Annotated in this window: 46 protein-coding genes, 3 tRNA genes and 1 pseudogene; 28 read left to right on the top strand and 22 right to left on the bottom strand. The window is 68.8% G+C overall.

The features are described from left to right. Positions 1-3 precede the first annotated feature (3 nt). The 4 genes from serS to QCD68_RS02390 all read left to right on the top strand — a co-directional run bounded on the left by serS (position 4) and on the right by QCD68_RS02390 (position 3,896). Positions 4-1,275 carry a serine--tRNA ligase gene (serS, locus tag QCD68_RS02405; protein WP_301221879.1) on the top strand — a complete coding sequence of 424 codons (1,272 nt, stop codon included), beginning with the start codon at positions 4-6 and terminating at the stop codon, positions 1,273-1,275. After that, positions 1,272-2,165, top strand: coding sequence for an HAD family hydrolase (locus tag QCD68_RS02400; protein ID WP_301221878.1), 894 nt, complete (start codon positions 1,272-1,274; stop codon positions 2,163-2,165). Before serS ends, QCD68_RS02400 begins: the two co-directional genes overlap by 4 nt. A 96-nt stretch (positions 2,166-2,261) precedes the next feature. After that, positions 2,262-2,349: transfer RNA gene (locus tag QCD68_RS02395), tRNA-Ser, on the top strand. Positions 2,350-2,501: 152 nt separating this feature from the next. Beyond that, positions 2,502-3,896, top strand: coding sequence for a tyrosine-type recombinase/integrase (locus QCD68_RS02390; RefSeq protein WP_301221877.1), 1,395 nt, complete (start codon positions 2,502-2,504; stop codon positions 3,894-3,896). 83 nt (positions 3,897-3,979) lie between these two features. On the opposite strand, the gene QCD68_RS02385 is transcribed toward QCD68_RS02390, so the two are convergent. The 3 genes from QCD68_RS02385 to QCD68_RS02375 form a co-directional block, all read right to left on the bottom strand. Continuing rightward, entirely contained in the window at positions 3,980-5,398 is a 1,419-nt protein-coding gene (locus tag QCD68_RS02385; RefSeq protein ID WP_301221876.1) for a hypothetical protein, read from the bottom strand. A 995-nt stretch (positions 5,399-6,393) separates the two neighbouring features. Continuing rightward, complete coding sequence (locus QCD68_RS02380) at positions 6,394-6,717, bottom strand: hypothetical protein (RefSeq protein WP_301221875.1); 324 nt, start codon at positions 6,715-6,717, stop codon at positions 6,394-6,396. A gap of 472 nt (positions 6,718-7,189) precedes the next feature. Further along, entirely contained in the window at positions 7,190-8,197 is a 1,008-nt protein-coding gene (locus QCD68_RS02375) for a hypothetical protein (protein ID WP_301221874.1), read from the bottom strand. 1,202 nt (positions 8,198-9,399) lie between these two features. Here QCD68_RS02375 and QCD68_RS02370 point away from each other — a divergent pair. From QCD68_RS02370 to QCD68_RS02355, 4 genes are all read left to right on the top strand, one after another. Beyond that, a complete protein-coding gene (locus QCD68_RS02370) occupies positions 9,400-10,167 on the top strand; it encodes an SDR family oxidoreductase (protein ID WP_301221873.1) in 768 nt (255 codons plus the stop codon). Then, on the top strand, positions 10,164-11,009 hold the full coding sequence (locus QCD68_RS02365; RefSeq protein ID WP_301221872.1) for a helix-turn-helix transcriptional regulator: 846 nt from the start codon (positions 10,164-10,166) through the stop codon (positions 11,007-11,009). The genes QCD68_RS02370 and QCD68_RS02365 overlap by 4 nt, the downstream gene beginning before the upstream one ends. A gap of 20 nt (positions 11,010-11,029) precedes the next feature. Further along, a complete protein-coding gene (locus tag QCD68_RS02360) occupies positions 11,030-11,356 on the top strand; it encodes a hypothetical protein (RefSeq protein ID WP_253464300.1) in 327 nt (108 codons plus the stop codon). A gap of 147 nt (positions 11,357-11,503) precedes the next feature. Further along, entirely contained in the window at positions 11,504-12,139 is a 636-nt protein-coding gene (locus tag QCD68_RS02355; protein ID WP_301221871.1) for a ScbR family autoregulator-binding transcription factor, read from the top strand. Positions 12,140-12,253: 114 nt separating this feature from the next. On the opposite strand, the gene QCD68_RS02350 is transcribed toward QCD68_RS02355, so the two are convergent. Together QCD68_RS02350 and QCD68_RS02345 are read right to left on the bottom strand one after the other, a co-directional pair. Further along, on the bottom strand, positions 12,254-13,513 hold the full coding sequence (locus QCD68_RS02350; protein WP_301221870.1) for an AI-2E family transporter: 1,260 nt from the start codon (positions 13,511-13,513) through the stop codon (positions 12,254-12,256). Between the two features lie 49 nt (positions 13,514-13,562). Continuing rightward, positions 13,563-13,991, bottom strand: coding sequence for a BLUF domain-containing protein (locus QCD68_RS02345; RefSeq protein WP_111074590.1), 429 nt, complete (start codon positions 13,989-13,991; stop codon positions 13,563-13,565). A gap of 81 nt (positions 13,992-14,072) precedes the next feature. Between QCD68_RS02345 and QCD68_RS02340 the strand changes: the two genes are divergently transcribed. Genes QCD68_RS02340 through QCD68_RS02330 form a run of 3 tightly spaced genes read left to right on the top strand, consistent with a single transcriptional unit; the run spans position 14,073 to position 16,183 of the window. After that, on the top strand, positions 14,073-14,807 hold the full coding sequence (locus QCD68_RS02340) for an MSMEG_4193 family putative phosphomutase (RefSeq protein WP_301221869.1): 735 nt from the start codon (positions 14,073-14,075) through the stop codon (positions 14,805-14,807). A 33-nt stretch (positions 14,808-14,840) separates the two neighbouring features. After that, the gene (locus QCD68_RS02335; protein WP_301221868.1) at positions 14,841-15,383 is read left to right on the top strand and encodes a DUF3090 domain-containing protein; all 543 of its coding nucleotides are present in this window, start codon (positions 14,841-14,843) and stop codon (positions 15,381-15,383) included. Next, the gene (locus QCD68_RS02330) at positions 15,380-16,183 is read left to right on the top strand and encodes an SCO1664 family protein (RefSeq protein WP_301221867.1); all 804 of its coding nucleotides are present in this window, start codon (positions 15,380-15,382) and stop codon (positions 16,181-16,183) included. Before QCD68_RS02335 ends, QCD68_RS02330 begins: the two co-directional genes overlap by 4 nt. A gap of 139 nt (positions 16,184-16,322) precedes the next feature. On the opposite strand, the gene QCD68_RS02325 is transcribed toward QCD68_RS02330, so the two are convergent. The 3 genes from QCD68_RS02325 to QCD68_RS02315 all read right to left on the bottom strand — a co-directional run bounded on the left by QCD68_RS02325 (position 16,323) and on the right by QCD68_RS02315 (position 21,232). After that, positions 16,323-18,392: a vWA domain-containing protein gene (locus QCD68_RS02325; RefSeq protein ID WP_301221866.1), complete on the bottom strand. Its 2,070-nt coding sequence runs from the start codon at positions 18,390-18,392 to the stop codon at positions 16,323-16,325. 44 nt (positions 18,393-18,436) lie between these two features. After that, entirely contained in the window at positions 18,437-19,825 is a 1,389-nt protein-coding gene (locus tag QCD68_RS02320) for an AAA family ATPase (RefSeq protein ID WP_221849215.1), read from the bottom strand. A gap of 207 nt (positions 19,826-20,032) precedes the next feature. After that, entirely contained in the window at positions 20,033-21,232 is a 1,200-nt protein-coding gene (locus QCD68_RS02315; RefSeq protein WP_301221865.1) for a cobalamin-independent methionine synthase II family protein, read from the bottom strand. Positions 21,233-21,401: 169 nt separating this feature from the next. Between QCD68_RS02315 and QCD68_RS02310 the strand changes: the two genes are divergently transcribed. The 7 genes from QCD68_RS02310 (at position 21,402) to QCD68_RS02280 (ending at position 30,254) form a co-directional block, all read left to right on the top strand. Beyond that, positions 21,402-22,931 carry an MFS transporter gene (locus QCD68_RS02310; protein WP_301221864.1) on the top strand — a complete coding sequence of 510 codons (1,530 nt, stop codon included), beginning with the start codon at positions 21,402-21,404 and terminating at the stop codon, positions 22,929-22,931. A 222-nt stretch (positions 22,932-23,153) separates the two neighbouring features. Beyond that, positions 23,154-23,858 carry a GntR family transcriptional regulator gene (locus QCD68_RS02305; protein WP_221849216.1) on the top strand — a complete coding sequence of 235 codons (705 nt, stop codon included), beginning with the start codon at positions 23,154-23,156 and terminating at the stop codon, positions 23,856-23,858. A 367-nt stretch (positions 23,859-24,225) separates the two neighbouring features. Then, a tRNA-Ser gene (locus QCD68_RS02300) sits at positions 24,226-24,314 on the top strand. A gap of 128 nt (positions 24,315-24,442) precedes the next feature. After that, a complete protein-coding gene (locus tag QCD68_RS02295) occupies positions 24,443-25,441 on the top strand; it encodes a glycosyl hydrolase family 18 protein (protein ID WP_301221863.1) in 999 nt (332 codons plus the stop codon). Positions 25,442-25,622: 181 nt separating this feature from the next. Next, positions 25,623-26,552 (top strand): AAA family ATPase, encoded by a 930-nt coding sequence (locus tag QCD68_RS02290; protein WP_111074644.1) that lies wholly within the window; start codon positions 25,623-25,625, stop codon positions 26,550-26,552. After that, on the top strand, positions 26,552-27,886 hold the full coding sequence (locus QCD68_RS02285; protein ID WP_290155979.1) for a DUF58 domain-containing protein: 1,335 nt from the start codon (positions 26,552-26,554) through the stop codon (positions 27,884-27,886). Before QCD68_RS02290 ends, QCD68_RS02285 begins: the two co-directional genes overlap by 1 nt. A gap of 28 nt (positions 27,887-27,914) precedes the next feature. Beyond that, positions 27,915-30,254 carry a transglutaminase family protein gene (locus QCD68_RS02280; RefSeq protein WP_301221862.1) on the top strand — a complete coding sequence of 780 codons (2,340 nt, stop codon included), beginning with the start codon at positions 27,915-27,917 and terminating at the stop codon, positions 30,252-30,254. A gap of 26 nt (positions 30,255-30,280) precedes the next feature. Here QCD68_RS02280 and QCD68_RS02275 read toward each other — a convergent pair whose 3' ends face one another. Then, positions 30,281-30,919 (bottom strand): TetR/AcrR family transcriptional regulator, encoded by a 639-nt coding sequence (locus tag QCD68_RS02275; protein ID WP_111074598.1) that lies wholly within the window; start codon positions 30,917-30,919, stop codon positions 30,281-30,283. Between the two features lie 287 nt (positions 30,920-31,206). Then, a complete protein-coding gene (locus QCD68_RS02270) occupies positions 31,207-32,085 on the bottom strand; it encodes a trimeric intracellular cation channel family protein (RefSeq protein ID WP_221849222.1) in 879 nt (292 codons plus the stop codon). A 70-nt stretch (positions 32,086-32,155) separates the two neighbouring features. Here QCD68_RS02270 and efeU point away from each other — a divergent pair, with 70 nt between their 5' ends. The 3 genes from efeU to QCD68_RS02255 are packed head-to-tail and all read left to right on the top strand — an operon-like array spanning position 32,156 to position 36,298. Beyond that, a complete protein-coding gene (efeU, locus tag QCD68_RS02265; RefSeq protein ID WP_301221861.1) occupies positions 32,156-33,769 on the top strand; it encodes an iron uptake transporter permease EfeU in 1,614 nt (537 codons plus the stop codon). After that, complete coding sequence (efeO, locus tag QCD68_RS02260; RefSeq protein ID WP_253464230.1) at positions 33,756-35,003, top strand: iron uptake system protein EfeO; 1,248 nt, start codon at positions 33,756-33,758, stop codon at positions 35,001-35,003. Before efeU ends, efeO begins: the two co-directional genes overlap by 14 nt. Continuing rightward, on the top strand, positions 35,000-36,298 hold the full coding sequence (locus QCD68_RS02255) for a Dyp-type peroxidase (protein ID WP_301221860.1): 1,299 nt from the start codon (positions 35,000-35,002) through the stop codon (positions 36,296-36,298). The genes efeO and QCD68_RS02255 overlap by 4 nt, the downstream gene beginning before the upstream one ends. Before the next feature lie 316 nt (positions 36,299-36,614). Here QCD68_RS02255 and QCD68_RS02250 read toward each other — a convergent pair whose 3' ends face one another. The 4 genes from QCD68_RS02250 to QCD68_RS02235 form a co-directional block, all read right to left on the bottom strand. Then, positions 36,615-39,050, bottom strand: a complete 2,436-nt coding sequence (locus QCD68_RS02250; protein WP_301221859.1) for a bifunctional metallophosphatase/5'-nucleotidase — start codon at positions 39,048-39,050, stop codon at positions 36,615-36,617. Positions 39,051-39,202: 152 nt separating this feature from the next. Further along, positions 39,203-41,017 (bottom strand): thiamine pyrophosphate-requiring protein, encoded by a 1,815-nt coding sequence (locus QCD68_RS02245; protein ID WP_301221858.1) that lies wholly within the window; start codon positions 41,015-41,017, stop codon positions 39,203-39,205. Positions 41,018-41,072: 55 nt separating this feature from the next. Next, on the bottom strand, positions 41,073-41,996 hold the full coding sequence (locus tag QCD68_RS02240; protein WP_301221857.1) for a sugar phosphate isomerase/epimerase family protein: 924 nt from the start codon (positions 41,994-41,996) through the stop codon (positions 41,073-41,075). Further along, complete coding sequence (locus QCD68_RS02235) at positions 41,993-43,210, bottom strand: Gfo/Idh/MocA family protein (RefSeq protein ID WP_301221856.1); 1,218 nt, start codon at positions 43,208-43,210, stop codon at positions 41,993-41,995. Before QCD68_RS02235 ends, QCD68_RS02240 begins: the two co-directional genes overlap by 4 nt. Positions 43,211-43,313: 103 nt before the next feature. Between QCD68_RS02235 and QCD68_RS02230 the strand changes: the two genes are divergently transcribed. Beyond that, complete coding sequence (locus QCD68_RS02230) at positions 43,314-44,735, top strand: glucose-6-phosphate dehydrogenase (protein ID WP_301221855.1); 1,422 nt, start codon at positions 43,314-43,316, stop codon at positions 44,733-44,735. Positions 44,736-44,738: 3 nt separating this feature from the next. Here the strand turns inward: QCD68_RS02230 and QCD68_RS02225 are convergent, their stop codons facing one another. The 4 genes from QCD68_RS02225 to QCD68_RS02210 are packed head-to-tail and all read right to left on the bottom strand — an operon-like array spanning position 44,739 to position 50,121. Next, a complete protein-coding gene (locus QCD68_RS02225; RefSeq protein ID WP_301221854.1) occupies positions 44,739-46,190 on the bottom strand; it encodes a polysaccharide biosynthesis tyrosine autokinase in 1,452 nt (483 codons plus the stop codon). A 39-nt stretch (positions 46,191-46,229) separates the two neighbouring features. Continuing rightward, entirely contained in the window at positions 46,230-47,255 is a 1,026-nt protein-coding gene (locus QCD68_RS02220) for a glycosyltransferase family 4 protein (RefSeq protein ID WP_301221853.1), read from the bottom strand. Continuing rightward, entirely contained in the window at positions 47,252-48,838 is a 1,587-nt protein-coding gene (locus QCD68_RS02215; RefSeq protein ID WP_301221852.1) for a hypothetical protein, read from the bottom strand. Before QCD68_RS02215 ends, QCD68_RS02220 begins: the two co-directional genes overlap by 4 nt. Further along, positions 48,835-50,121 carry a hypothetical protein gene (locus tag QCD68_RS02210; RefSeq protein ID WP_301221851.1) on the bottom strand — a complete coding sequence of 429 codons (1,287 nt, stop codon included), beginning with the start codon at positions 50,119-50,121 and terminating at the stop codon, positions 48,835-48,837. Before QCD68_RS02210 ends, QCD68_RS02215 begins: the two co-directional genes overlap by 4 nt. A 67-nt stretch (positions 50,122-50,188) precedes the next feature. Here QCD68_RS02210 and QCD68_RS02205 point away from each other — a divergent pair, with 67 nt between their 5' ends. The 6 genes and pseudogenes from QCD68_RS02205 (at position 50,189) to QCD68_RS02185 (ending at position 53,952) form a co-directional block, all read left to right on the top strand. Next, complete coding sequence (locus tag QCD68_RS02205) at positions 50,189-51,055, top strand: glycosyltransferase (protein ID WP_301221850.1); 867 nt, start codon at positions 50,189-50,191, stop codon at positions 51,053-51,055. A 65-nt stretch (positions 51,056-51,120) separates the two neighbouring features. Next, positions 51,121-51,570: pseudogene (locus QCD68_RS17460) on the top strand (glycosyltransferase); the annotation flags it as partial. 24 nt (positions 51,571-51,594) lie between these two features. Continuing rightward, positions 51,595-52,230: a glycosyltransferase gene (locus QCD68_RS02200; protein WP_301221849.1), complete on the top strand. Its 636-nt coding sequence runs from the start codon at positions 51,595-51,597 to the stop codon at positions 52,228-52,230. A 40-nt stretch (positions 52,231-52,270) separates the two neighbouring features. After that, positions 52,271-52,927, top strand: coding sequence for a sugar transferase (locus tag QCD68_RS02195; RefSeq protein WP_301221848.1), 657 nt, complete (start codon positions 52,271-52,273; stop codon positions 52,925-52,927). Between the two features lie 58 nt (positions 52,928-52,985). After that, complete coding sequence (locus QCD68_RS02190; RefSeq protein WP_301221847.1) at positions 52,986-53,771, top strand: dienelactone hydrolase family protein; 786 nt, start codon at positions 52,986-52,988, stop codon at positions 53,769-53,771. A gap of 108 nt (positions 53,772-53,879) precedes the next feature. Beyond that, a tRNA-Arg gene (locus QCD68_RS02185) sits at positions 53,880-53,952 on the top strand. A gap of 118 nt (positions 53,953-54,070) precedes the next feature. Here QCD68_RS02185 and QCD68_RS02180 read toward each other — a convergent pair. The 4 genes from QCD68_RS02180 to QCD68_RS02165 form a co-directional block, all read right to left on the bottom strand. Continuing rightward, positions 54,071-54,526 carry a DUF1772 domain-containing protein gene (locus QCD68_RS02180; RefSeq protein ID WP_301221846.1) on the bottom strand — a complete coding sequence of 152 codons (456 nt, stop codon included), beginning with the start codon at positions 54,524-54,526 and terminating at the stop codon, positions 54,071-54,073. Between the two features lie 188 nt (positions 54,527-54,714). Then, positions 54,715-55,293: a pyridoxine/pyridoxamine 5'-phosphate oxidase gene (locus tag QCD68_RS02175; RefSeq protein ID WP_301221845.1), complete on the bottom strand. Its 579-nt coding sequence runs from the start codon at positions 55,291-55,293 to the stop codon at positions 54,715-54,717. A 32-nt stretch (positions 55,294-55,325) separates the two neighbouring features. After that, positions 55,326-56,138, bottom strand: a complete 813-nt coding sequence (locus tag QCD68_RS02170; protein WP_301221844.1) for a creatininase family protein — start codon at positions 56,136-56,138, stop codon at positions 55,326-55,328. Beyond that, the gene (locus QCD68_RS02165) at positions 56,135-57,529 is read right to left on the bottom strand and encodes an FAD-binding oxidoreductase (RefSeq protein WP_301221843.1); all 1,395 of its coding nucleotides are present in this window, start codon (positions 57,527-57,529) and stop codon (positions 56,135-56,137) included. Before QCD68_RS02165 ends, QCD68_RS02170 begins: the two co-directional genes overlap by 4 nt. Positions 57,530-57,671 lie beyond the last annotated feature (142 nt).

The following is a 57,671-nucleotide window of genomic DNA, read 5'->3' as shown; positions in this document are numbered from 1 at the left end:
CCGGTGATCGACCCCCAGCTGTTGCGCGACGAACCGGACCTCATCAAGGCCTCGCAGGCGGCGCGCGGCGCCTCCGTCGAGGTCGTCGACCAGGCCGTCGCAGCCGACTCCGCCCGACGGGCGGCCATCACCGCGTTCGAGGCGCTCCGCGCCGAGCAGAACGCGTTCGGCAAGACCGTCGCCAAGGCGCCGAAGGACGAGAAGGCCGCGCTCGTGCAGCAGGCCCAGGCGCTCTCCGCGAAGGTGAAGGAGGCGCAGGCCACCGTCACCGCGGCCGAGGACACCTTCAACACCGTCGTCCGCTCGATCCCGAACGTCGTCATGCCCGACGTGCCCGCTGGGGGCGAGGACGACTTCGTCACCCTCCGCACCGTCGGCACCAAGCCGGAGTTCTCGTTCGAGCCGAAGGACCACGCCGACCTCGGTGAGTCCCTGGGCATCATCGACATCGCCCGCGGCGTCAAGGTCTCCGGCTCGCGCTTCTACTTCCTGCGCGGCATGGGGGCCCGACTCGAGATCGCGCTGATGTCGCTCGGCCTCGACCGTGCCGTCGCGCACGGGTTCGAGCCGCTCATCACGCCGACGCTCGTACGCCCCGAGACGATGGCCGGCACCGGCTTCCTCGGCGAGCACGCGGCCGAGGTCTACCGCCTCGAAGCCGACGACCTGTACCTGACCGGCACCAGCGAGGTCGCCCTCGCCGGGTACCACGCCGACGAGATCCTGCAGTTCCCGGACGGCGACGACCAGGCCCTCCGCTACGCCGGCTGGTCCACCTGCTACCGCCGCGAGGCCGGGTCCGCGGGGCGTGACAACCGCGGCATCCTCCGTGTGCACCAGTTCAACAAGCTCGAGATGTTCGCCTACGTCCACCCGGACCAGGCCGACGCCGAGCACCAGCGGCTGATGTCCTACCAGGAGTCGATGCTGCAGGACCTCGGGCTGCACTACCGCGTCATCGAGACCGCGGCCGGCGACCTCGGCACGAGCGCTGCGCGCAAGTACGACCTCGAAGCGTGGGTCCCGACGCAGGGCACCTACCGCGAGCTCACCTCGACGTCGAACTGCACGACCTTCCAGGCCCGTCGCCTCGACATCCGGTACCGCACCGAGAGCGGCAAGACCGCCCCGGTCGCCACGCTCAACGGCACCCTCGCCACCACCCGCTGGCTCGTCGCGATCCTCGAGACCCACCAGCAGGAGGACGGCTCGGTCGTCATCCCCGAGGTCCTCCGTCCGTACCTCGGCGGCGTCGAGGTGATCGAGCCCCGATGAGCTCCTCACGCGGATTCGTCGACGGTTCCGAGGCGTCGGGCTCGGGCCCCGCTGCGGCTTCGGGCTCGGCCCGTGCCGCGGAGCCCGCGCGGGTCAAGCGCTGGCTCGTCGCCCTGGACATCGACGGCACCACCATGCGCGAGGACGGCGTCGTCACCGACACGGTCATCCAGGCGCTCCTCGACACCGAAGCCGCCGGGCACGAGGTGATGCTCTCCACCGGTCGAAGCGAGGGCATGACCGTCCCGCTGCTCGAACGGCTCGGCATCCAGCCGAAGTACCTGGTCTGCGCCAACGGGGCGCTCACCCTGAAGCGCACCGAGTCCGGCGAGTACGAGCGCGTGCACGTCGAGACGTTCGACCCGACCGAGGTCCTGCAGACGATCCGCGGTGCCCTCGAGAACGGCGCCTACGGGGTCGAGGACGAGACCGGGCACTACCTGCTCTCCGGCGACTTCCCCGACGACACCATGACCGCGGCCGGCGACCACGTCGAGTTCGAGCGCCTGCTCGGCGTCCGGGCCACCCGTGTCGTCGTGATCTCCCCGGAGCACGGCCTCGAGGAGTTCCTGGACATCGTCGACAAGATGGGGCTGCACAAGGTCTCGTACACGGTCGGCTGGACCGCGTGGCTCGACATCGCGCCCGAAGGGGTCACCAAGGCGACCGCCATGGAGCGCGTCCGCGAGTGGCTCGACATCCCGCGCTCCCGCGTCTTCGCGGCCGGCGACGGACGCAACGACATCGACATGCTGCGGTGGGCCTCCACCTCGGGCCGCGGTGTCGTCATGGGGCAGGCGCCCGACGACGTCGTGGACGCGGGCAACGAGCTGACGGGCGGCGTCACGGACGACGGGCTCGCGGCGGCACTGGACACGTTGCCGCGCTGACGGCTGTTCCGGCTGACGGGCGCTGGCTGCGCGCGGGCCGGGAGGCTCGGTAGACTGATCGGGACCCGGTCACGTCTCGCCACGTGGTCGGGTCACGGAGGGTTGTCCGAGCGGCCGATGGAGCCTGTCTTGAAAACAGGTGGGCAGAGATGTCTCGTGGGTTCGAATCCCACACCCTCCGCCATGTAGAATATTGAACACGGCACCACCCCTCTCATCTGGGGTTTCTTCTCTGGTTGCCACTGTAGAGGCTTTTTAAAGAGGTCTCTCTGGTGTTAATTTAGGTGTTAATCTGCGGGCGCTCCCTGGCACAGGCAGACGCAGAGAGGGAAGACGATGGCAGAAGCAAGGCGGCGCACCATCAACGGGCGCAAGGTCTGGCAGGCTGTATCAGTCCTGACGGTTCGTCAGTTTCAGACAGATACGGCTACGGGCGGAACCGTGGTGGTCAAGAGCAAGAAGCGTCTTACGGGAACAGCATCAACGAAGAGCGAAGCAGAGCGCCGGCTATACGGAAAGATTCTGGACTTCCACACGCTCCAGCGGAGTGACCCGAACAGCGCAGACCTACGACCGAAGAAGCACGAGAAGCAGACCACTCTGAATGAGCTTCTTGACCAGTGGCTAAACTTCAGACGCTTAGGGGGTATGGATGCGCCTCTTGAACCTTCAACGCTCGCTCTATACGAAACAAAATGTGCGGTCCACATCAGACCCGACCTAGGGCATAGAAGCGTTAGAAGCCTCTCTAAGCGTGATTTAGAGGCTTACATATGGGAGACCCTACCTAGCAAGAGGAAGCGCCGCAAAGACCCCGTTACGGGCGTCCTAGTGGAGGTTGAAGAACGGGCTGTCGGTAACTCAGTGCTGAGGACGATTTACAGCATCCTAACTCAGGCGCTTCATTACGCTGTTCAAAAGGATCTCATAGAACTCAACCCCATGACGAGCGTGAAAAGCCCTAAGAAGGTCACACTATCGGGGGAGCATCGAAGCAGCATCGCGCAAGATGACTACATCCCTCGTCGCATCATGAAAGGTCTATGGGACAGCCCTGAACTTGGGCGATGGGTCCTTATGTTCATGGGGTTACGCGCATCGGAGCGTCTGGGCGTCGAGATAGGTCCAGGTGGGTCGCTTCAATACTTAGACAACCCCAACAAGAAAACCGTTCTGCGCGTAGATAGGCAGGTCGCCGTAGACCCGAAGACGCGCATATGGACCGTTAAAAAGACACTCAAGACAGACGGGTCTGTCCGAACTCTCGTTCTTCCTGATGAAGTATCTAGACACCTATTGCTATGGAAGAAGCAGCGTGACGAGTGGGAGAAGCAGGGCAAGGCGGAGGGGACTTGGAACCCAGAACCAGGACTAGAAAATTTGTTGTTCGTCCAACCGAATGGGAGACCAATCCGCCCGCAGAAAGATAGGTATGCCTGGGCGAGACTCTTGAAGTCTCTCAAACTCCCTCACCACAGAGGACACGACATGAGACACATGACAGCCTCAATGCTCGGAAAAGCAGGAGTGCCAACGAGTTCCGCGGCTCTTATCCTGGGTCACAATTCGGAGAGCATGACCGTCTACTATCAGAGCTTCAAAGCCTCGGAGACTGCTCAACCCCTCGAACTCATCTCTAACAGTTTCAGCAAAGACGCACAAAAGGTCGAAACCGTGGACGCCTCGGAAGGACTTGGGAAGGTGCTCCTACTTGGCGAAGAAGTAAAGTAACAAAGGGTAAAGCCCCAAATGAGAAACCGCACTCATTTGGGGCTTTCTTGTGAGGGGAGGAACGAAACAAAACCCCACACACTTTATCTATCGGCAAGTGACTTGAGATACGAAATCTCCTTCTCGCGACCTAAATAGACACTCTTGAAATAGGTAGGTTCGTGGACTCCAGCCATAACCATCAGCCCAGCGGAACTCATACCAGTGGCTGTAAGCTTCCCCCGTATTTTATGAGGGGCAACTTCATCATCTGCTGTAAAGCCTGAGAGCAGACTATCGCTGGAACTAGCAATAGCACCCGATACAAGACCCTTGAAACACTGGTTACGCGTTGCCACGCTCATTACCTCTGACTTGAAGATCTGGGAAGACTTAACACCCGAAATACCCCTAGACCTGGATACTGAGTAGATCGCATACTCATCCTGGTAGAACTTATCGACCTCATTCATCTTCAATGTAGATAGAATAGTCATTCGTTCATCTTCTATAACTACAAGGAATTTGCCACCGTCATCCCAAGGGTTGTAGAACTCGTGGCGGCGAGGAAGCCCCATCGCTTTGTTCTCGGCAAGCCTGAACGAGTGCTCCTGCCCTCGCTCTGCTATGTAACGCTGCTGCTCAAAGAAGTCCAACTTAGTAGTTCCATACATCAAGCAGAAGTCTTTGAAATGCGTGAATTCGTCCCCCTTGCCATCGAATACAACCAGGTCGAAAAGGTCAGGGAACCCGATACAGTAATCTATAACAGCTTTTGAGATGGAGAGCTTTCCCGCTCCAGTATCGCCCTGAACTTTCCAATTAGTAGCACCCACTCCAGGAGTTATTAGGTTGAGATAGATAGTCCTTCCGAAAGTATCCTTACCCAGAGGGACACGAGCGCCAAAGTCTTCTAGGAATGGTTTTGGAAGGTGACCATCTCCGATGAGGGGAGAAGTCGTTATCGTATCTGCTAGATAATCCTTGTCGGTAAAGAGAATATAGGACATCCCAGACCGCGAATGCTCTAAATCTTCTGTCCAGGCAAACGCGCCTATCTGGTCACGAATCATCGGCATCAGCTTCAAGATATCTTCGTCTGTTTTGTTCTTCGGTGTTTTGAACGCTACTTCGTAACGCTTTCCACCATCAATATCCTTGAAAGCATCAAAGCGCCATACGCCGTGGACTTCTTTCCAATTCTCAACATCATAAGCATCAATGAGCGCTTTACGGATTTGCTTTACGCGACGGTCTACACGCTTGGACGCTCTTAGGGTGGGATTGAGCCACACATACCCGAACTTGTAGAAAGCGAGACCAGCCAGGAGAGTGAGGAAGGCAGAGCCGAAGCCCTTGGCGGCGAACGCGAGACACGCGAAGGCTGTGAGGGTCACCCAGTAGGACAGACGGGGGAAACGGCTGTAGAAGGCTCTGAGCCTCAACCAGACCCATCGAAGGACAGAGAGCACCCGAAGGGCTACAGGCTTCGTGGCGGTTAGAACTTCCTTCGCGATCATCACTTACTAGCCTGAGGGTCATACGCGATGCTGTAGCCCTCTGGGAAGGACTGGGGGAGGGTTCGGTCGTAGTAGGCGTTTAGAACGCCGCAGAGGGTTGCGTCTGGAACAGTGGCAATCTCAGCACCGTTGTAGATACAGGTTTGAGAGCCGTCGGCGTTGGCACGGACCGAGACAGACGACCCCAGAGAGCCAGAAGAGCCAGAGACAGACAGGACGGGAGCAGGCTCGGCAGGTGGAGTGACCTCAACACCTTCGAGAGAACCAGAAGAACCGCTGTGTGTGTCTATCGTCGCAGAACTATTACTGTCGGGTCTGGGCGTCCGATTAGAACCGTCAGAAGGAACAGGAGCAGGCTCAGGGCTAACCACAGGCTGAGCCGAAGCACCCACCACAGAACGCGAAGGAGTGTGAGAAGAACTGTGAGAGTTACTTGAAGAGCTCGCATCTGTCTTACTCTCGGTTAGACCTGGGAAGGCGATTGCCTTCATCCCTTCACCATACCGGGTATCGCTAGAAGATTTAGTGTTTACCGGGGTAGTGCCGGCTTCTTGCGCCTGGGCAGGGAAGGCAGTGAGCGAAGCAGCAGCAAAAGTAAGAGTAGCGGCAAGAGCAACGATGCTCAATGCTCGCGCCATACGGTTGGGGCACAGGGCTGCGGGTCGGTTGTATCTTGTCAAATCGACATATCTGAGTTTCATTTTGTTAATATTCCGTTCTTGATTTGGTTTGTGGTTGGGTTGAGAAGGCTAGAAACCTTCTTCTCTCCGAAACTGACAGCTTCGGATTTGGCGGTTTGAAGAGCGTGGAAGGCGACAAGCACAACGCACGCGATGAGGATTAGCGGGATGAGTCCTCGGTTAATGAAGTTGAAAATCATTGGTTTCGTTCCTTGATTTCGTTACGGTTTGGGGTTTTGAGGGGAAAGGAGGGGGACTACAGCCGGGGGTTTTTTTCAGAGCCTTGCGCCTGTGTATCTGTCCCCCTCCTAGTTTGGGTTAGTTCTTAGCTTGGTTGAGAACGCCAATGAACTTGAAGGAGTTAGCAACGCGAGTTCCACCGTTTGGGACATAAGGGGTTAAGAACAACTCTCCGTCGAAGTGGGCTAGCTTGGCTGGTTCGAACTGTGGGGCTTCATTGCTGAGAACCTTGAGCTTAATCATTTCAGGCTTTCCGCCTTGGTAGAGGAAGCCTTCAACAATCCAAACTGGTAGTTGAGTCTCCTTATCTAAGTTCACTTCTTTTGTCTTGAAGTCGGTGCTCTGCTCTGCTGCGCCAGCAGGTAAGAAGGTTGCTGATTTTGTGTCTAGTTTAAATGCCATTTGTTCATTCCTTTGTTTGTGATTTGGTAGACACACACTTGGCTGTGTTTCTGTGTCTTATTTATTACTAACAGGTATATCGGTCAAAAAACACACTTTTGGCGTTTTTGCGGAAACTTTTTTATTTTTCTGTTTGAGAGGGGAAAGCGAGAGCATGAACTTCCTTCGCAAAACCTGTTCGGAAGCCTTCGGCATACGCATCGGTGTGTCCAGCCTCGATGACTGGGGCTGTGTGTTCATCACTCCATGCCTTCGCAGCCTTCCTGCCTTGTTCTACGCCTAGGCTGTAGTTACGAGCGTGAGCCTCCTGGATTGCCCCGTCGTGGCTGCCTATGGCATAACCACAGCTGAGGACAGCCACAAGGGCTACCCCAGTGATGATTTTGTTTATCGTCTTGTTCATTTCGTTCTTTCGTTTCGTTCGGGGCGGTTTCCCCTTTCTGTTGTTATCGGTTGTTGAGACACAACTTGGCTAAGAGATTTCTACAATCTCTGTTTTTCGGTTTGGTTCCTGTCTCCTCGCGGCTCGATGGTTGATGCCAACCATCTCTGTAATCTCGTCAAAACGGTGATAAAACGCATCCCATGTCTTACGCTTACTTAGCTTGTATTCTGGGTATTGACGTTCTATTGGCTCGTTGGACACGACATAGACTGTCTCGAAGTTCGCCCACTTGTTGTTATACCTAGCGGACAGCGACACGGGATAAGGGTCTAAGAGCTTCAACATCTTCTCTAGGGGTATCTGACTATGAAACTCGTCAAAGACGATTACGGTTTCATTGTCATACTCGTCGAATGGGTGGGAGTAATCATCAACCACAAAAACAGCGTCGAATCCGTGACGCTCATAAATACTGTGGCTCTTTCCTACTCCCGTAGCACCCCAGATATACGCGACACTCAGTTCACGCCTTTTGGACTTCGCTTCAACGCGGTTATGCTTCGCCGCGTAAGCATCCAAGGTTCGAAGATGTATCGCGGACTGTGGATATTGAGTTGCGATTTCATCTACACTCAAGCCCTCGTCGGTGATTAACGCTATATAATCTTTGAGCTTCAATGTATTCTCGAAGAATAGGTCTAAGTCTCCACCCGTGAAGGTCTCCCCGACGCGCGTATCTGATTTCGAGCAGTAATCGAACGCCTGGCGCTTTGTTCCCCGTCTCACTTCTAGGTGAGCCGTGGGAAACTTCATCTTTAGCGTGCTGAACTTGATTGGGTTAGAACTTTCGATGTAGACTTGATAATGAAGATAAGAAGTCTTCCCTCCCTCTTCCATTTGACCTACATAGGCATAATTCTTTAGTTTCTCAATGAGGTCTTTTTGGTCGATATCGTCAGCCTTTTGAGTGATTAACCAACCCCTCGCACGCAACTCCCTTCCTTTGCTTTTTGTCTTAGCCTCTTCGGTTGTTTCGAATGGTGTTTCTGTGGTATTTTCATCCTCCATTGCTTCGCCTTTCTGGATACATTTCATTATAACATATATATCGTCCATTCTTCAGTAAAAACACACTTTAGACACAAAACACAGAATTAGCACGAAGAAACACAACTTGATTTGTGCCTAAATAGCACCTAATACAAGAAAAACCCCCGACTTTCCGGGGGTTAGTTATGAATGAACACAAAAACACATAGGGGCTAAAAGGTAATACTAGGGAAGTCGCTGCGCTCCTTCCCGACCTTTTAGCCCCGCAGCCCTCCGGGCTGCCTGCCGGTCGCTGTCGCTCCCTCCACCGCTACGCGGCTCGTTCCTCGGCGCTCCGCTCTCCCTCCTACTGCGCGTCGGACGCCCCCGCCGTTGGCGTCCCCCAGGTGCTGCGCTCCGCTGCCCCTTAATCGCTCCGCTTGGGGCACGCACCTGGGGGAGTGAACGGGACTAGAACCGACACTCGCGACGGAGGTCGTGGCAATTAGAGGGACATAGCGTCTAGTGCTTGGGCATGCGAGAGGTTGCCGAGATAGAGGCGGTTGTAAAGCTTGACCGCTCGCATACGAGTAGTGCCGTGCGCCATGCGTGCCAGCAGATACAACTGTTGCTGCTCTAGGTTCTCGTTGTCTAGTAGCGCATCGAAGTAGGGATAGTGTCCGCTATTTATCGCATAGCTAATCTCTCGGGCGTTCATGCGCTGATAATGCGCATAAGTCTCGTCGTCTATCAAGAAGTCTGTATTAGTCATTGTGCCGGCGCTCCTCGGCTAGATACTCTTCAATGCGCTCCTTAATCAATCCATCGGGGTAGGGTTCTCCCGTGATGCGATGATGGTAGAGATGTTCATATCCATGAATTGTCAAGACATCGATTTGATTGAGGTCGGCATCCAGGACCTCTATGTATTGATTCCCCCTGTAGTTGAAGTATCTCCAAGGCTTCCTGTTCTTGTTCTTCTGTAAGGTTCGCACTTTCCATTCTTTCCAGGCGTCGAAACCTTCGACGCTTGCTGTATATATCGGCAAGCGGAAGGATGATGGGTGGCGAGAAGGACTGTTGGGTGTTAATCTGGGTGTTAATTGCCTGGGAGAGGCGTCCTCGACGCCTCAGAAGCCCGCTAGCACAGGGAAGTATGAGTATGGGTTGGAAGCCCACACCCTCCGCTCCAGCGTTCCGGTCGTGACCGATGAGGGGTCCCCGCAGGGCCACGGGTGAGGGCACTGCGCCGACCTAGCGTCGAGGGCATGGACATCACCACACGCTCCGTCGCCGTCGTCGGCGGCACCTCCGGCATCGGCCTCGAACTCGCACGGCGCTTCCGCGACGCCGGCAGCCGGGTCGTCATCGGCGGTCGTCGAACCGACGTGCTCGACCGGCTCGCTACCGGGGGCTTCGGCACCGTCTCGATCGAGGTCACCGACGACGACTCCGTCACCACCGCCCGCGACACCCTGCTCGAACTGCTGCCCGACCTGGACACGGTCATCACGATGTCGGGCATCGGCCTCGCCGAGGACCTCCGCGACCCAGCGCACTTCGCCGACGCCGCCCGGATGGTCGACGTCAACCTGCTCGGTACGATCCGGGTGGTCGACGCCTTCACGCCGCACCTGCTCCGACAGGGCAGCGGCACGATCGTCACCGTCAGCTCGGGCATCGGCTTCCTGCCGTTCCCGCTGATGGCGACGTACGCCGCCACGAAGGCGGCGGTGCACGCCTACAGCGAGGCGCTCCGGGCACAGCTCGCCGAGACGGGGATCAACGTCGCCGAACTCGTGCCCCCGGCGGTGAACACCACGATGGGCGCCACCAACCCGAACGCGCTGGACCTCGGCGACTTCGGTGCCGAGGTGATGGCGCTCCTGGCACAGGACCCCACCCCGCACGAGCTCTTGGTGCAGGGTGTCCTCATGCACCGGTGGGCAGAACGTGACGGCACGTACGACGACCTGGTCATTCAGCGCTCCCGGGCTCTCGCGACGCTGCCCGGACGGTCGGGCTCAGCGGCGTGACACGCGACGGGGACCCGACCGCGACGCCGACGAACCCGCTCGGCGCGTACCTCCAGGCACGGCGTGGACTCGTCACACCGGAGCAGGTCGGGCTTCCCGTCGGTGGGGTGCGACGCGTGCCGGGCCTCCGCCGTGAAGAGGTCGCGATGCTCGCCGGCGTCAGCACCGACTACTACCTCCGCCTGGAGCGTGGGCGGGACACCCATCCGTCACCCCAGGTCCTCGACGCGCTCGCCCGGGTGCTCATGCTGGACGACGTCGAACGCGCGCACCTGCAGCACCTCGCCGAACCCGTCCGACGTGCACGTCCCCGGCGCACGGCGGAGCGGGTCCCGGCTCGGCTGCACGCCCTGCTGGCCGCGCTCGAGGTCCCGGCGTTCATCGAGGGCCGGGCGTTCGACGTCCTCGCCACGAACGACCTGGCGGCCGCGTTCTCGCCCCGGCTCCGCGTCGGCGAGAACCGGCTCCGTTCCCTGCTGCTCGACCCGGAGGAACAGGTGTTCCACCGCGACTGGGAAGGCGCCGTCGCGAGCTTCGTCGGAGCCTTCCGGCACTCGGTGGCCGACGAGGTCCACGACCAGCGGGTCGTCGAACTCGTGGGGGAGTTGTCGCTGGCCAGCGGACGCTTCCGGCAGCTCTGGGCACGGCAGGACGTCCGGGTGCTCGAAGGTGGATCGATGACGGTCGACCACCCGGTCGTGGGGGAGCTGCATCTGCACCGGGACAAACTGCCGGTCGACGGGCTGCTCCTCGTCCTCTACTACGCCGATCCAGGCAGTGCGAGCGCCGAGCGGCTGGGTATGCTCGCGTCCCTCGCCCGCGAGACGGCACCCGGCCGGTGACAGCGGCTAGTGTCTGTCACGTGACCTCGGCGGACGACACCAGTTGGTTCGGCGTCCGGACTCTCTACCTGCATGGCTCGAACCGCTACGAAGAGCGCGTGGTCACGCTCGTCGCGCGCGACTTCGACCATGCGGTGGAGCGGGCCGAGGCAGAAGCAGCCGAGTACGTCGAGGGCCTGGACGTCGAGTACCTCGGACTCGCGCAGGCGTTCTGGATGTTCGACGTTCCGGGGGACGGCGCCGAGGTGTTCTCGCTCATGCGCGACTCCGATCTTCCATCCGAGACGTACCTGTCGCGGTTCTTCGACAACGGCGACGAACGACAGAACGCCATCGACGCGGACTGACTGCGATCGAACCGTCGGGCATCCCGAGCCCACACGCCACCAGATCGGGGGCATGAGGCGGCTCGCCGACCGCGGTACGGTTGTCGGCGGAGTGTACGGGTCGTTCTGTGCACGGCCTGCAGGACGGACCACGGGGGAAGCACGACCATGACCACGCCGACGTCGGTCCCCGGCCGCGGACCGGACCGCCGCACCGCGATCCTCGAGGCCGCCGCCGTCGAGTTCGACCGCCAGGGCTTCGGCGCCGCGAGCATCTCCGGCATCGCCAAGGCTGCCGAGGTCAGTCAGGGCGCCATCCACTTCCACTTCCGCACCAAGCAGGCCATCGCCCTCGCCGTGATCGACGAGCAGAACGCCCGCACGTTCGAGGCAGTCACCTACGACGGGCCGTCGCCGCTCGGCGGGCTGGTCGAGGCCTCGCGGACGATCGCGGGCCTGCTGCTCGACGACCCGGTCGTCCGCGCCGGCATCCGGCTGTCGCTCGAGAACCGGGTCTTCGCCGGCGCGACGTCGTCCTTCTACGACCAGTGGATCGCCAGCGTGGTCGACGTCTTCCGCCTGGCGGTCGCCGCCGGCGAGGTCGGCCCGACGGTGACCCCGGAAGCCCTCGGCGCCACCGTCGTCCCGTGGTTCACCGGCGTGCAGCTGGTGTCCGACGTCCGTGCCGCGCGGGTCGACCTGCTGCCGTCCGTGGCGACGATGTGGCGTGTCCTCGCCCAAGCGTGCGTGGTCCCGGCGCACCGCGACCGGTTGCTGGCGGTCGTCGACCGCGCCTTCGCCTGACCTGCGGCCGCGGGACCGACCTCTCGCGCCAGCGTGGTGCCGGACGCATGACGGGAGGCCCGGACCGGCCCCGGTGGGCTGGTCCGGGCCTCCAGTCCGGTCGTGTCGTCGACGTCAGTCGGTCTTCGCGACCCGCTTGGCGCGTTCCTTGACCTGCTCCTCGCGACGCTTGTCGCGGGCCTTCTGCGCCTTCTCGCGACGCTTCGCCCGCTTGTTCTCGCGCTCGTGGTGCTCGACGTCCTCGGAACGCTTCTGCCGCCACGGTTCTGCGGCCAGGTCCGGGCCGTCCCAGACCTTGATGGCACCCCAGGCGGCGGCGAGCAGCGGCACCGAGATGATCGCGCCGGTGATGCCGGCGAGGACGGTGCCCGCGGTCAGGCCGACCAGGATCACCAGGCCGTGCAGGCGCAGGGTCTTGCCCATCAGCACCGGCTGCAGGAGGTTGCCCTCGAGCTGGTTGACGACCACGACGATGCCGACGACGATCAGCGCCGGCACCGGACCGAGGGCGACGAGGGCGACCAGCGCGGCGAGGATGCCGGCTGCGGTGGCGCCGACGATCGGGATGAACGCGGTGATGAAGACGATGACCGCGAGCGGCAGGGCGAGGGGGACGCCGACGATGGCGATGCCGACGCCGATGCCGATCGCGTCGACCGCGGCGACGGTCGCGGTGCCACGGACGTAGCCACCGAGGGTGGAGACGACCCGGTCACCGACACGACGGGCGCGGTCGTACGAGGCGCCGGTGAAGGGGCGGAGCAGGAACTCCCAGATGCGGGGCCCGTCCTTGAGGAAGAAGAACAGCACGACGATCATCAGCACCAGGCCGGTGAGGAAGTTCGCCGTGGCGGACGCGCCGGCCAGGGCACCGGAGCCGAACTTGGCGCTCGTCACGAAGTCGGTGGCGGTCTTCACCGCGTCGTCGACCTGCTTGTCGGAGATGGCGAACGGCAGGGTCTTGCTGAAGTCCTGCAGCTGCTGGAAGCCCTCGACGGCGGACTTCTGCAGGCTCGACCACTGGTTCTCGACCGCGACGACGATGAGGTAGCCGAGCAGGCCGAGGACGACCAGGACACCGAGCAGGACCGTCAGGGTCGCGAACACCGACGGGAACCCGTGCCGGCGCAGCCACGAGACGACCGGGTGCATGGCCGAGGCGATGATGAGCGCCAGGAGCACCGGGATCGTCACGACGCCGAGCACCTGGCTGGCGTAGACGATGCCCGCGGCGATGACGATGAGGATGATCAGCTGCAGGCAGCGGGTCGCCAGACGGCCGAACGAGTCCGACCAGGCAGCGCGCACCCCGGTCACCGGCTCGGTCGGTGGCGTCGTCGGTGGGGCAGCGGCGGAGGAGCGGAAGAACGGCATGACGCCGACGGTACAGACGCACAGGTGGGTGCGCCGGGTCTCGGTGCGCTCAGTCCTCGACGAGGTCGCGGTCCCGGAACCACTTGAGCAGCCAGGCGGCGCTCGTCCGGTCGAACGACCGCGGGAAGTCGAGGGTGCCGGACAGGAACGGGCTGAAGCCCTCGACGGACGCGATGTCGGAGTCGTCGAGGCCCCGGTACGCCATCGACCAGCCGTCGAACCGGCGGCGGTCGATGTCCTCGCGGATCAACGACTTGACGGTGTGGTGGCGGGGGTCCCGCTCGATCGCGGCGAACCGGTCGTCGACGCTCCACGCCGGACCCTCGAGCAACTGCATGAACCGGCCGCCCTTGACGACGAGCAGGCCGGAGACGCCGAGCGCCTCGTTCCGCAGCCGTGCACCCGCGAGCATCTCCATGAGCTCGTCCTCGCCGAACTCGTGCGTCGCGACGCTCATGTAGACGATGGAGACCAGCACCAGGGCATCTTCGCTCGCGCGTCCGGGTCGGCACAATCGTGTCCGGAATCTGCACCCGGACGCACGCCTAGGATCGTCCTCATGGCGACCGTCCTCCTCGTCCGGCACGGACGCACCACCGCGAACGCGAACGGACTCCTCGCTGGCCGGACCGCCGGGATCGCGCTCGACTCCGTCGGGAAGCGGCAGGCCGCCGCCACCGCGGAGCGCATCGCCGCCGTGCCCCTCGCCGCCGTGGTCTCGAGCCCGCTCGAGCGCTGCCGACAGACCGCACGGGCGATCACCGCGTTCCAGCCGGGCGACCCGCAGCAGTTCGTCGAGCGCGGCATCATCGAGGCGGACTACGGCGACTGGCAGAACCGCAAGATCAGCGAACTCGCCACCGAGCCCCTGTGGCGGGTGGTGCAGTCGAACCCGAGCGCGGTCGTGTTCCCCGGCGGCGAGTCCATGCAGACCATGCAGTCCCGCGCGGTCGCCGCGATCCGCCGGATGGACGCGCAGATCGAGGCCGAGCACGGCGCGGCCGCGGTGTGGGTCGCGGTGAGCCACGGCGACATCATCAAGTCCGTCCTGGCCGACGCCCTCGGCATGCACCTGGACCTGTTCCAGCGGATCTCGGTCGGACCGGCGTCGGTGTCGATCGTCCGCTACGGCGAGGCCCGGCCGGACGTCGTCGCCACGAACACCGAGTCGGGGGACCTGTCGTGGCTCGCCCGGGCCGCGGCTCCGAGCGGGGACGCGGTCGTCGGCGGCGGGGCCGGGCACGAGGAGCCGTCGCCGTCGTCCACCGAGCGTCCGGACCCGACCACTCCCTGAACGGTCGGAGCCGCACGCTCCTACAATGCGGGTATGCCCCCCATCGTCCACGGCTTCGACTGGCCGGACAGACTCGTCGTCGGCACGATCGGACGCCCGGGCGAGCGGTCGTTCTACATCCAGGCCCGTGACGGCCGCCGTGTCGTCAGCGTCGCCATCGAGAAGGAACAGTCGGCGGTGCTGGCCGACAAGATCGACGAACTCCTCGACGAGGTCGCCACGGTCGAGGACAACCGCTTCAGCGTCCCGGACTCCGCGCCCACCGAACTGCGCGACGGCGAACCGCTCGACCAACCCGTCGAGCCCGAGTTCCGCGCCGGCGCCCTGAGCCTGGGCTTCGACCCCGCCACCGCGCAGGTCGTCATCGAGGCGTACCCGATCGAGGACGACGTCGAGGTGATCACCGAGCCGACCGGCGACGGCGACGAGGTCGAGGCGGTCGTCGAGCTGTCCGAGCCGAGCGAACTGCTGCAGGTGAAGATCCCGGTCGGCAGCGCCCGCGCCTTCGTCGAGCGCACGCGGGAGGTCATCGCCGCCGGACGACCGAGCCCGCCCGACTTCCCCGAGCTCGGATGACGCTCGGCCCTCACGTCGCCGGCGCCGCGGTCCCCAGCGCGCCGGGTGAGCTGCGGATCACCGGACGCATCCGCGAGGCCTCGAACGCCACCTTCCTCGCCCGGCTCGACGGCGAGAACGTCGTCTACAAGCCGATCGAGGGCGAGAAGCCGCTGTGGGACTTCCCGGACGGGACGCTGGCCGGGCGTGAGGTCTCTGCCTACCTGGTGTCCGAGGCGCTCGGGTGGAACGTCGTGCCCGAGACCTGGATCGGCGACGGCCCGTTCGGCCCCGGCATGGTGCAGCGGTGGCAGGACATCGACTCCGACCAGGACGCCGTCGACCTGGTCCCCGCCGAGGACGCCGCCGTCGCGGTCGCCGAGGGCACCGTCCGCGAGGTGCTCGACGCCGTGGACGAGGACGACCAGGCCGTGACCCTGGTGCACGAGGACTCGGTCGCCCTCCGGCGGATGGCGGTCTTCGACGTCGTCACGAACAACGCGGACCGCAAGGGCGGCCACGTCCTGGCGATGGCCGACGGGCACCGGTACGGCGTCGACCACGGCCTGACCTTCCACGTGGAGCACAAGCTCCGGACGGTGCTCTGGGGGTGGATCGGCGAACCGCTCAGCGAGGACGAACTGACCGGGCTCCAGCGGCTGTCCGAAGCGCTCCGCGGGTCGCTCGGCGAGACCCTGCGCGAGCACCTCACCGACGACGAGCTGTCGGCCCTCCGCGGGCGCTGCGCCGCGCTGGCCGCGGTCGCGACGTTCCCGCCGCCGGACGGCTACGGGCCGGCCGTGCCGTGGCCGGTCTTCTGACCCCGCCCGCCTGCTGACCCACCCTGCGTGACGGACGGGAGGCGCGCCTCCCGTCCGCTAGACACCGGTGTTCGTCGGACGAACACCCGTTTGCCGCGGCGTGTTCGACGAACACCGGTGTTCCGTGCCGCCCGCGCGGTCAGCCGAAGCGGGTGAAGGGGCTGCCCCACAGGCCGTCGTCGCCGGGGCCGCCGCCGCCGAACCCGCCGAAGGCGGATCCGGAACCGCGCCGGGCGCCGAGGTAGGAGCCGACCACGGCGACGCCGAGGTCGTCGTTCTCCGGCGCCGTGACCGTGCCCTCGACGCGGCGGGCCATGCCGTCCACGAACCGGGCGAGCCCCGGGTCGTCGCCGAGCCGGAAAAACGTCGTCTTCGCACCCAGACGGTGGGCGTTCTCGAGCTCGCGGACGCTCAGCGCGATCGTCACCGGGTCCGGCGGGTAGCTGAAGTACACCTGCCCGTTCGGCTCGAGGTGCGACGTCGGCTCGCCGTCCGTGACGATGAGCAGCACCGGCTGCGCGTTCGGGTGCTTCCGGAAGTGCCGGTTCGCCAGCAGCAGCGCGTGGTGCAGGTTCGTGCCCTTGTCCCACATCGCGTCCAGGCCGACGAGCTGTTCGACGTCCATGACCTCGGCCTCGCGACCGAATGCGATGAGCTGCAGGTCGTCGCCGCGGAACCGGGTCGAGATGAGCGTGTGCAGCGCGAGGGCCGTGCGCTTCATCGGGACCCAGCGGTCCTCCATCGCCATCGAGAACGACGTGTCGACGAGCAGGGCGACGACGGCCTGGGTGCGGGCCTCGGTCTCCTGCACCTCGACGTCCTCGATCTGCAGCCGCACGCCGGCGCCGGTCCGGGGTCCGTCCCCGGCGGTCCGGGTGAGGGCGTTCGTGATCGAGCGGGTGACGTCCCAGGGCTCGGTGTCGCCGAACTCCCACGGACGGGTCGACCCGGAGCGGTCCCCGGCGGCACCGGCACGGCGGAGGTCCCGTGCACCCTGCCGACCGGACATCCGCTCGGCCACGTCCTTGAGCAGGCTCTTGCCGAGCTGGCGCATCGCCTTCGGGGTCAGCCGGAGCTGCCCGTCCGTGCCGCGTTGCATCGCGCCCGAGTTCCGCAGCGCCTTCTCGAGCTGCTGCAGGGTCCGGGCGTCGACGGCCGCCTGGTCGCCGAGCTGCTGCGCGAGGGCGTCGAGGTCCAGGTCGTCGAGCTCGGACCCGGGGCCGACCTGGGCGAGCTGGTCGGCCAGGGCGTCGAGGTCGGCGATGTCCTGGAACACCCCGGTGCCGTCGCCGAGGCCGAGTCCCTGCTCGCCGTCCATGCCCTCGGAGCCGCCCCAGTCCTCGCCGGGGCGGAGGGCACGGAGGTTCTCGTCGAGCTGGGACAGCGCCCCCATCAGTGCGGGGGAGCCGAACGCCTGCTCGGCCAGGGCATCGAGTTCGTCCCGCTGCTCCTGCGTCATCGAGTTCCGCATACGCTGGGCGGCGGCGGCGCGGGACGCCAGGTCATCGAGCAGTTCATCGACGTTCTGCGGGTTCGACGGGAACTGGTCGCCGTGCTTCGCCATGAACTCGTCGAACTGCTCCTGGCTGTCCTCGCCCCGACGGTGGGCGTCGAGCAGTTCGTTGAGGTCCTGCATCATCTGCGCGACCGCGGCCCGGTCGTCGTCGGTGGCGTTCTCGAGCGCCTGCTTCATGCCCGCGAACCGCTGGTCGAGCATCTCGCGGCCGAGCAGGTCCTTGATCTGCTCGTACTTCTGGCGGGCCGTCGGGCTCTTCCAGTCGTAGCCGTTCAGTTCGCTGACCGCGGCGGCGGGCGAGGCAGGCAGGCTGTCGAGCTGCAGTTCGGCCAGTGCCCGGTCGCCGTCGTCCATCGCCGTGTCGCGGGCGAGCTGTCCGCGTTCGGCCAGGACGGCCTGGTCGAGGAGCTGCTTGATCTCCTGCAGGGTGCCGTCGAGGTTGTTCTTGCTGGTGAGCTCGCGACGCTTCTCGGCGACGAGTCGGGCGAGGTCGTCGAGCCCGCGCTGCGACCGTCCCCCGCGACGGAGGAACTCCCGCATCGCCCGCTCGGGCGAGGTGCCGGCCATCACGTCCTGGCCGATGGCGTCGAGCGCCTCGGACAGGTCGGCGGGCGGCGCCAGGGGGTCCGGGCCGCCGTCGTACTTGCCGTACCGGCTGTCGCGGCTCAGCCGACGGTTCGGGCGGCTAACCACGGGTCACCCCGTCGGTGTCGCTGTCGGTGTCGCTGTGCACCGGGTCACATCCCATACGCTGCTTCGCCCCCGCCGGACTCCTTGCTGATGCGGCGGGCGAGGAACAGCCCCTCGAGTGCGAGTTCGATCGCGCCCGCACGCTCGCCGTCGGACGTCGCGTCGAGGCGCTCGCACACCTGGTCGTAGAGGTCGGACTCGCCCAGGGAGGGCAGCCCGGCGAGGAAGTCCCGCGCGCTGACCTGTTCGCCGGTGGTGACCATCGTGCCGCCCTCGAGCGCGTCGACGAGCACCCCGAAGTCCAGTCCGCGGAAGCGCGAGCGGACGGTCTCGGCCGTCGCGGTGCGGAGCAGGTGCTCGAGCACCTCGTCGGCACGGTCTTCTTCACCGGACTCGAACTCGATCTTGCCGCCGAGGACGTCGACGGCGGTCTCGAGGTCGATCGGACGGGCGACGGCGTCGGACTCACCCTGGCGCGCCGCACGGTGAACCGCTGCGGCGGACACCGTCTCGGCGCCGGCGATCGAGAAGCGGGCGCTGACACCACTGCGCTGGTCGACGGCGCTCGACTCGCGGAGAGCCCGGGTGAACCGGGCGAGGATCTCGATGAGGGCGTCCGGGACCTCGGCCGTCAGCTGCGCCTCTTGCCGGATGACGGCGATCTCGTCCGCGAGCTCGATCGGGTAGTGCGTGCGGATCTCGGCGCCGAAGCGGTCCTTCAGCGGGGTGATGATCCGGCCGCGGTTCGTGTAGTCCTCCGGGTTCGCACTCGCGACGACGAGCACGTCGAGCGGCAGGCGCAGGACGTACCCGCGGATCTGGACGTCGCGCTCCTCCATCACGTTGAGCATCGCGACCTGGATGCGTTCGGCCAGGTCGGGCAGCTCGTTGATCGCGACGATGCCGCGGTGGCCGCGGGGGATCAGGCCGAAGTGGATGGTCTCCGGGTCGCCCAGGCTGCGGCCCTCGGCGACCTTCATCGGGTCGACGTCGCCGATCAGGTCCGCGACGGAGGTGTCCGGCGTCGCGAGCTTCTCGACGTAGCGGTCGTCGCGGTGCACCCACGAGATCGGCAGGGCGTCGCCGAGTTCCTGGGCCCGGCGGATGCTCGCCGTCGTGATCGGTTCGTAGGGGTGCTCGCCGAGTTCGGAGCCGGTGATGACCGGTGTCCACTCGTCCATCAGGCCGTTCAGGGTGCGGAGCAGTCGGGTCTTGCCCTGACCGCGCTCACCGAGCAGGACGACGTCGTGCCCGGCGATCAGGGCGCGTTCGAGCTGCGGGATGACGGTGGTCTGGAAGCCGTGCAGGCCGGGCCAGGGGTCGCGGCCCTCACGGAGGGCGGTGAGCAGGTTGTCGCGGATCTCGGCGCGGACCGACTTCTGGACGTGCCCAGCAGCGCGGAGCTCGCCGACCGTGGAGGTTGCAGGTCGGTTCACGGGCGCCACGGTACGCCCGCCCACCGACGGCGGCAACGGGACGGGAGGCGCGGGGCGGCGCCGCCACGCGCCTCCCGTCCGGCACGGCCGCGCCGAGACGCCCCCGTCTCCGGTCGACGCCGCGTCAGTGCCGAGACTCCGCCGGATGTGGCGGTGTCTCGGCGGGTCGGAGGCGCCTCGAACAGACGCCCCCGTCTCGGCGCCCCGTCAGCCGAACAAGCGGCGGGACGCGATCTCGGCGCCCTCGACGAGCGCGCCGAGCTTCGCCCACGCGACGTCGGACGCGACGAACTCGTAGCTGGCGAACGTGGCGAGACCGCAGTCGGTGCCGGCGACGATGCGCGTCGGGTCGCCCACGGCCTCCGCCGCCTCGACGATGCGGTTCGCGACGAGCTGCGGGTGCTCCAGGTAGTTCGTCGTCACGTCGATGACCCCGGGCACCAGGACCGCGCCGTCGGGCAGCGGCAGGTCGCGGAACGCCGGGAACTCGTGCGCGTGCCGCGGGTTGCCGAACGGGATGCTGAAGGACCCGACCTCGGCCCGGTACAGGTGCGGGAGCAGCACGTCGACGGGGACGTCGTCCTGGTGCGGCCCCTGCCAGTTGCCGTAGCAGACGTGCAGCCGGGTCTGCTCCTTCGGGATGTTCCGCAGCGCGTGGTTGAGCGCGTCGACGTGCAGGTCGACGGCCGCCAGGAACTCGTCGAGCGAGGCGTCGCCGAAGTGGATCACCCGTTCCATCGCCAGGTCCGGGGCGTCGAGCTGCAGGACGTGCCCACGGGCGACGATCTCCTCGTACTCGACGCGGAGCTGCTCGGCGAGGGCGAAGACGTACTCGCGGTGGTCGGCGTAGTGCGGGTTCGCGTCGTCGAGCAGCAGCGTGGTCGAGACGATCCCGGGCGTCGCCGCCGAGAGGAACGTCCCGGCCGGGGTACGTCCGGCAGCGGCGTTCCGGTCGAGTTCGCGGGCGAAGCCGTCGAGGTCCTCGCGGATGCCGGCGCGCTCCTCGTCGTACTGCAGCAGCCCCTGGGCGACCGGGGTGTCCCAGACGCGGGCGAACTCGGCACCCTCGTCGATCTGACGGGCCTGGAACGCGGCGTACTCGGGGAACTTCACCGAGTCGAGCGTCGGCTTGCGGTGCCCCGTCCCGCCGAACCCCGACAGACGCTCGCGGATGTACGTCGAGAAGCCGACGCGGGGGACCTCGCCGTCGTTGACCACGTCGATGCCGGCGTCGAGCTGCGCGTCGACGGTGCGCGCGAGGACCGCGGCGGTCTCCTCGCGGAGCGCCTGCTCGTCGAAGGGCTTGCCCTGGTCACGGGCGACCAGGAGCGCGCTCAGCTCCGGCGTCCGGGGGAGGGACCCCGTGTGGGTCGTGAGGATGCGGTCGGTCGAGTTCTGCAGCGGCACGCGACCACGCTACTGACTGGAGGCCCGTGGCGGGCCGGTCCCGCGCCTCCAGTCCGTCACACCCCGGTTCCGGGGCCGGTTCTCGCGGACCGTGGACCTGAGCGGCGGCTGAGGCGTACGTTCCGGTTCTGCGGCAGCCGAAGGGGCAGGCCGCGGGAGGAGCATGCGCATGACGAGCGCCAGCGGAACGAGAGACGGATCGGTGACGAGCCTGGTCCCGGCGAGGATGGACCGACTGCCGTGGACCCGGTTCCACTGGAGCGTCGTGGTCGGCCTGGGGGTGTCCTGGATCCTCGACGGCCTCGAGATCCAGATCGTGTCCAACGCCGGGTTCAAGGCGGACCTGGGCCTGAGCAACCAGGACGTGGCGTCCCTCGGCAGCATCTACCTGGTCGGTCAGGTCGTCGGCGCCCTGGTCTTCGGGCGGCTGTCCGACAAGCTCGGTCGTCGCAAGCTGTTCATCCTGACGCTCGCGATCTACCTGATCGGCTCGGGTGTCGCGGGCCTCGCGCAGGACTTCTGGTTCCTGGCGGTGTTCCGCTTCGTCGCCGGTCTCGGCATCGGCGGTGAGTACGCCGCGATCAACTCCGCGATCGACGAACTCATCCCGGCGAAGTACCGCGGACACGTCGACATCGCGATCAACGGCACCTACTGGGGCGGTGCGGCCCTCGGTGCCGCGGCGAACATCTACCTGCTCGACACGGCGCACTTCTCCGAGAGCATCGGATGGCGGATCGGGTTCTTCCTCGGCCCGGTGCTCGGCATCGCGATCATCTTCCTGCGGCGGCACATCCCGGAGAGTCCGCGGTGGCTGATGACGCACGGCAAGGAGCAGGACGCCGAGGACACCGTCGCCCGGATCGAGGCGGAGGTCGAGAGGGAGTCCGGCCGGAAGCTCGAGACCGTGCCGCAGTCGAAGGCGCTGACGGTCACCCCGATGGACAACGTCGGGTTCCTGACCATCGCCCGCGTGCTGCTCAAGCAGTACCCGACCCGCACCCTGGTCGGCGCGACGATGATGATCACGCAGGCCTTCCTCTACAACGCGATCTTCTTCACCTACGCGCTGGTCCTGACGAACTTCTTCGGGCTGAAGACCGCCGAGACGTCGGTCTACTTCTTCCCGTTCGCGATCGGGAACCTGCTCGGCCCGATCATCCTCGGTCGTTTCTTCGACACCTGGGGTCGGCGGCAGATGATCTTCCTGACGTACCTGGTGTCCGGGCTCGTGCTCGCGACGTCGGCGTTCCTGTTCCGGGCGGACGCGATCAGCGCCGGTGTCCAGGTCGTGTTCTGGTGCATCTCGTTCTTCTTCGCCTCGGCCGGAGCCTCGAGTGCCTACCTGACCGTCAGCGAGATCTTCCCGCTCGAGCTGCGGTCGCAGGCGATCTCGTACTTCTTCGCGCTGGCCCAGGTCTTCGGTGCCATCGCCCCGCTCATCTACGGCGCCTTCATCGGCGACGGCTCGGACCGTGAACCGCTCTTCTGGGGGTACCTGCTGGGGTCGGCGGTGATGATCATCGGCGCGGTGGTCGCCTTGGTCTTCGGGGTCGATGCCGCCCGGAAGGGGCTCGAGGACATCACGCAGCCCCTGTCGGTGCTGACCGGCAAGGACAGCGCGGACTCCGGACCCGGCTCCGGAACGGGAGGCCCGTCCACCGCCGGACGCGCACCGGACGCTGGGCGAAACTCCTGATGCAACATGTTTAGCGGCGGCTGTCGCATCCTGTGACCCTCGTGACCACGGCCCCGCCCGGGGCCGTGGTCACGGAGGATCCGATGCACGACACCACCCCACCGGCGGCATCCCGCCCGACAGGACAGCAGGCTGTCCTGCACAGACGACAGGCCGACACGGTTGTCCACCGAGCCGCCGACGGATCCCGTCATCGGAGTCGCCGTGCACGACGGTGACCTGATGACCGGACTCCTGCGTGCCGACAGCGACACGACCAGCGCCAGCGACCCGCTCGGGGTGCCGCGGAACCTGCTCCGCGACGCGGTCTTCGAGCGGATGCTGCGCAGCATCCTCTGCGGTGAGTACCGCCGCGGACAGCGCCTGCGACTCGACGCCCTGGCCGACGACATGCGGGTGTCGCGGACGCCGGTGCGCGAAGCCCTCGTGCCGCTCGAGGCCCTGCGGCTGGTCATCGTCCAGCGCTACGTCGGTGTCGTGATCGCCCCGTGGACGGTCGGCCAGATGGTCGAGCGCACCCGGATCGCGCAGTCGATGCTCGTCGACCCACCGACCAGCTGCGCGCGGTCGGACGAGCCCTTCGACCCCGCTGTCCTGCGCGACTGCCTGTCCGAAGCCGGCGCGTTCGTGGAGCTCGCGGTCTGGGTGCTCCGACGCTCCGGGGCTCCCGTCAGTGCGGACTGGTTGCGGTCGCAGCAGCCGGTGCTCGACGTGTTCCACACGGACGACATCGCCCGTGCGAACGGCATCGACATCGCCGCCGACTGGACCAAGCGGATGCAGGTCCTCAAGGCCGCGCGGACGGCAGCGCTCGCCGACGACGTTGACCTGTGTGCCGTTCGGCTGATCGAGCTGTCCGAGCTGCTGATCGCGCTGCCGGAGCGGTTCCGGAGCGCCGAACGGTTGCGGACCGTCGAGACGGCATGACCCGGGGGCGACCTCGCGCGGGGCGCGGAACGAAGTCGCTCCCCGGGCGGGCGCTGACGATCGGGGGCGTCAGGCCCAGGCCACGGGGAGCGACGTCTGGGTGCTCTTGCTGGGTGCTGTGTCTGCTGCTCTTGCTGGGTGCTGTGTCGCGGCGACGAGGGTGTGACGCCTCGGAATGTGATGCCACGTCACGATGAGACTATGCATCGGGGTACACAACGGCAACCCCCCATCGTCCCCACTTCGGGGGACCGGTCGATCTCCGTCGGTGCCGCCCCTCGACCGGGCGGACCGGCGGCTCCGATCCCGGTGCTCCAGTCGGGTCGAGAGTCCGCCCGACCTCCTGTATGCTCTTGGTCGAACACCTGGAGACGTCGCATAGTCAGGCCGAGTGCACCACCCTGCTAAGGTGGAGTCCCCTCTAGGGGACCGAGGGTTCAAATCCCTCCGTCTCCGCACTCCACGAAACCCCGGTCTCGCGCCATGCGAGCCGGGGTTTCGTCGTTCCGCCGTGCGGTGCTTCGACGAGGTCGGGCCAGGCCCGGGATCGGCGCACCGGCTACGGTCATCGGGTGATGCGACGGATGACGACAGCCGCGGCGACCGTGGCAGTCGCCGCCCTGCTGCTCGCCGGCTGCAGCACGGGCAGCACACGCGCCGACGGTAGCGGCATCGAGGCCTACGTCGAACCCGGTGGTGGCGCTGCCGATCGCGTCCGGACGGCGGTCGACCGCGGCGCGGACGTCATCGGCGTCGACGGCGCTGCACTGTCCGACGACGGCACGCACCTGCTCCCGACTTCCGGCGACGTGGGTGAACTCGTCGGGGTGGCCGCGAAGGCCGGAGCCCGGACGGAGGTGCTCTTCAGCAACTACTCCTCGACCATCGGGGACTTCTCGCCCGAGGGTGCAACGGCCCTGTTGTCGTCGTCGACCAACCGTGCCCGGGTCGTCGGGCAGCTGGTCGACCTGGCGGCACAACTGGGGACCGACGGCGTGCAGATCGACCTCGAGTCGATGCGCTCCCAGGACCAGGCCGACCTGGTCACCTTCACCCGGGCACTCCGCACGGCGGTCCGCGAGCGGCTCGGGGACGACGCCGAGGTGTCCATCGCGATGATGTCGTCCACCGACCCGGCCGAGTACCGCGAGCGGGGCTACGACCTGGCCGGGCTCGCCCCGCACCTGGACCGGACCGTGCTGATGACCTACGACCAACACGGGCCGTGGAGCGACGCCGGCACGATCGGGTCGCTGCCGTGGGCACGGAAGGCGATCCGGACCGCGATCGACGGGGGACTGCCGGCGGACCGTATCGACGTCGGCGTCGCCGGCTACGGCTACGCCTGGGGCCCCGGCGCGGATGCCGCACCGATCCCGGCAGCCCGGGCCGCGCACCTGGCGGGCGACCGGGCGCAGTGGTCGGACCGGACGGGGGAGTGGTCGGCGACGCTCGCGGACGGGCGGCAGCTGCACTGGTCGGACGACCGCTCGTACGCCGCCCGACGCGACCTGGCTCGCGACCTCGGCGTGCACGGCGTCGCGATGTGGTCCCTCAACCTGTCGGCACTGCCCGATCGTTGAGCGGGAGGCGGCACCGGGCCTCCCGTCCGGACGACGCATTCGGTGACGCATCCTCCGGTTGTGCTCACTCGGCCGTTGTAGCATCGCCGGACATCGACCCAGCGACGAGGAGAACTGCGTGCCGGAGCTGACCCACCACACCGTCCCGATCGACCGGATCCAGGACGCGGGGGCGGCCGTCATGGCGTCGGTCGCGACCGTGGTGGACGGCAAGTCCGACGCCATCCGCACGGCCCTCACCGTGATGCTGGCGGAGGGGCACCTGCTCGTCGAGGACGTCCCCGGCGTCGGCAAGACGGTGCTCGCGAAGGCCCTCGGCGCCTCCGTCGGCGGGTCCGTGAGCCGCATCCAGTTCACCTCGGACATGCTGCCCTCGGACGTCACCGGCGTGAACATCTACGACCAGTCGTCCGGCACCTTCCGGTTCTCACCCGGGCCGGTGTTCGCGAACGTCGTGATCGGCGACGAGATCAACCGCACCAGCCCGAAGACCCAGTCGGCGCTGCTCGAGGCGATGGCGGAGTCACAGGTCACCGTCGACGGCGTCACCCGGCCCCTCGAGTCCCCGTTCATGATCGTCGCGACGCAGAACCCCGTCGACATGGAGGGCACCTACCCCCTGCCGGAGGCGCAGCGCGACCGGTTCATGGCGCGCATCACGATGGGCTACCCGAGCCCCGGTGCCGAGCGCCGGATGCTCGCGGCCCGCGGCGGCCACGACCCGCTCGCCGACCTGCGTCCGGTCGTCGACGTCGACACGCTCCGGGCGATGATCGCGTCCGTCCGCACGGTGCACATCGCCCCGGACGTCGAGGCGTACATCGTCGAGATCGTCCGCGCGACACGGATGCACCCCGACCTGCTCCTCGGCGCCAGCCCGCGCGCGACCCTGCACCTGGCGCAGGCCGCCCGGGCGCACGCGGCGCTGCTCGGCCGGCCGTTCGTCACGCCGGACGACGTCGCGGTCCTGTCCCCGGTCGTGTTGGCCCACCGACTCGTCCCGGTGGCCCGTGGCCTCGGCGGTTCGGCGGAGGACACCGCCCGCGAGATCGTCGTCCGGATCGTCTCCGACACCGCGGTGCCGTTCACCGCGACCCCCGTCCGCTCCTGATGGTCGACCAGCGCCCCGCCGTCCGTCCGTTCGCGCTGCGCGCGGGCGCGGCCGGCTCGGTGCTGTCCCGGGTCGGACGTCGCGGGCTCGGCATGCTGCGCCGGACCCCGTTCCCCCGCCCGACGCTCCGCGGCTGGACCGTCCTGGCGGTCGGTCTCGGCCTCGTCGGCGGCGGCCTGGTCGCCTCGATGAGCGTCGCCGTCTCCGCGGGGCTGCTGCTCCTGGTGCTCGTCGTCTCCGGCGTCGTCACCGCACTGGCCGTGGCGGCGCCGCTCCGCGCCTCCCGGTCGGCACCGCGCGCGATGGTGCAGGTGGGCGAGGTCTACCGGGAACGGGTCACGATCCGCGGGTCGGAGGTGCGGTTCGCGCCGCGCTCGACGCTGCTCGTCCGCGAGCAGCTCGACGACCTCTTCGTGAGCACCAACGAGGCCGCGTCGCTCGTCACCATCGGACCCGGCACCCCGCCGGCGGTGCTCGACGTCGAGGCACTCGCGATCCAGCGTGGGCGGGCGTTCGTCGGCCCGGTCACCGTCCGCGTCGAGGACCCGTTCGGGCTGCTCCGCATCGACCGACCGGTGGTGCCGGCCGAGGAGGTCGTCGTGGTCCCCGGCACGACCCCGCTCTCCGCACTCGACACCGGGGCGCTCGCCGGCGCGGTCTCCGCCGACGAGGGCCGGGTCGGTCAGGGCGGATCCGCCGACGACAGCGAGCTCCGCCCCTACCGGCCGGGCGACCCCATCCGCCGGGTGCACTGGGGGCAGAGCGCGAAACGCGGCGTCCTGCACGTCCGCCAGACCACGCAGGCGCAGCCGCCGGAGGCCGTGGTCGCCCTGGACGTCCGCCGCTCGTCGTACCAGCAGCTCGGCCGCGACGACCTGTCCGAACTGTCCGACCTCGGCGGCGACCAGGCCTTCGAGCACGCGGTCGTGGTGGCGGCGAGCGTCGCCCGGGCACTGTCGGCACGGACCTCCCGGGTCGCGCTCGTCAGCGACGGACCCGGCGGCGACGTCCGGCACAGCGGGGACGCCGGCGGGCTGTCCGAGGTGCTCGTGGGTCTCGCCGACGTCCAGGCGCGGTCCGATGCCCGGGAACTGACTGACGTCCTGCACGGTGTCCGCGGCCGGGACGTGCACGGCATGACCGCCGTCGTGACCGGGCACTGCAGCCCGGAGGAGGCCGCCGAACTCGTCTCGACGACGAACGGGTCGAGCCGCGGTGTGCTCGTCACCGTCGTCGCCCCGGACCCCGTCGTGCGCGGGATCATGGGTCGTGCCGGGTGGCGCGTGCTCGTGGTGCCGGTGCCCGGCACGACCATGAGCGGACACAGCCGATGACGGCCACCAGCCCGAGCGGACACACCCGATGACCGCCACCAGCCCGGCTCGGCAGCGCGAGCACGTCGACGTCCGCCAGGTGCTCGACCGCGACGACCGCAGCCCGGACACCCCCGGTGCCTGGGTCGTCGCCCTCGCCCCGCTCCCTGTCCTCGTCGCCGCGCTCGCGATGCGCCCACTCGTCCAGGGCATCTCGTGGTGGCTGTCCGGCGCGGTCTTCACGGCCGTGCTCGTCGCGGTCCTGCTGGCCGTCCGGACCCGCCCGCGGGGCGTCCGGTTCGTGGCGCTCGTCGCGACGCTCGTGCTCGGCTCCTGCGCCGCCGCGCTCCTCAACGACACCGCACCGCTCGGGTGGCTCGACCGGAACGGTGCTCTCGGGCAGACGCTCGCGGCGATCCGCCTCAACCCGGCGCCGCTGCCGCAGACGGACTCGATCCGGCTGATCGTGACCGTCGCGATCGCCTGGGTCGCCGGCGCCTCGCTGTTCCTGGCGGCCGTGGCCCCGACCGCCGCGCTCGCCGCCGCACCCGCGCTCGTGATCCTCCTGGTGCCGGGCATCATCACCGGCGAGGCCCCGTCCGCCTGGCTGGTCGTGTTCACCGCGCTGGCCTTCCTCGCACTGCTCTGGACGTCGGTCCGGCCGGTGCAACGGGTGTTCCCGGCCGCCGTGGTCGGTGCGATCGGGCTCGTCGTGGCGATCGGGCTGCCGGTCCTGGTGCCGATCAACGCCGGCTGGCTCTCCGGTGTGACCGGGGCGGTCCAGTCGCCGATCCAACCGGGACGCCCGGGGACCCTGCTCGAACTCGGCCAGGACCTCCGCCGACCGAACGAGCTCGAGGTGTTCCGCTACCGGTCCTCCGACGGGCAGCCCGAGTACCTCAAGCTCGCGGACCTCGACGAGTTCGGGACCGGTGACTGGGTGCCGACCGTCACCGACGCCTCCACCGCGGACACCGCGGACCAGTCCCGCCGGGTCGACGGCGTGAACCCGCGGTTGGCGGACCGCGGCGACGTCACCGTGCAGATCACCGGGCTGTCGAGCAACTACCTGCCGCTGCCCGCCGGGGCGATGTCGGTCGAGTCGAAGTCGACGAACCTCGACCTCACCCAGTGGCGATGGTCCGGCGACGCCAACACCGTGCGCTCCGCCGGTCCGGCGACCCGCCGCGGTGCCACCTACGAGGCGTACGGCGCCTCGGTCTCGGCGAACGCCTACCTCGACGCCATCGCCGCCTCGGGCCGGCTGTCCCAGGCCGACGGTCGTGGCTTCGTCGCCCCGTCGCCGGCGCAGCTCCGCACCGACACCGAGCTGCCGAAGGACCTGCCGGCGGTGATCCGCACCACCGCGGCCCGCGTCGACGCCGGTGCGACCACCGACTACGCCCAGGCCCGGGCGCTCGAGCAGTGGTTCCGCAGCGGCCTGTTCACCTACTCCGAGACGGCCCCGGTCGAGCAGGGCTACGACGGCGACAGCATGGACGTCATCGCCCGGTTCCTGCAGGAGCGTTCCGGGTACTGCGTGCACTTCGCGTCCGCGATGGCCGTGATGGCCCGGACGCTCGGCATCCCGTCCCGCATCGCCGTCGGCTACCGCGCGGGTGCGAGCCGCGAGGACGGCCAGTACACGGTGTCGAACCGCCAGCTGCACTCGTGGCCGGAGCTGTACATCCGGGGTGCCGGCTGGGTGTCGTTCGAGCCGACGCCGGACTCCGACCAGGCCGCGCAGCCGCAGCCCTCCGCGTCCGCCACGCCGGCACCCGTCCCGACCGCGACTCCGCTGCCGGCCCCGGGGGAGACCGCGCCGGCGTCGGCCTCGGCGACGCCCACTCCGACGCCGACCTCGGCGGCCGCGGCTGGCAGCAGCACGGGTGGCGGCAGCATCCCGTGGGGTGTGCTGGTCGGTGTGCTCGTCGCCCTCGCGGTCCTGGTGGCGCCCGGTTCGGTCCGTGCAGCGCGACGACACCGTCGACTGGCCGGGGTCGCCGCCGGACGCCGGCCGGCCGTCACCGCCTGGCGGGAACTGCTCGACGACCTCGCCGACCACGGCTTCACGCCGGGGGCGGCTCCGCCCGGCGATGCGGCTGCGGTCGCCCGGACCGCTCGCGCCGATCTCGGTCGGCTCCGGACGGTCGTGCCGCCATCGGTGCTGCCGGCCCTCGGATCCGTCGTGGACGCCGTCGACCACGAGCGGTTCGCCGCCGACGGCCGGTCCGACACGCAGGCACTCCTCCGGTCCGTCCAGGAGGCCCGCACCGCGTTGGACGCCGCCGTCTCCGGTGGCCGCGTGCTCCGGTCCCGACTGCTCCCGCCGAGCCTGCTGCCCGCCGGGCGTCCGACCGACCGACGGCCGGCGCCTGCGGCGGGCTGACCCGGCCACGCTGGTGCCGTCGCCGGTCAGCGCGGCCGCAGCACCGCCTCCACCATCGTCGCGACGGCGTCGCCCGGGTTCATCCCGTCCAGGGCGGGTGCGTCGAACACCATCCCGGAGTTCGTGGCGATCAGGATCGTCGCGAAGGTGTCGAGCGGCATGCCGGGGTCGACCTCGGGGTGCGCGGCGAACCAGGTGTGCACGAGTTCGCGGACGCCGTCCTGCAGGGTGCGCCGCTGGCGGATGAACTCGGGCATGAACTCCGGGTGCCGGATGGCGTACGCCCGCAGTTCGGAGAGCAGGGCGAACTCGGCGCTCTGGTCGTGTCGTCCGAACGCTGCCCGGACGACGTCGCCGACGTCCGCGGCGCTGATGTCGATGCGGATGAGCTCCTGCAGCGACTGCAGCACCCGGTTCGTCGCGCGCTGCATGACCTGCGCGAGCAGGTCCTCCTTCGACGAGAAGTTCGAGTAGACCGCGCCCTTGCTGAAGCCGGCGGCGGCGGCGACGGCGTCGAGTCGGGCTTCGTGCACGCCCTGTTCGGCGAAGACCCGCGAGCCGGCGGCGAGCAGACGCTCCCGGACCTCGGATCGTGGAGTGCGGGGGACCGGCGTGGTGCGGTCCTCCGGTGTGCCCGGGTCTGCCGGGTCGCTTGCGTCGGTCATCGGAGGATCCTGTTCCGGGACTCTGCTGGTGCGGGTGGAGCTGGTGCTGCGGCGGTGCTCGTCGGGTGGTGACCGGTGCTCCCGTCGGCAGGCCCGGGGGACCGCACCGCGTGTCTGATCACGCGCGGAGCGGTGGCCCCTCGTGCCGGCACGGATGGTGCCTGCACACCCGCGGCTGGACCGCCGTCTTCGGGTCACGTCGGTCCGTCGTCCGGGGGAGTGCAACCGGGTCGATACCCGGCGGTCTCGAGTGTACGGGCTGGGGGTCGCCGGGGACAGCGTGACGGTCAGTCCTCGCGGCGGTCCGCGGGATCCGGTGCGTCCTGGTCGAGGTGCAGCGCGCCGGTGTGCAGACCGTCGAGGCGGATGCTGCCGGTGTGCAGACCACCGGCACCGGCGTCCTGCCCGGGCCGGCGGAGGAGCCCGGAGGCACCCGGACGGAGCAACCGCGCGGCACCCGGACGGACCGGCCGCGGCGTGCGCCCACGCCCGCGGCCGCGTCGGAGCAGCGAGGCGAGCTGGGACTGCGGCTGCCAGTTGCGGCCGTTCGGCAGGCCCCAGCCCCAGCGGACGGCGCCCCAGCGGAGCAGCAGCGAGAGCACGACGGCGGCGACGATGCCGATCGTCGGGGACCCCAGGGCCGAGGCGCCGACCATCACGGCCGACGCGGCGACGGCGACCGAGGCGTAGAGGGCGTTGCCGCCGAACACGGCCGGCACGCGTCGCAGCAGCAGGTCCCGCCCGACCCCGCCGCCGACCGCGGTGATGGTGCCCATGATGATCGCGGCGGGCCACTCGAGCCCGGCGTCGAACGTGCGCTGGACCCCGACCACGGCCCAGAACCCGATGACGGCGGCGTCGAGGAACGTGAACAGCCGGTCCCACCCGCGCTCGGAGAACGACACGAAGAAGGCGACCAGCGCCCCGGCCACCGCGACCGGCACGTACAGCGGGTCGGTGAGGGCGACCGGGGGGCCGTTCTGCAGCAGGACGTCGCGGAGCATGCCGCCGCCGAGGCCCGAGACGAACCCCACCACCAGGAAGCCGAACAGGTCGAAGTCCATCGACCGGGCGACCGCGCCACCGAGCAGTGCGGACGCGAAGACCCCGGCGAGGTCGAGCACGTTCGTCACGGCGGCGAGGCCGTCCACGGTCAGCAGGTTCATGAAGACCATCAAAGCGCACGGCTCCCCGGCTGGCGGTTCGCGCGCCGGTTAGGTTAGCCTCACCTTCGTCATGCTCGCCACACTCGTCATCGGTCTCCGCGAAGGCCTCGAAGCCACCCTGATCGTCGGGATCATCGCCGCGTTCCTCCGACGGAACCGCGTCCCCCTCGCCCCGATGTGGACCGGGGTCGGCGTCGCCGTGCTCCTCAGCATCGCCGTCGGGCTCGGGCTGCAGGCGGTCGAGCAGGCGCTCCCGCAGGCGCAGCAGGAGGCGATGGAGGCCCTCATCGGCATCGTCGCCGTGGTCTTCGTCACCGGGATGATCGTCTGGATGCGGACCCACGCCCGCCACCTCAGCCGGGAGCTCGAGGCCAGCGCATCCGCCGCCCTCGGCCGCGGCACCGCCTGGGCGCTGGCCGGCATGGCCTTCCTCGCCGTCCTCAAGGAGGGCTTCGAGACGTCGGTCTTCCTCCTCGCCACGTTCCAGGCGTCGAGCGACACCGGTCTCGCCGCCCTCGGCGCGGTGATCGGCATCGCCGGCGCGGTCGTCGTCGGCTACGGCATCTACACCGGCGGCGTGCGGCTCGACCTGGGGAAGTTCTTCACCGGCACCGGCGTCTTCCTGGTCTTCGTCGCCGGCGGCCTGGTCCTGACCGTGCTCCGCCGCGCGCACGAGGCCGGCTGGGTCGTGATCGGCCAGCAGCGCACCGTCGACCTCAGCTGGCTCGCTCCGAACGGGTCGGTGCAGGGCGCCCTCGTCACCGGCGTGCTCGGCATCCCGCCGGACCCGCGCGTCATCGAGGTCCTCGGCTGGGTCCTCTACGTCGTGCCCGTCCTGGCCCTGTCGCTCTGGCCCCGCCGGTGGAAGCCGTCCGCCGTCCGCGTCCCCGCCGTCCGCATCGCGGTCGCGTCCGGACTGGCGGTCGCCGCCCTCGCGCTCGCCGTCGCCGTGCCGACCGGGCACACCGACGTCCCCGCGACCACCCGGGTCACCGGCGACGCCCGTTCCGTCAGCGCGACGGTCTCCGGGTCCGCCGCCACCCTGCGCGTCGCCGGCAGCAGCACCGGCAGCAGCTCCGGAAGCACCGGCCGGGAGGCCCGGATCACCCTCCCCGCATCGGCTCACCGCCGCGTCACCCGCGCCGGCACCACGACCGACCGGTGGCGCGTCACCGCGGACGGAGCGGCCGCCGACGAGCCCGCCACCCTGACGCTCGACGACCTCGTCCAGCTGTTCGGCCGGATCCCGGTCGGCATATCGCCGAGCAGCGCGCCGGGGCCGTACCGGGCCTCCTGGGCGACCCGCGACACCGTGACGCTGTGGAGCGTCGACGGCGGCGTGGTGGACGCGAGCCGTGCGGAACGCTCGGTGCTCACGCTGACCGGTGGAGGCCTCCCGACCGCCCGGACCAGCACGCTCGACCGCACCGTCTGGGCCGTGCCGCGCGCCACCGTCGACCGGACGACCGCCGCCCTGGCGGCGGACCGGACCCACACCGCGGAACTCGCCCTCTGGACCCGCTGGCTGCCCCTCGCGCTCGGCATCGCCGCCGCCGCACAGGTGCTGCTCGCCCTCCGGGACCGCCGTCGCCTCGGCCTGCCCGACTCGACCGTCCCGTCGACCACCCCCACCCGTGGCCCTCCCGTCACGGCGACCGCAAGGAGCACCGATGCCGTTCGGTAGAGCGACCACCGTCCGACCCCTGACCACGCGGGGGCGCCTCGTCACCCTCGGCGCGCTGGGCGCCGTCGCGGCACTCGCCCTCACCGGCTGCGCGAGCAACGGGACCGCCTCGGGCGACGCCACCGAGACCTCCGGCAAGGTGGCCCGCGTCACCGTCACCCTGACGAACGACGGTTCCGACCGCTGCGCCGTGAGCAGCAGCACGGTCGGCGCCGGACCCGTGACCTTCACGGTGAAGAACGAGTCGTCGACCGCCATCACCGAGGTCGAGCTGCTGCAGGACCAGCGGATCCTCGGCGAGAAGGAGAACCTGGCGCCGGGACTCGACCCCGTCTCGTTCACCGCGACGCTGACCGGCGGGAAGTACCAGGTCTACTGCCCCGGTGCGGAGCACGAGCTCACCGGCCTGACCGTCACCGGGTCCGTCAAGTCCACCGCGAACAGCAGCGCCGCGAGCCTGCTGCAGGACGGCACCAAGGGGTACGCCGAGTACGTCGACGGCCAGGTCACCGACATGGTGACCGCGGTCGACAAGCTCAAGACCGACGTCGACGCCGGCGACCTGGCGGCGGCGAAGACCGACTACGCGAACGCCCGGCCGTACTACGAGCACGTCGAGAGCGACGTCGACGGCTTCGTGAAGGCGGGCCACAAGGCGACGGACAACGCCGGCAACCTCGACTACCTCATCGACATGCGCGCCTCGAACGCCGACCCGGCCGTCGGCTGGAGCGGCTTCCACGCCGTCGAGCGCGACCTGTTCGCGAACGGTGCGATCACCGCTGACACGAAGCGGTACGCCGACGACCTGGCCACGAACGTGCACCTGCTCGCGAAGCTCGTCCCGACGCTCGACTACAAGCCCGAGGACCTGGCGAACGGGGCCGCCGGACTGCTCGAAGAGGTCCAGTCGAACAAGATCACCGGCGAGGAAGAGGCCTACAGCCACATCGACCTCGTCGACCTCGCCGCCAACGTCGAGGGCTCCCGGCAGGCCTTCGCGTACCTCAAGCCCGGACTGACCAAGGTCGACCCGGCGCTGACGAAGCAGATCGCCCAGCAGTTCGACGCCACGAACACGCTCATGGACGGCTTCCGGAACGCCGACGACCTGGGCGGCTTCGACAGCTGGGACGCCAGTGCCAAGGCGGCGCACGCGAACGCGATCTCGCAGCAGGTCCAGGCGCTGCAGGACCCGCTGTCCCGCCTGGCCGAGAAGGTCGCCACGGCGTGAGCGGCCGCAACGACCGGGACACCGCCGAGGACGACACTCGCGGGGTCTCCCGCCGGGGGCTGCTCGGCGCGGGTCTGGCCGTCGCCGGGGCCGGAGTCGGCGCGGCCGCGGGCATCGCCGGGTCCGCCGTCGCGAGCGGGGTCGACCCGTTCACCGCGGCGGCGAACGGCGACGAGTCGGTCGACATGTCGCGCAGCCACCCGTTCTACGCGACGACGGCCGGTGCGCCTCAGGGTGGCATCCGGACCGATCCGCAGCGGCACTGCGTGTTCATGACGTTCGACCTGACGCTCGGCACCGCGACCGAGCTGCAGGTACTGCTCGCCCGCTGGTCGGCCGCGATCGCGCAGCTGCAGGCCGGCCAGACCATCGGCAGCGTCGAACCCGCCCACGGTGACGGCGTCGGCGCGGACACCGGAGAGGCGCTCGACCTCGGGCCCGCGTCCCTCACCGTCACGGTCGGCCTCGGCCCCGGGGTGTTCGACGAGCGCTTCGGCCTGGCCGGCAAGCGTCCGGCGGACCTGACCGAGCTGCCGTCCCTGCCGAGCGACCGCTTCGAGTCCGGCCTGTCCGGCGGCGACCTGTCCCTGCAGGCCTGCGCCGACGACCCGCAGGTGGCGTACCACGCGGTCCGCGACCTGGCCCGGATGGCCCGGGGGAGCGCGACCGTCAAGTGGACCGTCCTGGGCTTCGGTCGGGCTTCGGCCGGGCCGACCCAGGCGACCCCGCGGAACCTGATGGGCTTCAAGGACGGCACCCGCAACATCACGACCGACGCCGAGCACGACCGCTTCGTGTGGCTCGACGAGGACGCCGACTGGATGGCCGGCGGCACCTACCAGGTGGTCCGGAAGATCCGGATGAACCTGGAGATCTGGGACGCCGACGTCGTCAGCGACCAGCAGCGGGTGTTCGGGCGGACGAAGGTCAGCGGCGCGCCGCTCTCCGGCGGGCAGGAGCACACCACGCCGGACTTCCACGCGACCGCCCACGGCCAGCCCGCGATCGACCCCCGCTCGCACGTCGCCCTCGCGGCACACGAGGCGAACGGTGGCGTGAAGATCCTGCGCCGCGGTTACAACTACACGGACGGCCTCAACCAGTACGGGCAGCTCGACGCCGGGCTGCTGTTCGTGGCGTACATGAACGACCCGGACCACTTCACCCGGCTGCAGCGGAAGCTCGGCGCGTCGGACCGGCTCAACGAGTACATCGCGCACATCGGGTCGGCGGTCTTCGCGGTCCCGCCGGCACCCCGCAAGGGTTCCTACATCGGCGAGCAGCTCTTCCGCTGACACCGGCCGATCGACGGGTGTGAGAGGGGTGTCCTCCGCCGTTTCCCTGGAGGCGGAGGACACCCGCGTCGCGGGGTCCGATCGGGCGGAACCACCGTCCGGCGACCCGGCGCGACGCATCGCGCGTGGCGACGGGTGCAGCGTACCGCGGTGACATGCGCAAACCGACCGTGCTGTCCGCGAGCGGCTCCCCGACGAACTGCCACGGGCCTCCCGGCCTGCCGCCCGCGAGAGCGTTCGGCAGGCCACACACACGACGGGCCCGCCCACCGGTCGGTGGACGGGCCCGTCAGGGTCGGCGAAGCCGGGAGGCGCGTCAGCCCTCCGAGCGCTCGCTCACGTCGTGCGCGGCACGCTTCCGGCGGACCACCAGCAGTGCGGTCAGCCCGGCGAGGAGCAGCAGCCCGGCCGTGAGGGCCGGTGCCGCGAGCTCGGCACCCGTGTAGGCGAGGTCCCCGCCGTCGGCGGTGTCGATCCCGCCACCGCTGATCGGCACGACACCGGTGCCGGTGCCACCGAGGCCGGCGTCGCCGGAGCCCTCGTCGCCGGAGCCGCCGTCACCACCGCCGGGGACGGGGGTCGGCGTCGGGTCGGAGCCGTCGGTGGGGTCACCCGGACCGGTGCCCGGGTCCGTACCGGGGTCGGGGACGACCGCGAGGGGGATGGTCACGGCCAGCGTGATCTGCTGCCCGTTCGGCAGTCCCACGACGAGCGGCTCGTCCGAGGTCTCGACCGCCGTGGCGGCCAGGCGCGACGCGGTCGACGGCGCTGCCGGCTGGGCGACGCCCGACTCGGGGACCGTGAAGGTCAGCGAGGCGCGACCCTGCTCGTCGGTCTTGTCGACGACCGTGGTGTCGATCGGGCTCGTGGCGAGCACCTGGTCCCCGGCCGAGACCGAGACGTCGCCGCTCTGGTCGCCGGCGTTGCTGAACACCAGCGAGGACAGGTCGACCGTCACCTCGTCACCGGTCTGGAAGCCGCCCTCGGGGACCGGCGTCGTGCGGACGCCGATCGCCCGCTGGTCGACCGGCACCGTCACCTCCGGGTGGGCACGGAAGTACTCGACCTGTGCCTCGAGGTCGACCTTGCCGCTGTCCTGCTTCGTGGCGGCCTGCTTGAACGCCGCGAAGTTGTCGCCCCCGCCCGCGAGGAACGAGTTGACGGTCACCTTGTAGGTGGTCGTCGCGCCGATCGCCTCGCCGTCCAGCGTCATCGACGTGACGCGGGAGCCGGCGGCGGCCTGGGGGTCGTACGTGTACGCGAAGCCGTCCGAGGCGCCAAGCTTGAGGAACGGACGGGACGCGGTCGACGGCTGCCACTGCTGTTCGAGCGCCTGCCGGATCTGGTCACCCGTCAGGTCGAGGACGACCAGGGTGTTCGCGAACGACTGGACCGCCGCCGCCTCCTTGTAGGTCACCGGGCCTGCCGCCATGTCCGCGCGGAGTCCGCCCGAGTTCATGAACGCGATCTGCGAACCCTGTCGATCGGTCGCTTCCCGTTGGACCTCGGCGACGAAGTTGCCGAGCGTGGACTCGCCACCCCGGTTCTCCGAGCCGTCGCTCTGGACGGCGCGCCGCATGTCGCGGTCGATGGAGCCGAGTTCGACCGCCCCCTGCACGTCCGCTTCGGCGACCGCTGCGTCGACGGTCTGCTGGACGCCGGCGTCCGGCGTGAAGGTGCCGTCGACGAGGCGGACGTTCTCGGCGACGCTCGGGGTGACCGTGCCGTCGGCAGCGACCGTGAGCTGCACGTGTCCGAGGTTGAACCCGTAGGAGCCGGTCTGGATCACTGGACGCGGGATCGTGCCGCCGTCGGGGACGACCGAGTGCACGTAGGTCTGGTGGGTGTGCGCGGACAGGATCGCCGAGACCTTCGGCGTGACACCGTGCACGGCTCGGGCGAAGTCGGAGCCGTTGTCGAGGTCGGCGGCAGCCGAGGACTCCGCTCCGTCGTGCACGAGGAGCACGAGCACGTCTGCTTCCCCGTTCGTGTCGTCACCGTCGGTCAGGTCGTCGGCGACGCTGTTGACCTCGGTGGTGATGTCGCCCATCTCGAGTCCGGCGATGCCGTCCGGGCTGACGAGCCCCTGCTCGACGAGGTCGACCGTGGCACCGATGAACCCGACGCGCTTCCCGCTGATCTCCTGGATCGAGTACGGGTCGAAGGCAGGCTCGCCGGTGGCGCTGTCCAGGATGTTGGCCGAGATGTAGTCCCACTTGGCGTTGCGGGCGCCGTCCGGCCCGGTCACACGGTCCCGGAGGTCGTCCTGGCCCTTGTCGAGCTCGTGGTTGCCGATCGCGCTGACGCTGAGGTCCATCTGGTTGAGGACGTCGATGGTCGGCTGGTCCTGCTGGATGAAGGACTCGAACGTCGACCCGCCGATGTTGTCACCCGAGCTGACGAAGGCGGACGTCGAGGCGTCCGGTCCGCGGAGCTGGTCGAGGGCACCGGCGAGGGTGGCCGCACCGGCGGCGTCACCGTCGCGGGGGGTCGGCTTCCCCGCGGTCTGCGAGATGGACCGCGTGATCCGACCGTGGAAGTCGTTGACGTCGTACAGGTCGATCGTCGTGTCACCGGCGGCCGCGGCGGCGGCCGGCGTGGTGGTGGCCGGCGTGGTGTTGGCCGGCGTCTCTGCGGCGGAGGCGGCGGTCGGGGCGCCGAGGGCGACGAGGACCCCGGCGGTGGCGAGGGCGGTGCCGGCGACGATGCCGCGCCTCCGCCTGGTGGTCTCGGGGGTGTGGGACGGGCTCATCGGTGTGAGGACTCCTGGTGTGGTGGTTCCGCCCCCGGACGGGGGACGCGACCTGCCGAACCTACGAGGATCCACAGGCGACACGCCAGACTCCGGGCGGCGGCGTCACATGATGTTCAACTGGCCGTGACACCGCTGCCCCACGGGCCCGGTCAGTCGCGGCCGAACGCACCCTTCGCCCGCTCGACGACCTCGGCGGCCATCGCCTTCGCCGAGTCCTTCACGACGTCGAACTCCACCGGGTCGCCCTTGAGCAGGCTCTTCGCGGTGTTCATCGCGTACTCGGCGGTGATGTGCGGCGGCAGCGGCGGGACGCTCCGGCTGACGTAGGCGTCGATGAGCGTGACGCCCTGGTGCGCGAAGGCACGCTCGACGGCGGCGTCCACCTCGTCGTCGCTGTGCACCGCGATGCCCTGGAAGCCGAGCAGTTCGGCGTACCCGGCGTAGTCCATCGTCTCGACGTCCTGCGAGCCGCGCCACATCGGGTTGCCGTCCTCGGTGCGCATCTCCCACGAGACCTGTCCCAGGTCGTCGTTGTGCATGACGACGATGACCAGCTGCTTGTCCTGCCAGCGGTCCATGTACTTCTTCACGGTGATGAGCTCGTTCATGCCGAGCATCTGGAAGGCGCCGTCGCCGATCGTGCACACCGCCGGGCGGTCCGGGAACGCGAACTTGGCGGTGACGGCGTACGGCATCGCCGCGAGCATCGTCGCCAGCCGGCCGGACATGTCGCCGTGCATGCCGCGGCGCAGCCGGATGTGGTGGCCGTACCAGTCCGCCGTGGTGCCGGCGTCGCAGGTGACGGTGACGCCCTCGGGCAGTCGGTCGTTCACGGCGCGGATGACCCGGCGCGGGTTGACCCCGTCGCTGTACGCGACCTCCGCCTGGCGGCCCATCTCGGCCTCCCACTCGCGCATCTCGTCGGCGAGCTGCTCCTGCCAGCCGAGGTCGTCCTTCTGCTCGAGCAGCGGCAGCAGGGCGTCGAGCGTGGCACCGACGTCGCCCCACATGTTGAGTTCGTTCGGGTACCGCAGGCCCAGCTGCTCGGGCTTGATGTCGACCTGGATGCCGCGGGCCTGCCCGACCTTCGGCAGGTACTCGCCGTACGGGTAGTTCGTGCCCAGGAGCACGATCGTGTCGCACTCCTTGATCTGGGTCAGGCTCGGGCGCGACCCGAGCAGACCGACCTGCTGCGTGTGGAACGGCACGTCGGAGGGCACGACGTCCTTGCCGCGCAGCGCGGTGATGATCCCGGCGCCGGCCTTGCCGGCCGCGGCGAGCACCTGGTCGGTGGCACCGCGTGCTCCGGCGCCGACCAGGAAGGTGACCTTCTCGCCGGCGTTGATGATGTCCGCCATCTTCCGGATGTCCTCGGCCGGCGGCGTGATCCGGGTCGAGGCCGGGACGTCGCTCGAGCGGGAGACCCAGTGCTCCGCGCCGGGCTCGGACCAGGGCATGGCCTGCACGTCGTGGGGGAGCACGACCACGGCCGGCTGCTTCCGGAGCATCGCGGTGCGGAACGCCGTGTCGAGGACGACCCCGGCGGCGTCCGGCGTCGTGATGGTCTGCACGTAGCAGGCGACGTCGGCGAAGACCCGCTCCAGGTTCGACTCCTGCTGCGTGAACGTGCCGACGGCTGCCAGACCCTGCTGCCCGACGATCGCGACGACCGGCTGGTTGTCCATCTGCGCGTCGTACAGGCCATTGAGCATGTGGAAGGCGCCGGGGCTCGACGTGGCGATGCAGACGCCGACCTCACCGGTGAACTTCGCGTGCGCCGTCGCCATGAGCGCCGCGATCTCCTCGTGCGTCGGGCGGATGTACTCGACGCCCTCGCCGGCACGGTCGGCCTTGCCGAGGGCGCCGTCGAACTCTCCGATGCCGTCACCCGGGTAGCCGTAGACGCGCGTGACGCCCCAAGCCTTGATGCGGTCGAGGACGAATTCGCTGACGTTCTGGCTCATGTCTCCAGGGTGCTCCGGAGCCTCCTCAGGATTCCCAGCACCGCGGGGTCCGGACTCAATCGACCGCGATGAGTGGCCGGAGCGTCCGGTGCGCGATGCGGAGGCCCTCCAGCACCTTGTCGTCCTCCCCGCCCCAGAGCGGGTCCTCGTGCTCGACGCTCAGCGTGCCGTCGAAGCCGGCCTCGTACAGCCGGTCGACCACGTGCGGCCAGTCGACCACCCCGCGTCCGGGCACGCGGAACCGCCACCAGCCCATGTCCCACGGGTCGTCGCCCTTGTCGACCTTGCCGAAGAAGCCGTACCGGTTGCGCTGCTCCGGGAACAGCTCGAGGTCCTTCGCCTGCGCGTGCACGATGTGCTCGGCGAACGGCAGGATCGTCTCGACCGGGTCGATGCCGATCCAGGTCAGGTGCGACGGGTCCCAGTTCAGGCCGAAGCCGAGCCCGGTGACCCACTCCCAGAGCTCCGGCGAGTACGCGATGTTGCCCGGGTACCCGTCCGGGTGCCACCCCTCCATCACGCAGTTCTCGATGATCAGGCGGACCCCGCGCTCGCCGGCGTAGTCGAGCAGCTCCGGCAGGACCCGGTCGCCCTCGACCATGTTCTCGCGGACGCTCTTGGTGTTGTCGCGGCCGATGAACGTGCCGACGTAGGGGACCCCGAGGCGCTGCGCAGCGTCGACCGCGTGCTTGAGGTGCGTGTGGACCTCGTCGCGGCGGGCCGGGTCCTGGTGCAGGTTGTTCTCGTAGTACGCCAGCGCGGAGATCTCGAGCCCGGTGCGGTCGAGCAGCTCGCGCGTCGCCTGGACGTCCTCGTCGGTGAGGGTCGCCACGGGCAGGTGCGCCGCCTCGAAGTCGCGGCCACCGGTGCCGGGCCAGACGGCGACCTCGAGCCGCTCGTAGCCCTGACCGCTCGCGAAGTCCGCGATGCGGCCGAGGTCCCACCCCGGCAGACAGGCCGTCAACATGCCGAGCTTCATCGGATCTCCCTCCAGGCGCGGTCGCCGGCACTGGCGACCACGCTGTCGATGATGCGTGCCGACCGGGCGCCGTCCGCGAAGGTCGGCAGACCCTCCGGCGCGCTGCCGGTGGTGACGGCCGTGTAGGTGTCGGCGACGAACGCGGCGAACGCGTCGACGTAGCCCTGCGGATGACCGGACGGCACGACCGCCAGACGCCGCTGGTCGGGGGAGCCCTGGGACGGGTCGCGGACGACGATCTGCGCGCCGGTCTCGTTGCCGAACCAGGCGGACTCCGGCTGCTCCTGGTCGAAGGCCGCGGAGCCGAGCATGCCGTCCACCTCGAACCACAGGCGGTTCTTCCGGCCGGCGGAGACCTGCGAGATGACGACGTTGCCGATCCGGCCGCTGCCGGTGCGGAAGGTCGCGACCGCGGTGTCCTCGGTGGTGACCTCGGCGCGCTCGCCGGCGTCGGCGATCGGGTCCGGGTCGGGGGTGCCGGAGAACGAGGGGCCCGACGCTGCCGGACGGGTCGGGTACACGATGTCGGTGACGGCGCTGACCGAGTCGAACTGCTCGCCGGTGACGAACTCGACCAGGTCGCACCAGTGCGAGCCGATGTCCGCGAAGGCCCGCGACTGCCCGCCCGCGCCGGAGTCGACCCGCCACGAAGAAGCGTCGGAGTCGAGCATCCAGTCCTGCAGGTAGTGGCCGTGCACGGCGAGCACCCGGCCGAGCTGCCCGTCGGCGATGCGGGAGCGGATCTCGCGGACCATCGGGTGGTACCGGTAGACGAAGGGCACGGTCGCCACGACCCCGGCCTCGGCGGCGGCCCGTTCGAGCTCGTCGGCCTGCTCCGCGGACACCGCGAGGGGCTTCTCGCACACGACGTTGATGCCGGCGCGGATCACCGCGAGGGCCTGCGGGTGGTGCTGGTCGTTGGGCGTGCAGATGTGCACGACGTCCGGGCGGTCGGCGATCACCGCGTCCAGGTCGGCGTACCCGTGCTCGAGGCCCAGCTGCTCGGCGACCTGCTCGGAGCGCTCCCGGTTCCGGCCGAGGACCCCCACCACGTCGGCACCGGCGGCACGCGCAGCCCGGACGTGCACGGCGGCGATCATGCCCGTGCCGACGACCGCGACGCGGAGTCGTGCACCCCGCGGTGTCGTCGCCCGTGGTGGACCGGCCAGCTGCTGCCCCACACCGGGTGCGTGGACGTTGCCCTCTGTCGTCATGGTGCTCCCTCGCGCCGTGTCGACGCTCCCGCGCGTCGACACCGCCACCACCGTAGCGCCGAGGACCGGCCCCGTTCGGGATCCGGTGAGTACGGTCTGGGGCATGGCGAGCCTCCAGACCACACTGCTCATCCTCGGAGCCAGCGGCGACCTGTCCAAGCGGCTGTTGCTGCCCGGCCTCGCGACGCTCCTCGACGTCAAGGAGGACTGGGAGATCCAGCTCGTCGGCGCCGGTGTCGAGGACCTCTCGGACGCCGACTGGAAGCAGCTCGTGCACGAGGCGTTCGAGAACGCTCAGGCGTCGAAGAACGAGGAGGACGAGGGCGCGACCGGCGAGACGGCGCTGACCCCGCGCCTCCAGGCCGTGGTCGACGGATCGTCGTACCGCAAGGCCGACGTCACGTCCCCGGACGACCTGAAGACGTTGCTCGGCGACTGCCACTTCGACCCGGCCATCTACTTCGCCCTGCCGCCCGCGGTGACCGAGAAGAGCTGCGAGCAGCTGGCGAAGCTGGACCTCCCCGCGCACACGCGCCTGGCCCTCGAGAAGCCGTTCGGCACCGACGCCGCGAGCGCTGAGCACCTCAACGACCTGCTGCACTCGTTCCTGCCGGAGTCGCGCATCCACCGCGTCGACCACTTCCTCGGACGCTCCACGGTGCTCAACCTGCTCGGCCTGCGCTTCGCGAACCGCATCATCGAACCCCTGCTGTCCTCCCAGCACGTCGAGCGCGTCGACATCGTCTACGACGAGACCCTCGGACTGGAGGGACGTGCCCGCTACTACGACAAGGCCGGCGCCCTGGTCGACATGATCCAGAGCCACCTGCTGCAGGTGATGGCGGTCGTGGCGATGGAGGCGCCCGCGTCGATCGACGCCGAGGACCTGCGGACCCAGAAGGAGCTCGTCCTCCGCGCGGTCCGCCCGTGGGGCGGGGACCCGCTGACGGCGGGCAAGCGCGCCCGCTACACGGCCGGCACGGTGGGGGACCGCTCGATGCCGTCGTACGTTGACGAGGACGGGGTGGACCCGTCGCTCGGCACCGAGACCCTGGCGCAGCTGAAGCTCGAGGTCGCCAACTGGCGCTGGGCCGGGGTGCCGTTCACCCTGCGCTCCGGCAAGGCCCTCGGCAAGCAGCGCCGCGAGATCCTCATCACGTTCAAGGACTCGCCGCACGTGCCCGACGGCCTGACCGGGGCGCACAAGCCGGACCGTCTGTGCATCTGGATCGCACCGGACGAGATGCAGCTCGAACTCAACGTCAACGGCCCGGGCGACCCGTACACGATCGACCACACCGCGCTCGAGGTGACGTTCAACCCCGGCCGGCTCAGTGCCTACGGGGAGGTCCTCGCCGGGGTGCTCGAGGGCGACGCGACCCTGTCCGTCCGTGGCGACAGCGCCGTGCAGGGGTGGAAGGTCGTCGAGCCGTTCCTGCAGCTCTGGCGTTCCGGTGAGGCCCCGCTCGACGAGTACGCGGCCGGGTCGGGTGGGCCGGAGGACTGGGACAACGTCGACTCCTAGGAGTCAGCGGGCGCTGGGGTGGGGGCGGAGGCGAGCCTGGGCAGCGCCACGGCTCGATCGAGTCTCCTGTTGTCCGGTCTCGACGGTCTGGTAGTCGTACGTCGTGGCCGCCGTCGGCGACTTCTTCACCATCGTCAGGACGGACCCGACGGCTTTCGTCCCGGCATCGCGCAACGTGGCCCGGGCGGTCTCCAGTTGGTTGCGTGTGGTGCGTCCCACCGCGGCGACCAGGATCGCGCCCCCGCTCAGCTGACTCAGGATCGCCGCATCCGTGACCGGCAGCAGCGGGGGCGCATCGATCAGGACCACGTCGAAGCGCTGCTCGAGGTCTTGCAGGACCGCTGCCATCGCGATGCTGGCCACCAACTCGGTGGGGTTGGGCGGGATCTGGCCAGCTGGGAGCACGACGAGACCCTTCTTCCCGCACGGCTGCAGCGCGTCGTCGAGCTCCATCCGGCCGATGAGCACGTCAGTCATCCCAGCGCCACCCTCCAGGCCCATCAGGCTGGCAACACGAGGACGGCGGAGGTCTCCATCGACGAGGACGATCGACGTGTCGTTCTCCGCCAACGCGAGCGCGAGGTTCGCAGCTGTCGTGCTCTTGCCTTCGCTCGGCACAGACGACGTCACGACGAAGCTGCGACGTTTGCTGTCGACCTCCACGAACTGCAGGTTGGTACGAAGGCGACGGAACGCTTCGGATCGAGGGCTCCGTGGGTCGTCCTGTACGACGAGTGGCCGGTCCTTCGCCGACCGATCGAAGGCGATCTCGCCGAGCGCCGGAGCGGCGGCGGCCCGCTCGACGGATTCCCGGCCGTCCAGACGCGTGTCGAGGGCGGAACGGAGCGCAGCTGATCCCAGGCCGACCATGAGTCCGACGGCGAGTCCGCCAGTGAGATCGACGGTCAGGCGAGGCGACGCCGGCCGAGCGGGCGGGATCGCGGGCTGCACCGTCTCGAGCTCGAAGGGACTGGCGCCGTCGCGGGAGGGCGCCTCCAGCTGCTTCGTGACCACCTCAGCCAGGCTCTCGCCCGTCGCGTTCGCGATCGCCGCAGCCTGATCCGCAGAGGAGTCCACGACCGTGATGGTCACGATGACGCTGTCGATCGGCGTCTGCGCGGAGACCTTCTCTGCGAGTTCCTCGGCAGACATCTCCAGCCCCAGCCGATCGACCACCGGCTGCAGCACGCGGTGCTTCGTTGCGAGGTTCGCGAACGACTGCACCCGCTGCTCTGCAGCGTCGCCGCCCTGTGCCAGTTCAGACGAGTTCGTCGAACCACTCACCGACACGTAGACGTCGGTACTCGCCTTGTACATGGGGGTGGAGAGGAGACTGATGGCCACCCCGGTCGAGGCGCCGAGTGCCGCGCCGGCGATGATGAGTAGCCACCCCTTCCGGAGCGCCCGCATCAACTTGTCGAAGTCCATGGAAGCATCTTTCGGGTCGTCGAACATCTCGCATTCAATATATCTCGTGTTGCAGCGCATCACAAGTCATCCCGGATCTCGATCGCGGTCGCCGTGAACCAGGCTCGTGTAGAGGTCGATGTGGTGTCGGACCATCCGCTCCACGGAGAGACGCTCGCGCACGATCGGCGCGTTCGACACCCATTGCTCACTGCACTGCTCGTACCGTTCGATGCGGCGGAGGGCGAGCTCGTAGAACCGCTCGACGTCGTCGATGTGCGGACGCTCCCAGCCCTGCGGTACCTGGTCCTCGGAGCCGCTGACGTCGAAAAGCAGTGTCGGCAGCCCACAGACCGCCGCTTCGCTGGTGACCGTGGAGAGCCCCTCCCGGTAGGAAGGCAGTACGAGGAAGTGGGACTTGGCCATCTCGGGGCCGATCTCGTCTCGTGTTCGGGTGCCGAGGTGTTCCACGTGATCCGTCAGGCCGAGCGCCGCGGCGAGAGCGTCCAGTTCGGGCCGCAAGGTCTCTCGGTGGGAGATGATGCGGAGACGTGCCGGATGGCCGCTGTCGATGATTCGTCGCAGCAGGTGCAGAGCGAGGTGGACGCGCTTGAACTCGACGAGCTGCCCGACGTAGAGCAGTTCCAGCGGCTGGCCAGGGTCGGGGCGGGAGCGCTGAGTCACGGGGAACCGCTCAACGGCCAGCCCGTAGAAGATCGTGTCCACCTTCGGGTCCGGTACCCGACCGCCGAGACGCCGACGTTCGTCCTCCGTGAAGACGACCACACTGTCGGAACGGCGCTCGATGAGGTTCCGCACGATCCGGAACCGCCACGGTTTCCATCCGCTCGCGTGGTGGGTGAAGACGATCTTCGTCCGGCCGCGGGTGCCGTGGTTCGGCAGGATCGCGCGGAGGCAGGCGTTGGTCAGGTGGTTGAGGTGGATGACGTCGTACTTGCTCCAGTCGCCACGGAACGACGGGCCGGCAGCGGTGACGTCGACGCCTTCCGCTGCGAGGCCGTCGACGAGGAGGCTGTCCGGGGTCTCGGCCATGTGCGTCGCGCGGTACTCCGCGGTTTGAGAGAAGATGCCGGACAGGACGAGGACCTTCATGACGGGACCTTTCGAAGTGTGTCAGTGGGGCGAGGGGGAGCTTCGGTGTGCCGGAGGGGCCCGATTGCCGCGTGCCGGTCCGGCCACAGGCGAGCGAAGGTGGTCACGGCGAGTGGCGTGAGCACGAAGTAGATGACGTTCTGCTCCACCACACCGATCGCGTTGACGCTTGCTTGCGGGATCCACAACGCGAAGATCGTCGACGCGTAGGCGCCGATCTCGGACTGCGCGCGGTGCCGCATCGCGTCCGCGGCAGCGAGGAGCACACCGACAGCGATGCCGACGGCGATCAGTCCGATGGTGCCGAACGAGATCCACCCCTCGAACCAGGACGGCAAGAGTTGGTCCTTCCCGATGAAGGAGTGGTAGATCACGTTGTTGAACACCGCGGTTCCCGACTGGGTCCGTGCGGCTTCGGGAGCTCCTGGGATGGGGGAGAGGAGCGACATGGTGAACGAGCGCCAGCCGAACGGGTCGGCCTGCCGCACGGCCGGCAGCGCCGCACTGAGCTGGTCCGGAGTCGCTGAGTACGGCAGCACCGACTGCAGGACGCTGACCAGATCGAGCCCGGTGCTGTCCAGGCCGGTCCGCGGTCTCCAGATCGTGGAGCGGAGCTGTCCGATGAGCGTGAAGAACAGCCCGAGGACGCTCACCGTGGTCAGTGCCCCGCGCAGCCGCAGCCGAAGGTCGGACTTCTCGAAGTAGACCAAGGTGATCGCGATGATGCAGTAGGCGACGGTCCCGCGGTTGAGCCCGTAGGAGGCCAGCGCGAGCAGCGCCGCAACCGCGGTCACGGGGAGCAGGGGCCACCACCGTCGCCCACGCTCCCGGCGGCTCCGGATCAACATCACCAGACCGAGCACGAGCAGTGGCCGGAGGAAGTTCGCCGCGAGCAAGAGCGGGCCGTCGGAGTACTGCCCGTTGCCCTGCAGACCTTCGATGCTCCCGGAGAAGAACATCGCGATCGCGCTCGGGGTCGGGAAGCGCAGCACCAGCCCGACACTGCCCAGCGTGATCAACGGCCATGCTGTCACTCGCCCGACCGTCAACGGCATGTTGACCGGGAGCGATGGTGCACTGTCGAATCGCGCGGACAGGCGCCCATCCGCACCGCCGGGACGGTCCGCGCGGCGACGGATGCCGGCAGCGAGCGCCACGCGAGTGGCGACGACGACGACGAAGAACACGCTTCCGAGGAACAACACGCTCCGTGAGTCGGACGGGGTCCCCAGTCGGTAGTAGAAGCGAGAACCGGCGCCCACGTACATCAGGATCACCGGTGCGATGCAACCGCGCAGGGTCTCCCAGGCCAGGAAGAGCGTGAACGAATCGACACGCAGTCCGGTGCGGAGCGACAGCGTGCACGCGATGGCGACGCAGAGCAGCGCGCCGTGCACGAGGACCGGGAGCGTGAAGAGAGCGTCATCCCCACCCAGCACCACGGGAGCGGCCATGGCGAAGAGCACCGCGACGCTCACGGCCGCCGTCAGCAGGATCGCCACGACGCGTCGGCTCGCGACGATCACCTCCGCTGGAGCGGGCGTCGTGATCGCCGACCCTCGAGCCGGGGCCACGGCGGTCACCGGTGCGCTCCGGTCACGTCGACCGAGCCCGGTCGGAACGCGCTCGTCGTGCGCACGGCGATCCCAGCGATGTTGCTGAAGAGGAACACTGCCGTCACCCACAGCACGCCTGCGCCGACAGTCCACACGACGATGACGCCGACGGTCGTCACGATGAGCGACGTCACGTCCGCCACCACCCACGTGCGCCACAGGCGTCGAGCGACGCAGACGTGGCCGACGCCGATGAGCACCGCGCGCGCGACCGTCCCGCTGAGCAGCACGACGGTCAGTGGCACGAGGCCGTCGTAGCGAGCAGTCAATGCCGGGAAACCGAAGAGCAGCACGGCGAACGCCACTGCCGCTGCAACGGACGAGATCGCCGTGATCATGCCGAGGAACGACCGTGCGGTCCATCTCCGCTCGACTGCTGTGTCGTCGGTGAGCTGACCGATGACGGTCCTGCCGAAGGAGATCGGCGCCAAGGTCACCACTGACGCGAACCGGTTGGCGACGCCGTAGACGCCCAGCGCGGTCGGTCCGCCGACGAGCTGGACGGCGAACAAGAGGATCCACTGGGTGACCTGTCCGACGACGTTCGCGACGACCCCCGCCAGGAGTCCGTCCCGGGGGGGCGTGAGGATGGTGACCTCCGGGACCGTCGGGGCAACCGCTCGACGGAGCAGTACCCCCACGACCAGGAGCACGTCCGCCGCGATGAGTCCGTAACCACCGCCGACGGCACCGAACTGCACCGTCCCGACGACCGCGCCACCAGCCCCGACGAGAGCCCGGGCGCCGTCGAGGACCGAGCCGCGCAAGTACTGTCCACGACCGGACGTCGCCGCGACGAGCGCATCACCGAGCGGCATCGCGCCGCTGAGGAAGCCGAGCAGCGCGGAAGCCAGCAGCCCTGACGAGGACGGTGGTGCGCCGCTCAACAGCGTGAACACAGTGGGGACGATGAGCGCAGAAGTGACAGCGCCCGACAAGAACACGCGACGCTTGCCGCGGAGCAGCGCCCAGAACAGTGCGTGCAGGGGCAGCTCGCGTGCTCCCGGTACCCGGGCGGCGGCGCCGTTCACCGTCGCGGCCGTCGACGAGCCGAGGACACTTGCGGTACCGATCACGACGATCTGCAGCACCGCGAAGCGCCCGTACGTCGACGGCTCCACGAGCAGTGCCAACGCGACGAGCGCGGCGAACTGACCCGCGCGTCCCGCGACACCCGGAGCGGTCACCAGGAGCAGATGCGTCGTACGCCTCGCCACGTCGTCGGTTCGGCGACTTGTCGTGTTGCTCACAGGGCACCATCCATCCTCACGGAATCGACTGTATGTCAGCAAACGATATTCTGCAATACTGATATGCATGATCAGACAGAGCGCGAGCCCGCAACATCACCGGCTGTACGACGTGTCGGTCGTCGTACCGACGGTGCGCCTTGACGACGCCTTCAACCAGGCGTTGGCGTCGCTGCTCCGACAGACGCTGTCCACGACCCAGATCGTCGTGGTGCTGGACGGGGTGCGTCTCGTCGAGGGGGCGATCCCGGAGGACGACCGAGTCAGCCTGGTCCCGCTTCCCCGCCACGTCGGGACACCGGCCGCACTGAACGCCGGAGTCGCCGTCGCTTCAGCGCCGCTGATCGCCCGGTTGGACGCCGATGACCTCGCCGCCTGCGATCGGCTTGCTCGCCAGGTCGCGGTCTTCCGAGCGCGCCCCGAACTGGTGCTCCTCGGTTCCGCAGCGGACGTCATCGATGCGCGAGGTGATCACATCGGCGTCTACGAAGTCCCGATCGACGACGTCGCGGCGGTGCTCCCGCGACGCAACCCCTTCGTGCACTCCAGCGTCGTGTTCCGCAGATCCGCTTTCGATATGGTCGGGGGGTACGACCTGCGCTGCGAGCGCATGCAGGACTACGAGTTGTGGCTGCGCTTGGCGCGATTGGGCGCGGTCGCCAACCTGCCCGAACGACTCGTGTCGTACCGCGTGCACGACGGCCAGTCCAGCCGTCGCACCCCGGCATTCGGACCGGCTGCGGATGCCGTCCGGTCATCGCGTCGAGCCCTCGCCCGGGACATCGGGCGCAACCCGCTCCTGCAACTCGTGGACGACTTCCTGTGGACCACTGCGCAGCTGACCCGCGCGCTGCGGATGCGTCGACCGCGCTACCTCGCTGGGGACGGGATCTGCGTCCCCGCCGTGCAGTCTCGAGAAGGAACGTCCCCGTGACCCCACACAAGCGACGCCGCGGTGTCCTCGTCCTCACCACCAGCGACTACAGCCTCGATCTCCACATGCGTGGCATGTTGCGTGATCTGCACGGATCGGACCTGGGGCCGGTGCACATCGCCGCTGCAGACTCCGGCCGACTCGGCCCCGTCAGTGCACGAGAAGGCGTCGCTGCGACGGCCGTGCCCATGCGGCGTGAGATGTCCCCGGCTGCAGACCTCCTGGCGCTGCTGCGCCTACTCCTGCTCTTCCTGCGGCTCCGTCCGGCATTGACCGTCTACGGCACCCCGAAAGCCTCGTTGCTCGGAGCCGTCGCAGCATGGGCGACGAGGGTCCCTGCCCGCGTCTACGTTCTCCACGGACTCCGGGTAGAGACGGTACGAGGCGCTCGTCGGAGGCTTCTGCTGGGGACTGAGCGGGTCACGATCGCTCTGTCGTCTTCCGTGCTCGCGGTCAGTGCGAGCTTGCTGACGCGATCCGCTCAGCTCGGCCTCGACACTCGACGCATGCGGGTCCTCGGGCCAGGCGGATTCGTCGGCATGGACCTCGACCGCCATCACGCTGCCGGAGCGGAGCACGTCCGGCAGCAGCACCGCGCTGAGATGAACGTCGCGCCCGGCGTGTCACTCGTCGGTTTCGCCGGCCGGATCACCCGCGACAAGGGCATCATCGAGCTCCTGGATGCCCTCGCCATGCTCCGCGACCAAGGGTTGAACGCCGAACTTGCACTCGTCGGGGAGGACGAGGGGATCGCCGAGCTCCCCGCCCGAACTCAGGAGTTGCTCGCCGAGTGCTGGGTGCACTCGTCCGGAGCAGTCCCCGATGCGTCCGGGTACATCGCCGCATTCGACGTGCTCTGTCTGCCGTCCTACCGAGAGGGCCTCCCCACTGTGGTCCTCGAGGCGATGGCTTCCGGCGTCCCCGTCGTCGGGAGTGCCGCGACCGGCACCACCGACCTGATCGAGCACGGACGGACGGGGCTGCTCGTCCCCATCGGAGATGCCGCAGCCCTTGCTGGAGCGCTCTGCTCGATGCTTCGCGACCCGGGTTGTCGTCAGCGCACCACGGTGAACGCACGAGAACACGTCGCCGCGTTCGCTGAGCTGCCCATGTGGCGACGTCACCGGACCCACTACCGGGCCCTGCTCCGCCTGACGTCACGGCACGACAGTTGACCCACTGTTGGATCGCATATATATTACGTCTAGCATACGAATGGAGGACACAATCATGCTCTCGACGTCCCGTGCTGCCAGCCTGCGTGTCAAGCGGCTGCTCGACATCGTTCTCGCGCTCATCGGGCTGACGCTCGCGAGCCCCGTGATGCTCGCGGTCGGTCTGCTCGTGGCGGTGAAGCTCGGCCGGCCCGTGATCTTCCGCCAGTCGCGGCCCGGGCGCGACACGCAGCTCTTCGAAGTCCTCAAGTTCCGGTCCATGCTCGAAGTCGACGAAGAGCGCGGACTGGTCAGCGACGAGGAGCGACTCACCGACTTCGGAAGGATCTTGCGGTCGACCAGTCTCGACGAGCTGCCGAGCCTGGTGAACATCCTCAGAGGGGAGATGAGCTTCGTCGGTCCTCGACCGACTCTTGCCCGGTACCTCGAGCTCTTCACACCGGAAGAACGTCGGCGGTACGAGGTCCGCCCGGGACTCACTGGCCTTGCACAAGTGCGTGGCAGGAACGGACTGCCCTGGCCGGATCGACTCCGCTCTGACATCGAGTACGTCGACAACTTCTCACTCCTGCTGGACCTGAGGATCATGCTCCGGACGATCGTCGTCGTCCTTCGCCGTGAGGGCATCAACGCTCCCGGCCATGTCTGTGCCGATCAGTTCCGAGGCACTGCCGTCATGGAGACCGCCGGGGCCTGACTCAGCCGTGGAGCGCTCGCAGGGGTGGGACCCCCGGGCAGGCGTAGCGTTCGGAGACGTGACCACCACAGACGACGTCCTGCAGACCGTTCCCGAACCCGCCGGTGCCGACATCCGTGTCGAGACCGTCCACTACGACTCCGAGGGCACCGACCTCGAAGGGGTCCTGGCGAAGGACACGGCCGTCGCCGGTCCGCGCCCGGCCGTCCTCGTCATCCACGACTGGCACGGGGTGAACGAGCACGTCGAGGCACGCGTGACGATGCTCGCGCGCCTGGGCTACGTGGCCTTCGGCGCCGACGTCTACGGCGCAGGCATCCGCCCGGGTGACGACACCGCCGCCGAGGTGGCCGGTCGTTTCTACGGCGACAACGCCCTGTTCCGCACCCGCCTGCGCGCCGGACTCGACCGCCTGCTCGCCGACCCGGACGTCGACGCGTCGAAGGTCGTCGTGATGGGCTACTGCTTCGGCGGCTCGGGTGCGCTCGAACTCGCCCGCACGGGAGCCGACCTGGTCGGAGCCGTCTCGTTCCACGGTGGCCTCATCGCGCACGACCCCTCGGACGCGGACCAGATCCGTGCGAAGCTCCTGGTCCTCACCGGCGGTGCGGACCCGGTCGTGCCGGACGAGGCCGTGCACGCGTGGCAGGACGAGATGCGTGGGGTGTCGCACGTCGACTGGCAGGTCGTCACCTACGCGGACGCCATGCACGCCTTCGCCGTCCCGGGCACCGACGCACCGGACCACGGCGCGCAGTACCAGGAGCGTGCCGACCGTCGCTCGTGGCAGGCGCTGCAGGTGTTCCTCGCCGAGGTGTTCGACCAGGAGCCGACGATCGCCTGAGCACCGCGTGCCGTGGTCGGCGACACGCCGGGTACGGCACGCTGGGGCGCTCGATTGGCGCTGCGCCGAGAGCTGTTGTAGAGTCTTCCACGGCTCGCAAGGGCCACTGCGCTCGTAGCTCAATGGATAGAGCATCTGACTACGGATCAGAAGGTTGGGGGTTCGAGTCCCTTCGAGCGCACAGCATGACGGAAGCCCCGGAGATCATCTCCGGGGCTTTCGTCGTTCCACCCCGGTGTCCTCCGCGACGACGGGCCACGTCGGTCGGCCGTCGACCCGGACCGCGGACGTGCCTCGCTTCAGCCCAGCAGCTGCACGAGCGCGACGACGAAGAGCACGAACGCGACGCCGGCAGCGGTGGACCGCAGGACGTCGATGCGTTCCCACCGCCGCACGACGCGCTTCCAGTCGGCCGGCGGGTGTTCCGGGTCCCAGTCGTTCACGCGGATGTTGATCGGGACGGTGCCGAGGAACGACGCCAGGACGAACACCACCAGGGCCACCATCGCGGCGATCCGCCAACCGAGGCCGTCGTCGGCGCCGCTCAGCACGAGGACGGCGACGGATGCCAGGACGGCCGGCACCATCAGGATCGGGACGACGACCTTGAGGGACTTCACCAGCGCGATCCGCGTGCGGAGATGGACCTGGTCGGGCAGCGTCGCCATCGCGGGTTGGACGCCCCATCGCACGATGAACTCCTCACCGGCGAGCAGGCCCACGAGCACGAGCTGGACGACGAGCAGGACGCTCATCGGAGCCCCTCCGCTCCGCCGCGGCTGGGGATGGCGAGACTGGACATGGTTCCTCCTGCTGTCGAGGACATCATCGTGTCCCGCGCCGCTCACGCGTCACTGACGCGGCACTCACGCGAGGCCGAGCGGCCCGAGGCCGAGCGGCCCGAGGCCGAGCGACCCGAGGCCACGGCGGTCCGGTCCCGGGTTCAGCCCGGCCACACCTCGCTCCGCCAGCCCACGCCGGCGTCCCGCTCGTACACCAGCCGGTTGCTCGGCCCGTCCGCCGCCCCGCTCCAGAACAGCATCCGCAGCGGCGTCAGGGCGAACCCGCCCCAGGTCGGCGGTGGCGACAGCGGAGCGTCACCGTGCTCCCGCTCGAACGCCGCCCACCGGACCCGCCGGTCCGCCTCGGGCGCGACCGCCAGGTCGGTGTCGTTGATCCAGGCGAGCACCTGCAGGTAGCGGGAGCGCGCGTCGTAGGCGATCCGGGCCTCCTGGTCGGTGACCGGGGCGACGTCCCCGGTGACGGTCAGCTGCCGGGCCGCGTCCGGCCAGTGGATCGTGACGGAGGCCCGGGGCACGGCCGCCAGTTCGGCTGCCTTCCGGCTGCGGGTGTCGGTGTGGAAGTGCAGCCGCTGCCCGTCGAACGCGGACAGCAGGACGGTCCGGGTCGACGGGTAGCCGTCGAGGCCGATGGTGGCGAGCGTCATCGTCGGGGTGACGCCCGACCAGGTCGCCGGCAGCCACGAGGCGGCCAGCGCGAGCGGGTCGGATGGGCCCGACACCGCGCCCGAAACCGCGCCCGACCCCGCGCCGGTCACCGCGGTCCGGCGGGGTCGAACCGGGCGATCTCGTGCAGGGATGCAACCGCCTCGGCGAGCGAGTGCTCCCACAGCGCGGCCCCGTACGAGCGGGAGGCGCGACTCGCGTCCCCGACGACGCCGGCCGGCCCGAAGTCGTTGGACAGCCACCCGAAGGACACCGGTCCGCCGTTGAACGCGATCTTCTCGAACTCCGCCAGGTGGTCCGGCACCCACCGTTCGGCGAGGCTCATGTCGACCAGGTCCGGCCGCAGGTGCAGGATCATCGACGTCTCGGCGGCCCCACCGTGGATGCCGAAGCCGCGTTCGTCGGCGTCCTCGCCGTCCGGCCCGGGCACGCGGGCCAGGGTCGGCATGAGGAACGTCCCGAGCCCGGTCTGCTTCCGGATCTCGCGCAGCGCGACCTGCAGCAGCGCCACGTTGCCACCGTGTCCGTTCGCGAACACGAGCGTGCCGGCACCGGTCAGGGCGACGGCCCGGCCGATCTGCACCACGGTGTCGAACATCGTGTCGGCGTCGAGCCACACCGTGCCGGGTGCCCAGCTGTGCTCGTCGGACTTCGTGAACGCCAGGGTGGGCAGTTGCCAGACGTCGAGCCCCTCGGCTGCGGCCTGTTCTACCGCGGCGCCGCCGATGTGGTCGGCGAGCAGGAAGTCGGTCAGCAGCGGCAGATGTGGGCCGTGGTGTTCGATCGCGCCGGTGGGCTGGACGACGATCGTGTCGGCGGTGAACCCTGCGGCGACGGCCGGGCCGGAGAGCTCGGCGAGCTTGCGGGTGCCGGTCCGCGCGCCGGTCGTGCCCGCGCTCACTTGCCGAACCCGGGGACGGCGGGCTGCGCGGACGCCGTGGACCCGCCGGAGTGCACCAGAGCCGGGTCGATGACGTGCCCCGGGTTGAGCAGCCCGTCCGGGTCGGTCTGCTGCTTCAGCGCGAGCAGTTCCTCGACCCCGTGGTCGACGTAGTACTGGTGCGGGCTGTGCACCCGGACGCCCAGGTCGCGGAGCGCGGGGTAGCCGGCGTAGACGTCCTCCGCCCCGGTGTAGGGCGCGGTGAGCATGCCGATCGGGCCGACGTGTGCCGCCTCGATGTGCAGCATCCCGCCCGGGTAGACGGCCTCGACCTCGGCGATCCGGTCGATCAGCGCCTCGCCGCCGACCTCGACGTGGAAGTACTCGGTGTCGGGGGTGTTCCGCTTCAGCCACCAGATCGGGTGGTTGTAGGACAGCATCGACACCTTCGTGGTCTGCTGCAGTCCCTCGCGGACGTCCTCGACCGTGCCGCCGGCCAGGCCGATCAGGTCGCGGGCCTCGTCGAGCGTGACGGCGTCGATGATGCCGCGGAGGCTCGCGCGGCCCGCGACGATGGCGGCGTCGGTCGGCAGGGTGGCCGCGACCTCTGCCCGGTCGGCGCTCACCAGGCGCGGCACCGGGTCCAGGCCGCGCAGGGTGCGGACGGCCGCGAGGGCCTGCTCGAAGCTCGGGAAGGACGCGTACACGGCTCGCCAGTCCTGCAGCGGTTCGAGCCGGACGGTCGCGCGGGCGATGACGCCGGCGGTGCCGTAGGTGTGCACGAAGGGCTGGGCGGCGTCGCCCTCGACGTGGTGCAGGCCGGGCTCGCCGGGCAGCGCGATGTCGAGCGCGGTCACGAAGCCCTGCCAGTTCGACCCGTGCGCGATCGACCCGGTGCCGCCGGAGCCGCCGGACAGGAACCCGCCGATCGTCGACTGCGCGGTGGACGGGTACATCCAGAGCTGCTGGCCGGCTGCCGCTGCCGCCTGCTCGAGGGCGACCATCGAGGTGCCGGACTCGGCGGTGATCCAGCCGTCGCCGACCTCGACGACCGCGCGGGCCCGCGAGGTGTCGAGGACCAGGCCGCCGTGCAGCGGGATGCCCTGGCCGTAGTTGCCGGTGCCCTTGCCGCGGGTGGTGACGGGGACGCCGTGTCGGACGGCCGCGTGCAGGGTCGCCGCGATCTCGTCGGCGGACGCGGGGGAGGCGACGAGGTCGGCAAGTCCGAGCGGCAGCTGCTCGCTGAGGATCGGGCTCATCGTCGCTTCGTCGACCGAGGCGCGCTCGCGGGTGCGCTGGTCCGTGCTGACCCCGCGCTCGCCGAGCAGGTCGACGAGTTCGGCGCGGAGCGCCTCGAGTGCGGCGGGCGGGACGGGGGCGGTAGGCACGGCGGTGGGGGTGACGGTGGTCATGCGGGCTCCTGACGGGGTGCTGCTGACGGGCTGCTGCTGACGGGTTCTCGTTGAGGGGGGGGGGGGACGAGGGGGGGGGGGGGGCGGGGGGGGGGGCGCCCCCCCCCCCCCCCCGGGGGGGGGGGGGGGGGGGGCCCCCCCC

This window comes from Curtobacterium sp. PsM8 (assembly GCF_030433875.1).
Lineage (GTDB): Bacteria > Actinomycetota > Actinomycetes > Actinomycetales > Microbacteriaceae > Curtobacterium.
This window is presented reverse-complemented; position numbering and strand designations above follow the sequence as displayed.

Coding starts and splice junctions, on each gene's coding strand:
- QCD68_RS02225 (WP_301221854.1), bottom strand. CDS start 46,190: ATGTTCGACGACCCGAAAGATGCTTCCATGGACTTCGACAAGTTGATG.
- QCD68_RS02355 (WP_301221871.1), top strand. CDS start 11,504: ATGACCACGCCGACGTCGGTCCCCGGCCGCGGACCGGACCGCCGCACC.
- QCD68_RS02335 (WP_301221868.1), top strand. CDS start 14,841: ATGCCCCCCATCGTCCACGGCTTCGACTGGCCGGACAGACTCGTCGTC.
- QCD68_RS02350 (WP_301221870.1), bottom strand. CDS start 13,513: ATGCCGTTCTTCCGCTCCTCCGCCGCTGCCCCACCGACGACGCCACCG.
- QCD68_RS02165 (WP_301221843.1), bottom strand. CDS start 57,529: ATGACCACCGTCACCCCCACCGCCGTGCCTACCGCCCCCGTCCCGCCC.
- QCD68_RS02305 (WP_221849216.1), top strand. CDS start 23,154: ATGACCGGACTCCTGCGTGCCGACAGCGACACGACCAGCGCCAGCGAC.
- QCD68_RS02245 (WP_301221858.1), bottom strand. CDS start 41,017: ATGAGCCAGAACGTCAGCGAATTCGTCCTCGACCGCATCAAGGCTTGG.
- QCD68_RS02235 (WP_301221856.1), bottom strand. CDS start 43,210: ATGACGACAGAGGGCAACGTCCACGCACCCGGTGTGGGGCAGCAGCTG.
- QCD68_RS02200 (WP_301221849.1), top strand. CDS start 51,595: ATGGACCTCGACCGCCATCACGCTGCCGGAGCGGAGCACGTCCGGCAG.
- QCD68_RS02290 (WP_111074644.1), top strand. CDS start 25,623: ATGGCGTCGGTCGCGACCGTGGTGGACGGCAAGTCCGACGCCATCCGC.
- QCD68_RS02390 (WP_301221877.1), top strand. CDS start 2,502: ATGGCAGAAGCAAGGCGGCGCACCATCAACGGGCGCAAGGTCTGGCAG.
- QCD68_RS02270 (WP_221849222.1), bottom strand. CDS start 32,085: ATGAACCTGCTGACCGTGGACGGCCTCGCCGCCGTGACGAACGTGCTC.
- QCD68_RS02380 (WP_301221875.1), bottom strand. CDS start 6,717: ATGGCATTTAAACTAGACACAAAATCAGCAACCTTCTTACCTGCTGGC.
- efeO (WP_253464230.1), top strand. CDS start 33,756: ATGCCGTTCGGTAGAGCGACCACCGTCCGACCCCTGACCACGCGGGGG.
- QCD68_RS02340 (WP_301221869.1), top strand. CDS start 14,073: ATGGCGACCGTCCTCCTCGTCCGGCACGGACGCACCACCGCGAACGCG.
- QCD68_RS02310 (WP_301221864.1), top strand. CDS start 21,402: ATGACGAGCGCCAGCGGAACGAGAGACGGATCGGTGACGAGCCTGGTC.
- QCD68_RS02370 (WP_301221873.1), top strand. CDS start 9,400: ATGGACATCACCACACGCTCCGTCGCCGTCGTCGGCGGCACCTCCGGC.
- QCD68_RS02330 (WP_301221867.1), top strand. CDS start 15,380: ATGACGCTCGGCCCTCACGTCGCCGGCGCCGCGGTCCCCAGCGCGCCG.
- QCD68_RS02220 (WP_301221853.1), bottom strand. CDS start 47,255: ATGAAGGTCCTCGTCCTGTCCGGCATCTTCTCTCAAACCGCGGAGTAC.
- efeU (WP_301221861.1), top strand. CDS start 32,156: ATGCTCGCCACACTCGTCATCGGTCTCCGCGAAGGCCTCGAAGCCACC.
- QCD68_RS02295 (WP_301221863.1), top strand. CDS start 24,443: ATGACGACAGCCGCGGCGACCGTGGCAGTCGCCGCCCTGCTGCTCGCC.
- QCD68_RS02240 (WP_301221857.1), bottom strand. CDS start 41,996: ATGAAGCTCGGCATGTTGACGGCCTGTCTGCCGGGGTGGGACCTCGGC.
- QCD68_RS02205 (WP_301221850.1), top strand. CDS start 50,189: ATGATCAGACAGAGCGCGAGCCCGCAACATCACCGGCTGTACGACGTG.
- QCD68_RS02375 (WP_301221874.1), bottom strand. CDS start 8,197: ATGAAATGTATCCAGAAAGGCGAAGCAATGGAGGATGAAAATACCACA.
- QCD68_RS02400 (WP_301221878.1), top strand. CDS start 1,272: ATGAGCTCCTCACGCGGATTCGTCGACGGTTCCGAGGCGTCGGGCTCG.
- QCD68_RS02275 (WP_111074598.1), bottom strand. CDS start 30,919: ATGACCGACGCAAGCGACCCGGCAGACCCGGGCACACCGGAGGACCGC.
- QCD68_RS02180 (WP_301221846.1), bottom strand. CDS start 54,526: ATGAGCGTCCTGCTCGTCGTCCAGCTCGTGCTCGTGGGCCTGCTCGCC.
- QCD68_RS02280 (WP_301221862.1), top strand. CDS start 27,915: ATGACCGCCACCAGCCCGGCTCGGCAGCGCGAGCACGTCGACGTCCGC.
- QCD68_RS02230 (WP_301221855.1), top strand. CDS start 43,314: ATGGCGAGCCTCCAGACCACACTGCTCATCCTCGGAGCCAGCGGCGAC.
- QCD68_RS02195 (WP_301221848.1), top strand. CDS start 52,271: ATGGAGGACACAATCATGCTCTCGACGTCCCGTGCTGCCAGCCTGCGT.
- QCD68_RS02250 (WP_301221859.1), bottom strand. CDS start 39,050: ATGAGCCCGTCCCACACCCCCGAGACCACCAGGCGGAGGCGCGGCATC.
- QCD68_RS02285 (WP_290155979.1), top strand. CDS start 26,552: ATGGTCGACCAGCGCCCCGCCGTCCGTCCGTTCGCGCTGCGCGCGGGC.